Annotated in this window: 52 protein-coding genes (2 of these 52 cut by a window edge); 14 read left to right on the top strand and 38 right to left on the bottom strand. The window is 68.8% G+C overall.

Features of this window, described 5'->3' with window-relative positions:
* Positions 1–722: the 5' portion of a posphoenolpyruvate synthetase regulatory kinase/phosphorylase PpsR gene (gene ppsR / locus ACW7GZ_RS12825; protein ID WP_457009558.1), read on the bottom strand. Its footprint begins 100 nt before the window's first position; the window shows 722 of its 822 coding nt (coding positions 1–722); the start codon lies at positions 720–722; its stop codon lies off the left edge, out of view.
* Between the two features lie 126 nt (positions 723–848).
* Here ppsR and ppsA point away from each other — a divergent pair, with 126 nt between their 5' ends.
* Complete coding sequence (gene ppsA / locus ACW7GZ_RS12820; protein WP_457002629.1) at positions 849–3,224, top strand: phosphoenolpyruvate synthase; 2,376 nt, start codon at positions 849–851, stop codon at positions 3,222–3,224.
* Between the two features lie 149 nt (positions 3,225–3,373).
* On the opposite strand, the gene orn is transcribed toward ppsA, so the two are convergent.
* Entirely contained in the window at positions 3,374–3,931 is a 558-nt protein-coding gene (gene orn, locus ACW7GZ_RS12815) for an oligoribonuclease (protein ID WP_457009556.1), read from the bottom strand.
* 88 nt (positions 3,932–4,019) lie between these two features.
* On the bottom strand, positions 4,020–4,520 hold the full coding sequence (tadA, locus tag ACW7GZ_RS12810; RefSeq protein WP_457009554.1) for a tRNA adenosine(34) deaminase TadA: 501 nt from the start codon (positions 4,518–4,520) through the stop codon (positions 4,020–4,022).
* 51 nt (positions 4,521–4,571) lie between these two features.
* Here tadA and pdxK point away from each other — a divergent pair, with 51 nt between their 5' ends.
* A complete protein-coding gene (gene pdxK, locus ACW7GZ_RS12805; RefSeq protein WP_457009552.1) occupies positions 4,572–5,462 on the top strand; it encodes a pyridoxine/pyridoxal/pyridoxamine kinase in 891 nt (296 codons plus the stop codon).
* Positions 5,463–5,490: 28 nt separating this feature from the next.
* On the opposite strand, the gene ACW7GZ_RS12800 is transcribed toward pdxK, so the two are convergent.
* The 4 genes from ACW7GZ_RS12800 to ACW7GZ_RS12785 form a co-directional block, all read right to left on the bottom strand.
* Positions 5,491–6,288 (bottom strand): ABC transporter permease subunit, encoded by a 798-nt coding sequence (locus ACW7GZ_RS12800; RefSeq protein WP_457002621.1) that lies wholly within the window; start codon positions 6,286–6,288, stop codon positions 5,491–5,493.
* Positions 6,285–7,142 (bottom strand): ABC transporter permease subunit, encoded by an 858-nt coding sequence (locus ACW7GZ_RS12795; RefSeq protein ID WP_343254036.1) that lies wholly within the window; start codon positions 7,140–7,142, stop codon positions 6,285–6,287. Before ACW7GZ_RS12795 ends, ACW7GZ_RS12800 begins: the two co-directional genes overlap by 4 nt.
* 128 nt (positions 7,143–7,270) lie before the next feature.
* Entirely contained in the window at positions 7,271–8,428 is a 1,158-nt protein-coding gene (locus ACW7GZ_RS12790) for an ABC transporter ATP-binding protein (RefSeq protein WP_457002619.1), read from the bottom strand.
* A 3-nt stretch (positions 8,429–8,431) separates the two neighbouring features.
* The gene (locus tag ACW7GZ_RS12785; RefSeq protein ID WP_457002617.1) at positions 8,432–9,571 is read right to left on the bottom strand and encodes a polyamine ABC transporter substrate-binding protein; all 1,140 of its coding nucleotides are present in this window, start codon (positions 9,569–9,571) and stop codon (positions 8,432–8,434) included.
* A gap of 130 nt (positions 9,572–9,701) precedes the next feature.
* Between ACW7GZ_RS12785 and ACW7GZ_RS12780 the strand changes: the two genes are divergently transcribed.
* On the top strand, positions 9,702–10,439 hold the full coding sequence (locus ACW7GZ_RS12780) for a TorF family putative porin (protein WP_457009550.1): 738 nt from the start codon (positions 9,702–9,704) through the stop codon (positions 10,437–10,439).
* 20 nt (positions 10,440–10,459) lie between these two features.
* Here ACW7GZ_RS12780 and ACW7GZ_RS12775 read toward each other — a convergent pair whose 3' ends face one another.
* From ACW7GZ_RS12775 to ndk, 15 genes are all read right to left on the bottom strand, one after another.
* Positions 10,460–10,963, bottom strand: coding sequence for a hypothetical protein (locus ACW7GZ_RS12775; protein WP_457009548.1), 504 nt, complete (start codon positions 10,961–10,963; stop codon positions 10,460–10,462).
* Between the two features lie 142 nt (positions 10,964–11,105).
* Positions 11,106–12,689, bottom strand: coding sequence for a glutamine-hydrolyzing GMP synthase (gene guaA / locus ACW7GZ_RS12770; RefSeq protein WP_457009546.1), 1,584 nt, complete (start codon positions 12,687–12,689; stop codon positions 11,106–11,108).
* The gene (locus ACW7GZ_RS12765) at positions 12,686–12,916 is read right to left on the bottom strand and encodes a hypothetical protein (protein ID WP_457009544.1); all 231 of its coding nucleotides are present in this window, start codon (positions 12,914–12,916) and stop codon (positions 12,686–12,688) included. The genes guaA and ACW7GZ_RS12765 overlap by 4 nt, the downstream gene beginning before the upstream one ends.
* A complete protein-coding gene (gene guaB, locus ACW7GZ_RS12760) occupies positions 12,916–14,373 on the bottom strand; it encodes an IMP dehydrogenase (RefSeq protein WP_457009630.1) in 1,458 nt (485 codons plus the stop codon). The genes ACW7GZ_RS12765 and guaB overlap by 1 nt, the downstream gene beginning before the upstream one ends.
* A 114-nt stretch (positions 14,374–14,487) precedes the next feature.
* Entirely contained in the window at positions 14,488–15,378 is an 891-nt protein-coding gene (gene folD, locus ACW7GZ_RS12755; protein ID WP_457002610.1) for a bifunctional methylenetetrahydrofolate dehydrogenase/methenyltetrahydrofolate cyclohydrolase FolD, read from the bottom strand.
* Between the two features lie 75 nt (positions 15,379–15,453).
* The gene (locus ACW7GZ_RS12750; RefSeq protein ID WP_457009542.1) at positions 15,454–16,479 is read right to left on the bottom strand and encodes a DUF2272 domain-containing protein; all 1,026 of its coding nucleotides are present in this window, start codon (positions 16,477–16,479) and stop codon (positions 15,454–15,456) included.
* A gap of 77 nt (positions 16,480–16,556) precedes the next feature.
* On the bottom strand, positions 16,557–17,717 hold the full coding sequence (moeB, locus tag ACW7GZ_RS12745) for a molybdopterin-synthase adenylyltransferase MoeB (protein WP_457002606.1): 1,161 nt from the start codon (positions 17,715–17,717) through the stop codon (positions 16,557–16,559).
* 93 nt (positions 17,718–17,810) lie between these two features.
* A complete protein-coding gene (gene mobA / locus ACW7GZ_RS12740; protein WP_457002604.1) occupies positions 17,811–18,383 on the bottom strand; it encodes a molybdenum cofactor guanylyltransferase in 573 nt (190 codons plus the stop codon).
* The gene (gene der, locus ACW7GZ_RS12735) at positions 18,380–19,795 is read right to left on the bottom strand and encodes a ribosome biogenesis GTPase Der (RefSeq protein WP_457009540.1); all 1,416 of its coding nucleotides are present in this window, start codon (positions 19,793–19,795) and stop codon (positions 18,380–18,382) included. The genes mobA and der overlap by 4 nt, the downstream gene beginning before the upstream one ends.
* Before the next feature lie 94 nt (positions 19,796–19,889).
* On the bottom strand, positions 19,890–21,092 hold the full coding sequence (gene bamB / locus ACW7GZ_RS12730; RefSeq protein WP_457002600.1) for an outer membrane protein assembly factor BamB: 1,203 nt from the start codon (positions 21,090–21,092) through the stop codon (positions 19,890–19,892).
* Positions 21,089–21,733 carry a YfgM family protein gene (locus ACW7GZ_RS12725; protein WP_457009538.1) on the bottom strand — a complete coding sequence of 215 codons (645 nt, stop codon included), beginning with the start codon at positions 21,731–21,733 and terminating at the stop codon, positions 21,089–21,091. The genes bamB and ACW7GZ_RS12725 overlap by 4 nt, the downstream gene beginning before the upstream one ends.
* A 131-nt stretch (positions 21,734–21,864) precedes the next feature.
* A complete protein-coding gene (locus tag ACW7GZ_RS12720; RefSeq protein ID WP_457009537.1) occupies positions 21,865–22,677 on the bottom strand; it encodes a helix-turn-helix domain-containing protein in 813 nt (270 codons plus the stop codon).
* Positions 22,674–23,474: a tetratricopeptide repeat protein gene (locus tag ACW7GZ_RS12715; protein WP_457009628.1), complete on the bottom strand. Its 801-nt coding sequence runs from the start codon at positions 23,472–23,474 to the stop codon at positions 22,674–22,676. The genes ACW7GZ_RS12720 and ACW7GZ_RS12715 overlap by 4 nt, the downstream gene beginning before the upstream one ends.
* A 13-nt stretch (positions 23,475–23,487) precedes the next feature.
* The gene (gene rlmN / locus ACW7GZ_RS12710; RefSeq protein WP_457002594.1) at positions 23,488–24,669 is read right to left on the bottom strand and encodes a 23S rRNA (adenine(2503)-C(2))-methyltransferase RlmN; all 1,182 of its coding nucleotides are present in this window, start codon (positions 24,667–24,669) and stop codon (positions 23,488–23,490) included.
* 128 nt (positions 24,670–24,797) lie between these two features.
* Positions 24,798–25,223: a nucleoside-diphosphate kinase gene (gene ndk, locus ACW7GZ_RS12705; protein ID WP_457002592.1), complete on the bottom strand. Its 426-nt coding sequence runs from the start codon at positions 25,221–25,223 to the stop codon at positions 24,798–24,800.
* Positions 25,224–25,446: 223 nt separating this feature from the next.
* Here ndk and ACW7GZ_RS12700 point away from each other — a divergent pair, with 223 nt between their 5' ends.
* Genes ACW7GZ_RS12700 through ACW7GZ_RS12690 form a run of 3 tightly spaced genes read left to right on the top strand, consistent with a single transcriptional unit; the run spans position 25,447 to position 29,699 of the window.
* Positions 25,447–26,064, top strand: a complete 618-nt coding sequence (locus tag ACW7GZ_RS12700; RefSeq protein WP_457002591.1) for a TetR/AcrR family transcriptional regulator — start codon at positions 25,447–25,449, stop codon at positions 26,062–26,064.
* A gap of 29 nt (positions 26,065–26,093) precedes the next feature.
* Positions 26,094–28,466 carry a 3-hydroxyacyl-CoA dehydrogenase/enoyl-CoA hydratase family protein gene (locus ACW7GZ_RS12695; protein WP_457009535.1) on the top strand — a complete coding sequence of 791 codons (2,373 nt, stop codon included), beginning with the start codon at positions 26,094–26,096 and terminating at the stop codon, positions 28,464–28,466.
* A gap of 27 nt (positions 28,467–28,493) precedes the next feature.
* Positions 28,494–29,699, top strand: coding sequence for an acetyl-CoA C-acyltransferase (locus ACW7GZ_RS12690; protein ID WP_457009533.1), 1,206 nt, complete (start codon positions 28,494–28,496; stop codon positions 29,697–29,699).
* 71 nt (positions 29,700–29,770) lie between these two features.
* On the opposite strand, the gene ACW7GZ_RS12685 is transcribed toward ACW7GZ_RS12690, so the two are convergent.
* The 10 genes from ACW7GZ_RS12685 to cmk form a co-directional block, all read right to left on the bottom strand.
* Entirely contained in the window at positions 29,771–30,370 is a 600-nt protein-coding gene (locus tag ACW7GZ_RS12685; RefSeq protein ID WP_457009531.1) for a hypothetical protein, read from the bottom strand.
* Between the two features lie 119 nt (positions 30,371–30,489).
* Positions 30,490–31,017 carry a hypothetical protein gene (locus tag ACW7GZ_RS12680; protein WP_457009529.1) on the bottom strand — a complete coding sequence of 176 codons (528 nt, stop codon included), beginning with the start codon at positions 31,015–31,017 and terminating at the stop codon, positions 30,490–30,492.
* Positions 31,018–31,139: 122 nt separating this feature from the next.
* On the bottom strand, positions 31,140–32,039 hold the full coding sequence (galU, locus tag ACW7GZ_RS12675) for a UTP--glucose-1-phosphate uridylyltransferase GalU (protein WP_457009527.1): 900 nt from the start codon (positions 32,037–32,039) through the stop codon (positions 31,140–31,142).
* Entirely contained in the window at positions 32,036–33,946 is a 1,911-nt protein-coding gene (locus ACW7GZ_RS12670; RefSeq protein WP_457009525.1) for a polysaccharide biosynthesis protein, read from the bottom strand. Before ACW7GZ_RS12670 ends, galU begins: the two co-directional genes overlap by 4 nt.
* Positions 33,947–34,969: an MraY family glycosyltransferase gene (locus ACW7GZ_RS12665; protein ID WP_457009523.1), complete on the bottom strand. Its 1,023-nt coding sequence runs from the start codon at positions 34,967–34,969 to the stop codon at positions 33,947–33,949.
* Positions 34,969–36,147: a lipopolysaccharide assembly protein LapB gene (lapB, locus tag ACW7GZ_RS12660; protein ID WP_457002576.1), complete on the bottom strand. Its 1,179-nt coding sequence runs from the start codon at positions 36,145–36,147 to the stop codon at positions 34,969–34,971. Before lapB ends, ACW7GZ_RS12665 begins: the two co-directional genes overlap by 1 nt.
* A gap of 1 nt (position 36,148) precedes the next feature.
* On the bottom strand, positions 36,149–36,403 hold the full coding sequence (locus ACW7GZ_RS12655) for a LapA family protein (protein WP_343279266.1): 255 nt from the start codon (positions 36,401–36,403) through the stop codon (positions 36,149–36,151).
* 46 nt (positions 36,404–36,449) lie between these two features.
* Complete coding sequence (locus ACW7GZ_RS12650) at positions 36,450–36,752, bottom strand: integration host factor subunit beta (protein ID WP_343275540.1); 303 nt, start codon at positions 36,750–36,752, stop codon at positions 36,450–36,452.
* 70 nt (positions 36,753–36,822) lie between these two features.
* Positions 36,823–38,511 carry a 30S ribosomal protein S1 gene (gene rpsA / locus ACW7GZ_RS12645; RefSeq protein WP_457002573.1) on the bottom strand — a complete coding sequence of 563 codons (1,689 nt, stop codon included), beginning with the start codon at positions 38,509–38,511 and terminating at the stop codon, positions 36,823–36,825.
* Between the two features lie 160 nt (positions 38,512–38,671).
* Complete coding sequence (cmk, locus tag ACW7GZ_RS12640) at positions 38,672–39,355, bottom strand: (d)CMP kinase (RefSeq protein WP_457002571.1); 684 nt, start codon at positions 39,353–39,355, stop codon at positions 38,672–38,674.
* 132 nt (positions 39,356–39,487) lie between these two features.
* Here cmk and ykgO point away from each other — a divergent pair, with 132 nt between their 5' ends.
* The 5 genes from ykgO to ACW7GZ_RS12615 all read left to right on the top strand — a co-directional run bounded on the left by ykgO (position 39,488) and on the right by ACW7GZ_RS12615 (position 43,434).
* The gene (gene ykgO, locus ACW7GZ_RS12635; protein WP_005409283.1) at positions 39,488–39,613 is read left to right on the top strand and encodes a type B 50S ribosomal protein L36; all 126 of its coding nucleotides are present in this window, start codon (positions 39,488–39,490) and stop codon (positions 39,611–39,613) included.
* Between the two features lie 205 nt (positions 39,614–39,818).
* Positions 39,819–40,145, top strand: a complete 327-nt coding sequence (locus tag ACW7GZ_RS12630; protein WP_457002568.1) for a hypothetical protein — start codon at positions 39,819–39,821, stop codon at positions 40,143–40,145.
* A 4-nt stretch (positions 40,146–40,149) separates the two neighbouring features.
* Entirely contained in the window at positions 40,150–41,181 is a 1,032-nt protein-coding gene (locus ACW7GZ_RS12625) for an agmatine deiminase family protein (RefSeq protein ID WP_457009521.1), read from the top strand.
* Positions 41,182–41,242: 61 nt separating this feature from the next.
* The gene (locus ACW7GZ_RS12620) at positions 41,243–42,148 is read left to right on the top strand and encodes a carbon-nitrogen hydrolase (RefSeq protein WP_457009519.1); all 906 of its coding nucleotides are present in this window, start codon (positions 41,243–41,245) and stop codon (positions 42,146–42,148) included.
* A gap of 35 nt (positions 42,149–42,183) precedes the next feature.
* The gene (locus ACW7GZ_RS12615) at positions 42,184–43,434 is read left to right on the top strand and encodes a TraB/GumN family protein (RefSeq protein ID WP_457009517.1); all 1,251 of its coding nucleotides are present in this window, start codon (positions 42,184–42,186) and stop codon (positions 43,432–43,434) included.
* A gap of 84 nt (positions 43,435–43,518) precedes the next feature.
* Here ACW7GZ_RS12615 and ACW7GZ_RS12610 read toward each other — a convergent pair whose 3' ends face one another.
* The 3 genes from ACW7GZ_RS12610 to ACW7GZ_RS12600 are packed head-to-tail and all read right to left on the bottom strand — an operon-like array spanning position 43,519 to position 51,217.
* Positions 43,519–46,602 carry an efflux RND transporter permease subunit gene (locus ACW7GZ_RS12610; RefSeq protein ID WP_457009515.1) on the bottom strand — a complete coding sequence of 1,028 codons (3,084 nt, stop codon included), beginning with the start codon at positions 46,600–46,602 and terminating at the stop codon, positions 43,519–43,521.
* Complete coding sequence (locus tag ACW7GZ_RS12605) at positions 46,599–50,081, bottom strand: efflux RND transporter permease subunit (protein ID WP_457009513.1); 3,483 nt, start codon at positions 50,079–50,081, stop codon at positions 46,599–46,601. The genes ACW7GZ_RS12610 and ACW7GZ_RS12605 overlap by 4 nt, the downstream gene beginning before the upstream one ends.
* Positions 50,081–51,217, bottom strand: a complete 1,137-nt coding sequence (locus ACW7GZ_RS12600) for an efflux RND transporter periplasmic adaptor subunit (protein ID WP_457002558.1) — start codon at positions 51,215–51,217, stop codon at positions 50,081–50,083. The genes ACW7GZ_RS12605 and ACW7GZ_RS12600 overlap by 1 nt, the downstream gene beginning before the upstream one ends.
* Positions 51,218–51,555: 338 nt before the next feature.
* Between ACW7GZ_RS12600 and ACW7GZ_RS12595 the strand changes: the two genes are divergently transcribed.
* Together ACW7GZ_RS12595 and ACW7GZ_RS12590 are read left to right on the top strand one after the other, a co-directional pair.
* Positions 51,556–51,786 (top strand): c-type cytochrome, encoded by a 231-nt coding sequence (locus ACW7GZ_RS12595; protein ID WP_457002893.1) that lies wholly within the window; start codon positions 51,556–51,558, stop codon positions 51,784–51,786.
* An 8-nt stretch (positions 51,787–51,794) separates the two neighbouring features.
* On the top strand, positions 51,795–52,223 hold the full coding sequence (locus ACW7GZ_RS12590) for a c-type cytochrome (RefSeq protein ID WP_457002556.1): 429 nt from the start codon (positions 51,795–51,797) through the stop codon (positions 52,221–52,223).
* Positions 52,224–52,317: 94 nt separating this feature from the next.
* Here ACW7GZ_RS12590 and ACW7GZ_RS12585 read toward each other — a convergent pair whose 3' ends face one another.
* Together ACW7GZ_RS12585 and ACW7GZ_RS12580 are read right to left on the bottom strand one after the other, a co-directional pair.
* Positions 52,318–54,063: a hypothetical protein gene (locus ACW7GZ_RS12585; RefSeq protein ID WP_457009512.1), complete on the bottom strand. Its 1,746-nt coding sequence runs from the start codon at positions 54,061–54,063 to the stop codon at positions 52,318–52,320.
* Between the two features lie 27 nt (positions 54,064–54,090).
* Positions 54,091–54,684 (bottom strand): NfuA family Fe-S biogenesis protein, encoded by a 594-nt coding sequence (locus tag ACW7GZ_RS12580; RefSeq protein ID WP_457002552.1) that lies wholly within the window; start codon positions 54,682–54,684, stop codon positions 54,091–54,093.
* Positions 54,685–54,791: 107 nt separating this feature from the next.
* Here ACW7GZ_RS12580 and ACW7GZ_RS12575 point away from each other — a divergent pair, with 107 nt between their 5' ends.
* Complete coding sequence (locus ACW7GZ_RS12575; RefSeq protein WP_457002550.1) at positions 54,792–55,133, top strand: 4a-hydroxytetrahydrobiopterin dehydratase; 342 nt, start codon at positions 54,792–54,794, stop codon at positions 55,131–55,133.
* A 21-nt stretch (positions 55,134–55,154) separates the two neighbouring features.
* Here the strand turns inward: ACW7GZ_RS12575 and ACW7GZ_RS12570 are convergent, their stop codons facing one another.
* Positions 55,155–55,611, bottom strand: the 3' portion of a protein-coding gene (locus ACW7GZ_RS12570; RefSeq protein ID WP_457002548.1) for an RluA family pseudouridine synthase. It continues 509 nt past the right edge of the window; only the last 457 of its 966 coding nucleotides appear in the window; its start codon lies off the right edge, out of view — the gene reads right to left on this strand; its stop codon occupies positions 55,155–55,157.

Raw genomic sequence — 55,611 nt, 5'->3', positions numbered from 1 at the left:
CGGAACAGCGCCTCGGCCGCCGCCACCTCGCGCTTGCAGGTCTCGAGCTCAGCGTACTTCGAGTTCGGGCGCCGCTCCTGGCGGATCTGCTGCAGGCGCACGGGATCGATGGTCAGCCCGAACAGCTTGGCGCGGTGCGCACGCAGGCGCGGCGGCAGCCGGTCGTGTTCGAGGTCTTCCTCGGTCAGCGGGTAGTTGGCCGCCGCGATCCCGTGGTGCAGCGCCAGGTAGACGCAGGTCGGCGTCTTGCCGGCGCGGGACACGGCCACCAGGATCACATCGGCCGCGTCGTAGTTGATCGACATGCCGTCGTCGTGGGTCAGCGCATAGTTCATGGCGTTGATGCGCTTGTGGTAGGCGTCGAAATCGACCATGCCGTGCGCCTGGCCCACGCGGGCCTGGCGGCTTTCGCCCAGCTCGGCCTCGAGCAGGCTCATGAACGGTTCGAACACGTCCAGCAGCATGGCGCCGCTGGCCGCGATGGCCGCGGTGAAGTCGACATTGACGCACGAGCTGACCACGATCGGCCGCAACCCGCAGGCCTCGCCTGCCGCCCGGATGCGCAAGGCGATCTCCGCCGCGCGCTCGACGCTGTCGACAAACGGGATGCGCTCGGGGGCGAACGCCGTGTCGCGGAACTGGGTGAGAAGGCTGTGGCCGATGGTTTCGGCGGTGATTCCGGTGCCATCCGAGACATAAAAGACCGGGCGCGGCGTCGACATGCGTTTTTTCCTGCTGCGCCGCGGGCCCCGCGGCTGGATGGCTTGCTAAAATACCCGGACTCGACGTCCGGTGCCGCTGCCGGCCGCCTTTCCCAACGATCCACCGATTTCCCTCCGGAGTCCGCCTTGAGCGCCAACATCCTGTGGCTTGACGACCTTCGCCTGACCGACCTTGCACAGGTTGGCGGCAAGAATTCCTCGCTTGGCGAGATGATCGGCAACCTGGCCCGACTCGGCGTATCCGTGCCCGGCGGCTTCGCCACCACCTCCGACGCGTTCAAGGACTTCGTAGCCCACAACGACCTGCACCAGCGGATCTTCGACAAGCTGGCCACGCTCGATGTCGAGGACGTGCCCGCGCTGGGCCGTGCCGGTGGCGAGATCCGCGGCTGGGTGATCGACGCACCGCTGCACCCCGCGCTCGAGTCCGACATTCGCGCCGCCTACGCCAAGCTCTGCGCCGACAACGGCGGCCAGGACGTGGCGGTCGCCGTGCGCTCCTCGGCCACCGCCGAGGACCTGCCCGATGCAAGCTTCGCCGGCCAGCAGGAAACCTTCCTCAACGTCACCGGCGCCGACGACGTGGTGGTCAAGGTCAAGGAGGTGTTCGCAAGCCTCTACAACGACCGCGCCATCGCCTACCGCGTGCACCACGGCTTCAAGCACGAGGACGTGTTCCTCTCCGCGGGCGTGCAGCTGATGGTGCGCTCCGACGTCGGTTCGTCCGGCGTTCTGTTCACCCTCGACACCGAGTCCGGCTTCCGCGACGTGGTGTTCATCACCTCCAGCTACGGCCTGGGCGAGAACGTCGTGCAGGGCGCGGTCAACCCGGACGAGTTCTACGTCTACAAGCCGACGCTGCGCCAGGGCCGTCCCGCCATCCTGCGCCGCTCGCTGGGTGCCAAGCAGATCCGCATGGTCTATTCCGAGCAGCCCGGCGAGCGCGTGCGCAACGAGGACACGCCCGATGCCCTGCGCTCGAAGTTCTCGATCAGCGATGAGGACGTGCACGAGCTCGCCCGCCAGGCGCTGACCATCGAGCAGCACTACGAGCGCCCGATGGACATCGAGTGGGCCAAGGACGGCGTGACCGGCAAGCTGTTCATCGTCCAGGCGCGTCCGGAGACCGTGAAGTCGCGCGCGAAGGCCACCCAGATCGAGCGCTTCATGCTCGGCAGCCGCGGTGACGTGGTCTGCGAAGGCCGCGCCATCGGCCAGAAGATCGGCAGCGGCGTGGCCCGCGTGGTGCGCTCTCTGGACGACATGCATCGCGTGCAGCCCGGCGATGTCCTGGTGGCCGACATGACCGACCCCGACTGGGAGCCGGTGATGAAGCGCGCCGCCGCCATCGTCACCAACCGCGGCGGCCGCACCTGCCACGCGGCGATCATCGCCCGCGAGCTGGGCGTGCCGGCCGTGGTCGGCACCGGCAACGCACTGGACATGATCGAGGACGGCGCCACCGTCACCATCAGCTGCGCCGAGGGCGACACCGGCTTCATCTACGCCGGCGCCCTGCCCTTCGAGCGCATCACCACCGACCTGACCTCGATGCCCGAGGCGCCGCTCAAGATCATGATGAACGTCGCCAACCCGGAGCGTGCGTTCGACTTCGGCCAGCTGCCAAACGCCGGCATCGGCCTGGCGCGCCTGGAGATGATCATCGCCGCGCACATCGGCGTGCATCCCAATGCGCTGCTGCAGTACGCGGCGCAGGATGCGGAAACAAAGAAGAAGATCGACGAGCGCGCCGCAGGCTACGCCGACCCGGTGAGCTTCTACGTCGACCGCCTGGCAGAGGGCATCGCCACGCTGACCGCGTCGGTGGCGCCGAACCCGGTGATCGTGCGCATGTCGGACTTCAAGTCCAACGAGTACGCCAACCTCATCGGCGGCTCGCGCTACGAGCCCGAGGAAGAGAACCCGATGATCGGCTTCCGCGGCGCCAGCCGCTACGTCGACAAGGCCTTTGCCGATGCGTTCGCGCTCGAGTGCCGCGCCGTGCTCAAGGTGCGCGAGACCATGGGCCTGGACAACCTCTGGGTGATGATCCCGTTCGTGCGTACGCTGGACGAAGGCCGCCGCGTGCTCGAGGTGCTGGCAGCCAACGGCCTGCGCCGCGGCGTCAACGGGCTCAAGGTCATCATGATGTGCGAGGTGCCGTCGAACGCCCTGCTGGCCGACGAGTTCCTGGAGATGTTCGACGGCTTCTCGATCGGCTCCAACGACCTGACCCAGCTGACCCTGGGCCTCGACCGCGACTCCGCGGTGGTCGCGCACCTGTTCGACGAGCGCGATCCGGCGGTGAAGAAGCTGCTGGCGATGGCCATCCAGACCGCGAAAGCCAAGGGCAAGTACATCGGCATCTGCGGCCAGGGCCCGAGCGACCATCCCGACCTTGCCGAATGGCTGATGCAGCAGGGCATCGAGTCGCTGTCGCTCAACCCCGACACCGTGGTCGACACCTGGCTGAAGCTCGCCAAGTCGAAAGCCGCCGGCTGACCCCACCCGCTTTCGTAGGAGCGGCTATAGCCGCGACCACTGTCGCAAAAAAGAAGGCCGGGCTTCGCAGCCCGGCCTTTCTTTTACCGGTGGTAAACATCGCTACGCCCGGTCGCAGCTATAGCTGCTCCTACAAAAGAGCGTCGGCGCTATTTGTGGGAGGCGAAGGTGCCCATGGCGCCGCGGTAGTGGCGGAGCTCGGCGATCGAGTCGTGGACGTCGCTCAGCGCGGTGTGCGCGGCCTGCTTGCGGATGCCCGCCAGCACGTCAGGAGCCCAGCGGCGGGCCAGCTCCTTGATGGTGCTGACGTCGAGGTTGCGATAGTGGAAGAAGCGCTCGAGCTGCGGCATGCAGCGGTGCAGGAAGCGGCGGTCCTGGCAGATGGAGTTGCCGCAGATCGGCGACTCGTCGGGCTTCAGCCAGCGGCCCAGGAACTCCAGGGTGCGCGCCTCGGCTTCGGCCATCGGCACACCCTCCTCCAGCACCCGGCGCCACAGCCCGGACTTGCCGTGCTGGTTGCGGTTCCAGTCGTCCATCGCCTCGAGCCGCGCCAGCGGATGTGCGATGGCAAGTTCGGGGCCTTCGGCCAATATGTTGAGGTCGGCGTCGGTGATCACCGTGGCGATCTCCAGGATGGAGTCGTTGTCGGTGTCCAGGCCGGTCATTTCCAGGTCGATCCACGCCAGGCGGTTGCTGCTTTCGCTCACGTCGTTCCTTTGTCGAATATCGGTACGCGGCGGGCATGCGGATCCCGGCGCGGCAATCCCACATCATAACGTGGCACCCGCAGGTGCCTCAGCCCGCGGCTCGCCCGCGCTTGCGCCGGAAGTAGTCGCGCAGCCGGGCGCCGGCCTCTCCGGCAAGCACGCCGCCGGTCACCTCGACGCGGTGGTTGTGGCGCGCATCGGCCAGCAGGTCGAAGACGCTGCCGGCGGCGCCGGTCTTGGGATCGGCGGCGCCGTAGACCACGCGCGCGATGCGGGCGTGGACCATCGCCATCGCGCACATCGCGCAGGGCTCCAGCGTCACGTACAGCGTGCAGCCGATGAGCCGGTGGTTGCCCAGCGCCTGGCCGGCCTTGCGCATGGCCACGATTTCGGCGTGCGCGGTGGGATCGTGCTCGCCGATGTTCCGGTTCCAGCCTTCGGCCACGACCTCGCCTTCCGGCCCCACCAGCACGGCGCCCACCGGGATCTCGTCGAACTCGCGCTCGGCGCGGTCGGCCAGCGCCAGCGCATGGTGCATCCAGGCCTGGTCGCGTTCGTCCGCATCGGTGGTCGGGAGCGAAGGCTGCATGCGGGCATTCTAATTGCCCGGGCCCGCGGCTCGAAAGCCTAGAATCGCCGAATGCAAAACGCCAACGGGAACGCGGGAATCAAGGCAGGGCGCGGGGACGATGCGCTGCAGCCCATGCAGCTGGACGTCGTCTCGGTGCAATCACAGGTCGTCTATGGCCAGGTCGGCAACAACATCGCGGTGCCGACGCTGCAGGCGCTTGGCCTGCGCGTGGCTGCGGTGCCGACGGTGGTGCTGAGCAATACGCCGCACCATCCGACGATCCATGGCGGCGCGATCCCGCTGGACTGGTTCGAAGGCTACCTGGCCGACCTGCACGCGCGCGACGCGCTGCAGCGGCTGAAGGCCGTAGTCGTGGGATACCTCGGCGGTCCCGCCCAGGCGAAGGCGCTTGCACGCTGGATCGAGGCCCTGGTGCATGAGCGCCCGGGCATCCAGGTATTCATCGATCCGGTGATCGGCGATGAGGACGTCGGCGTCTACGTCGACCCGGGCATGGTCGAGGCCTATCGCGCCCACCTCCTGCCGTTGGCCGACGGCCTGGTGCCCAACGGCTTCGAGCTCGGGCTGCTGGCCGGCCGGCCGGTGGCAAGCATCGACGAGGTGGGGGATGCGGCGCGCGCCCTGCTCGGCGGACGAACGCGCTGCGTGGTCGCCACCAGCGCGGCGCCGGCCACCTGGCAGGCCGGCACGATGCGCGTTGCCATGGTGACCCGCGATTGCGCCGAAGTCATCGAGCACCCGCGCCTGGACAGCACGCCCAAGGGAACCGGCGACCTGTTCAGCGCGACCCTCGCCGGCCACCAGCTTGCCGGATGCGGCGTTGCCGAGGCCGCGAGGCGCGCCTGCGACCGCGTGCTTGAAGTCCTGGCCACCACCCGCGCCGCCGGCAGCGCCGAAATGCTCGTCTTCCCCGCCCCCGCCCCCGCGCCGGACGCCTGACCAGCACCGGCCCATGCCCTCGGATTTATCAGGTGCCCTGCCGGCGATGCATCAACACCCCTGCGACGCTCACGCCCGCCGCGACCAGCACCACGATGATCGTCGCCAGCGCGTTGATTTCCGGCGTCACGCCGAGCTTGACCTTGGAATAGATCACCATCGGCATCGTGCTCGCGCCCGGGCCGGAGGTGAAGCTGGCGATCACCAGGTCGTCGAGCGACAGGGTGAACGCAAGCAGCCAGCCTGCCAGCAGCGCCGGTGCGATCAGCGGCAGGGTGATCACGAAGAACACCCGCCAGGGCTTCGCGCCCAGGTCCATGGCCGCTTCTTCCAGGCTGTCGTCCATGCCCGCCATGCGCGAGCGCACCACCACGGTGACGTAGCAGGCGGTAAGCGTGATGTGCGCAAGCGTGATCGTGACCATGCCGCGGTCGGGCCAGCCGAAGGCCTGCTGCAGGGTCACGAACAGCAGCAGCGAGGACAGCCCCATCATCACGTCGGGCATGACCATCGGTGCCGAGTTCATCAGGCTCAGCAGGCCGCGGCCCGGGAACCGGCCGAAGCGCGACAGGGCCAGGCCGCAGGCGGTGCCCAGGAACACGGCCGCGGTCGCGGTGATCGCGGCGATCAGGAAGCTGCGCTGCACCGCGTCCAGCAGCTGGTCGTTGGCCAGGAGCGCGCTGTACCAGCGGGTCGAGAAACCGCCCCACACCGTCGCCACGCGCGAGGCATTGAACGAGTACGCCACCACCGAGAGGATCGGGATGTAGAGGAAGGCGTAGCCCAGCACCATGGCGGTGTAGAGCAGGAAGGGATTGCGCTTCATGCCTCCGCCTCGCGCTCGCTGCGCCGGTTCTCGAAGTACTCGAACAGCAGCGTGGGCAGCACGATCATCACCAGCATGGCGATCGTGACCGCGGCCGCCAGCGGCCAGTCGCGGTTGGTGAAGAACTCGATCCAGAGCACCCGGCCGATGGTCAGCGCGTCGGGCCCGCCGAGGATGTCGGGGATCACGAACTCGCCCACCGCGGGAATGAACACCAGCAGGGAGCCCGCGATGATGCCCGGCATCGACAGCGGCAGCGTCACCCGCAGGAAGGCGTGCCAGGGCTTGGCGCCGAGGTCTTCGGCGGCTTCGAGCAGGGTGAAGTCCAGGCGCATGAGCGTGGCCGTGAGCGGCAGGATCATGAACGGAAGGTAGTTGTAGACGATGCCGATGTAGACCGCGATATCGGTATGCAGCAGCGCGAAGTCCGGGCCGGCCAAGCCGACCGCCATCAGCGCCTGTGCCAGCAGGCCGTTGGCCTTCAGGATGCCGATCAGCGCATAGGTGCGCAGCAGCGAGCTGGTCCAGAAGGGCAGGATCACCAGCACCAGCAGCAGCAGGCGCATCACCGGCGTGGCGCGCGCGATGCCGTAGGCGATCGGATAGCCCAGCAGCAGGCAGAACACGGTGGACACCGACGCGAACAGCAGTGACTTGAGATAGGCCGACACGTACAGCGGATCGGACAGCAGCATCGCGTAATTGGATACGTGCAGGCGCAGCGATGCCGCGCCGTCGGCCGCGGTCTCGACAAGCGCCGTATACGGCGGCGCCTGCCCGAACACCGCTTGCGCGAAGCTGATCTTGAGCACGATCAGGAACGGCACCAGGAAGAACAGGCCCAGCCACAGCATCGGCAGCGCGGTCACCAGGAACCGGCCACGGCGGGTGCGGAACTCATGCCCGACCGCGCGGAACCAGCCGAACAGGTTGCGCACCACGTCGAACCAGAAGTCCCACAGCCCCGGATTGCGGACGTGGCTCATGCCGTCAGCACCACCGCGCTGGCCGCTTCCCAGCTGAGCCACAGGGTATCGTCCCAGTCGTAGTGCGGCTCGGAGCTGCGCGCCACGTGGGTCTCCTGCACGCGCACGATGGCGCCGGCCTCCGTCTCCACCTGGTAGATCGAGACGTCGCCCAGGTAGGCGATGTCGCGGACCTTGCCGACCACCACGTTCTCGGTGGCCACGCTGCCGCGCGGCGGCGGTGCCTCGTGCACGTCGATCTTCTCCGGGCGCACGGCCACGCTCACCGCGGTGCCCTCGGGCAGCGGGTCGGTATGGCGCGCGAGCAGCTCGGCGTCGAGTGCATCGCACTGGATGCACGCCTGGCCCGTGGCTTCGTCGCTGCCCAGCACGCGGCCCTCGAAGATGTTGATGCCGCCGATGAACTCGGCCACGAAGCGCGTGGCCGGGTACTCGTACAGCACCGCCGGCGTCGACACCTGCACGATGCGCCCGGTATCCATCACCGCGATGCGCGAGGACATCGTCATCGCCTCTTCCTGGTCGTGGGTGACCATGATGAAGGTGGTGCCGACGCGCTCCTGGATGTTCACCAGTTCAAACTGGGTGTGCTCGCGGAGGCGCCGGTCGAGCGCGCCCAGCGGCTCGTCCAGCAGCAGCAGCTTGGGCTGCTTGGCCAGCGCGCGCGCAAGCGCCACGCGCTGGCGCTGCCCCCCCGACAGCTGATGCGGCTTGCGGTTGGCCAGCTGCGGCATGCGCACCAGCTCCAGCATCGCCTGCACCCGGTCGCGGATCTCGCCGGCGGGCAGCCGGTCCTGGCGCAGGCCGAAGGCGATGTTCTGCGCCACCGTCATGTGCGGGAACAGCGCGTAGCTCTGGAACATCATGTTGACCGGCCGCTGGTAGGGCGGCAGGTCGGTCACGTCCAGCCCGTCGATCAGGATGCGCCCCTGGTCGGGCGCTTCCAGCCCGGCCAGGATCCGCAGCAGCGTGCTCTTGCCCGAGCCCGAGCCCCCCAGCAGCGCGAAGAACTCGCCGCGGTAGACGTCCAGCGTGACGTCATCGCAAGCATAGACTTTGCCGAAGGTCTTCGTGACCCCCTCGATGCGCACGAAGGGCTGCGCCGCAGGGTCACGCCAGGGTTCGGAAGCGAGGCTCCGCGCGGGGACCGGCATCGCCTAGCGGCCGCTCTTGATCGCGGTCCAGGCGCGGACGCGCTGGCGCTGAATGTCTTCGGGCAGCGAGGTCGGGTCGACCAGCTTGGCGCGCACGTCTTCTGGCGGATACACGCCCGCGTCGCGGGCGATCCCGGGATCGATCAGCGACGTGGCCGCCTGGTTGGCGTTGGCATAGGCGACGTGGTCGGTGATCGCCGCGATCACCTCCGGCTCCATCAGGTAGTTGACGAAGGCGTGTGCGTTGCCCGGATGGCGCGCGTCGGCCGGGATCGCGACCAGGTCGGTCCAGCGGATCGCGCCTTCCTTGGGGATCACGTAGCGGATGTCAGGCACGGGCTTGCCGGTCGCTTCCGCGGCCTCGGCCGCGACGTCGCGGGCCTGGCCGATGTCGCCCGAATAGCCCATCACCAGGCAGGCGTCGCCGTTGGCCAATGCGTCCTTGTATTCGGCATTGTTGAAGGTGCGGATGTGCGGCCGGATCGCGGCATAGACCTGCTTGACCGCGTCGATCTCGTCGGCGGCACCCGCGTTCGGGTCGCGGCCCAGCCACAGTAGCGCCGCGCCGAAGGCCTCCTGGTCGTCGTCGAGCACGTGGATGCCACAGGAGCCAAGCTTCGCCGCGTTGGCCGGGTCGAACAGCAAACTCCAGGAATCCAGTGGCGCGTCGTCGCCGAGGGCGGCCCGGACCTTGTCCACGTTCACGCCCAGGCCGGTGGTGCCCCACATGTAGGGCACCGCGTGCGCGTTGCCCGGGTCGATGTCGGCCAGCCCGTCCATGATCGCCGTGTCCAGGTGCTGCAGGTTGGGCAGTTTCGACGTGTCCAGCTCCGTGTACAGGCCGGCCCGGATCTGGCGCTGGGCGAAAGGACGCGCGGACGGGAACACCACGTCGTAGCCGGAGCCCCCGGCGGTGAGCTTGGTCTCCAACGTTTCATTGTCGGCGTAGACGTCGTAATTGACCTTGATGCCGGTGGCCGCCTCGAAGTTGGCGATGGTGTCGGCTGCGACGTAGTCCGACCAGTTGTAGACGTTGAGGACCTTTTCCTCGGCGCCCGGGGCGCCGGCGTCGGTGGACCCGGACTGGCCGCCACATGCGGCAAGGACCAGGACGCAGGCAAGCGGTGCGAGGCGCAGGGACACGGCGATTCTCCGGAACGGGGGCAGGAGGGCATGTTCGGAGGGGGATCGGGCAGTGTCAACGTGGATTTACCCCGGCATCGCGCCGGTGTATCGTCGCGCGCCTGCCCGCTCACGGGTCCGGAGTTCCGCCATGACCAAGTTGTCTCTCGCCGCCGCGCTGGCGACCCTGCTCGCCACCGCCCTGCCCGCCTACGCGCAGGAGGTCGGCGACGACGCGGCCTGGTCGTTCGGTGGCGAAGTGGTCGCGGCCAGCGACTACGTCTGGCGCGGCGTCTCCCAGACCATGGAGGATCCGGCCCTGCAGCTGGAGGCCTACGTCGAGCACCAGAGTGGCTTCTACGTCGGCGCCTTCGCCTCGACCGTGGATTTCGGCGATCCGGAAGACGGCATCGACTACGAGCGCGAGCTCTACGTCGGCTGGAGCGGTGAGCTGGGCGAGGACACCGAGCTGGACATGTCCGTCTCCCACGTGTCCTACCCCGGCCACAACGGCCCGGACTACGACATCGACTACACCGAGGTCCAGGCGGTGCTGGGCTTCGCCGGTTATTACAACGTGGGCGTGGCCTACTCGCCCGACATCTTCAACCTCGGCGGCAAGGGCTGGTACTACACCGCCGGGGCGGCCTTCCCGCTCGGCGAGACCGGTCTCACCCTGGGCCTGCAGGCCGGTCACTACGACCTCGACGACGCCGCCGGCGACAGCTACAGCGACTGGCTGGTCTCACTTGAGCGCGACTTCGGGCCGATCAACGCGAAGCTGCAGTACACCGACACCTCCGGCTACAGCGAACTGCTGGCGGAATCGGTCGGCGACTCGCGGCTGGCCGACGGCCGTGCGGCGCTGCTGCTGACCTGGGCGTTCTGAGGGACCGGTACGCGGCCCGATCAGAACAGGTAAGACCAGCTCTGGCCCTCGCCACCATGGCTGCGCACGCGCCAGACCGAGCGTGACAGACGCTCGGTCCCGCGGCTGCGGCTGACCAGGACCTCGCCCACCTTCATCGTGGTGACGCTTTCCACCGTCGCGTTGCGGCGTCCGGGATCGATGCGGATCGAACGCACGTCCACAGTGACATCGAAGGTCAGCAGGCCGCGGCTCCGTCCGCCCAGGTTACGCATCCCCTCCAGCATCTCCCGGGTCATGCGGCAGGTACTTTCGCCGTCATACGCGGCCTCGCCCGTGCGCCGGCCATCGACGTACGAGGTGACGCTGATCCTGAAATCGCCGGCGATGTCCTTGCACATCGACTCATGGTCGAAGCTGCGCATCGCATCTATCTGCCGCGCGTAGTAGCGCTGCACGTGCGATTCGTCGATCCGCCAGCCGTTGTCCCAGGCAAGCACGGCCACCGCCGCCAACACGGCAAGCACAAGCAGTCTCACGACCATCGGTCTCTCCCTCCCCGGAGCACCCCATGGAAACGCCGGCTTGTCGGCCGGCGCCGCTGTCACTTCCGTTCGATCATCGCCGGAAATATCCGGCCAAGGCGCAAGGCGTCCTGCCGCGGCCAGCGGAGTCTAGCAGCAGGCCCTACTCCCACTCGATCGTCGCCGGCGGCTTGCCGCTGATGTCGTAGACCACGCGCGACACGCCGCGCACCTCGTTGATGATCCGGTTCGAGACCCGGCCGAGGAAGTCGTACGGCAGATGCGCCCAGTGCGCCGTCATGAAGTCGACGGTCTCGACCGCGCGCAGCGCGATCACCCATTCGTAAGCCCGCGCGTCGCCGACCACGCCCACCGATTTCACCGGCAGGAACACAGCGAAGGCCTGGCTGGTCCTGTCGTAAAGGCCGGCCGCACGCAGCTCTTCGATGAACACCGCATCCGCTCGCGCCAGGATGTCAGCGTATTCCGGCTTGACCTCGCCGAGGATGCGCACGCCCAGGCCCGGGCCCGGGAACGGATGGCGGTAGACCATCTCGTGCGGCAGGCCGAGTGCCACGCCGATGCGGCGGACCTCGTCCTTGAACAGCTCGCGCAGCGGCTCCACCAGGCCCATCTTCATGTGCTCGGGCAGGCCGCCAACGTTGTGGTGGCTCTTGATGACGTGCGCCTTGCCGGTCTTGCTGCCGGCGGACTCGATCACGTCGGGATAGATCGTGCCCTGTGCCAGCCACTTGGCATTGGCCAGCTTGCCGGCTTCCTCATCGAAGATCTCGATGAACAGCCCGCCGATGATCTTGCGCTTGGCCTCGGGATCGGTGACCCCCGCGAGCGCGCTGAAATAGCGGTCGCGCGCATCGACCCGGATCACCCGGATGCCCAGACCGTGGGCGTCGGAGGCGTCGGCGAAGGTCGCCATCACCTGGTCGCCCTCCTGCCAGCGCAGCAGACCGGTGTCGACAAAGACGCAGGTCAGCTGGTCGCCGATCGCACGGTGCAGCAGCGCCGCGACGACGGAGGAATCGACGCCACCGGACAGGCCCAGGATCACATCGTCGGTGCCGACGGTCTCGCGCACGCGCGCGACCTGGTCCTCGATGATGTGCTCGGCCGTCCACAGCGTCTCGCTGCCGCAGACGTCGACCACGAAGCGGCGCAGCAGCGCCTGGCCGGACGTGGTGTGCGTGACCTCGGGGTGAAACTGCACGCCGTACCAGCGCCTGTCCTCGTTGGCGAAGGCCGCGACCGGAACGCGCGAGGTGCTCGCGGTGACCGTGAAGCCGGGCGGCGCCTTCGAGACGTGGTCGCCGTGGCTCATCCACACGTCCAGGCGCGGTGGTTCGCTGCCGTGGTCATTGAGTTCGCCGAACAGGCGATCGCGCGCCATCAGCGTGACTTCGGCGTGGCCGTACTCGCGTGCGTCGGCGGCCTCGGTTTCGCCGCCAAGCTGCTTGGCCATGGTCTGCATGCCATAGCAGATGCCCAGCAAAGGCAGGCTGCTGTCGAACACCTCCTGCGGCGCGCGCGGGCACCCTTCGACCGTGGTCGACTCGGGGCCGCCCGACAGGATGATGCCGCGGGCGCCGAAGGCCGCGATCTCGGATGGATCATGGTCCCAGGCCCAGATCTCGCAGTACACGCCCAGTTCGCGCACGCGGCGCGCGATCAGCTGCGTGTACTGCGCGCCGAAATCGATGATGAGGATCTTGTCGCGGTGCAGGTCGGTCATGGCGTCGGGTCTTGGGGCAGGGCCGCGGGAACGGCCATCCGGAAGGTGCACTGCTCGAGCTCCGCGTTCCACACGCCGCCGTTGCCGGTGCAGGAATCGCGCAGCTGCCAGCCGCGGTAGAAGTCGTAGCCATAGACCACGGCCGCCACCAGCGCCGCGACCACGAGGCCGCGGATCAGGATGCGGCGGGCGGGCGAGCGCGCGTCGCGTGCGTTCAGCGGCTTCATCAGCCGGCCCTGTAGTTCGGCGGTTCCTTGGTGATCTGCACGTCGTGGACGTGGCTCTCGCGCTGGCCGGCGCCGGTGATCTTCACCATCTTCGGCTTGCTGCGCATGTCCTCGACGGTGGCGCAGCCGACGTAGCCCATGGTGGCGCGAAGGCCGCCGGTCAGCTGGTGGATCACGCCGCTGAGCGGGCCGCGGTACGGCACGCGGCCCTCGATGCCTTCCGGCACCAGCTTGTCGGCCGAGGCTGCCTCCTGGAAGTAGCGGTCGCTGGAGCCCTTCTCCATCGCCGCCAGGCTGCCCATGCCGCGGTAGCTCTTGTAGCTGCGGCCCTGGTAGAGCTCGGTCTCGCCGGGGGTTTCCTCGGTGCCGGCGAACAGGCCGCCGATCATTACCGTGGACGCGCCCGCGGCCAGCGCCTTGCCGATGTCGCCGGAGTAGCGGATGCCGCCGTCGGCGATCAGCGGAATGCGGTCCTGCAGGGCCTCGGCCACCATGTCGATGGCGGTGATCTGCGGTACGCCCACGCCCGCCACCACGCGCGTGGTGCAGATCGAGCCCGGGCCCACGCCGACCTTGACCGCGTCCGCGCCGGCATCCATCAGCGCAAGCGCCGCGTCGCCGGTGACGATGTTGCCGCCGACCACCTGCAGCCGCGGGTAGCGCTTCTTGGCCCAGGCCACGCGGTCGATCACCCCCTGCGAATGGCCGTGCGCGGTGTCGACGATGATGACGTCGACGCCGGCGTCGGCCAGGCGCTCGATGCGCTCCTCGGTATCGCCGCCCACGCCCACCGCGGCGCCGACCAGCAGGCTCTCCGACAGGTCCTTGGCGGCGTTCGGGTTGTCCTGCGCCTTCTGGATGTCCTTGACGGTGATGAGGCCGCGCAGCTGGAATTCGTCGTTGACCACCAGCACCTTCTCGATGCGGTGGCGGTGCAGCAGTTCGATCACTTCCCCGTCGCTCGCGCCTTCCTTCACCGTGACCAGCTTCTCCTTGCGGGTCATGATGTTGCGCACCGGGTCGTCGAGCTTCTTCTCGAAGCGCATGTCGCGCCCGGTGACGATGCCGACCAGCTGGTCGCCGTCGACCACCGGCACGCCGGAGATGTTGCGCGCGCGGGTGAGCCGCAGCACTTCGCCGATCGAGGTCTGCGGGCCGACGGTGAACGGCTCGCGGATCACCCCGGCCTCGAAGTTCTTGACCTGCAACACGTGCGCGGCCTGGCGCTCGGCGCTCATGTTCTTGTGCACGATGCCGATGCCGCCGAGCTGGGCCATGGCGATGGCCAGGCGTGCTTCGGTCACCGTGTCCATGGCGGCGGACACGATCGGCATGTTCAGGCGCAGGTCGCGCGTGAGCCGGGTGGCGAGGGAGACGTCCTTGGGGAGGACCGTGGAATGCGCCGGGACGAGCGAGACGTCGTCGAAGGTGAGCGCTTCAGCCTGGATGCGCAGCATGGGCGTGCCGGTGGTGGTGAAGCACGACATTGTACCCCGCCGCCGCCGGTCGGAGCGCGGCCGGTGGCGGAATGGCGCGTCCCGCGGGCGGCGCGGCGCGCGGCCGCCCCGCTCTCAGGCGCCGGACGCCGCGGCGTCGGCGGCTTCCGCGGCCTCCAGCGTGTTCTGCATCAGGGTGGCCACGGTCATGGGCCCGACGCCGCCGGGCACCGGCGTGATCCAGCTCGCGCGCGCGGACGCCGCGGCAAAGCCGACGTCGCCCACCAGGCGGCCATCGTCCAGGCGGTTGATGCCGACATCGATCACCACCGCACCGGGCTTCACCCATTCGCCCGGCACCAGGTCGGGCTTGCCCACCGCCACCACCAGGATGTCGGCCTCGCCCACGTGTCGGCGCACCACGTCGCGGGGCGTGAACTTGTGGCAGCTGGTGACCGTGCAGCCGGCGATCAGCAGCTCCAGCGCCATCGGCCGCCCGACGTGGTTGCTGACGCCCACGATCGTCGCGCTCTGCCCGCGCACCGGGCGGTCGGTCCAGGCCAGCAGCGTGGTGATGCCGCGCGGCGTGCAGGGACGCAGGCCGAACTGGCGCAGCGCCAGGTGGCCGACGTTCTCGGGATGGAAGCCGTCGACGTCCTTGCGCGGATCGATGCGGTGGATCAGGCGCGTGGCGTCGGGAATGCCGGGCAGCGGCAGCTGCACCAGGATGCCGTGTACGTCCGGGTCCGCGTTGAGGCGGTCGATCAGCGCCAGCAGCTCCGCCTCGGTGGTGCCTTCGGGCAGGTCGAAGTCCAGCGCTCGGATGCCGACGATGCCCGCTGCGCGCCGCTTGTTGCGCACGTAGGAGCGCGACGCCGGGTTGTCGCCGACCAGCACCACGGCCAGACCGGGGGGCGCGTGGCCGGACGCGGTGCGCGCCTCCACCCGCAGCCTGAGGGCGTCGAGGAGTTCATCGGCGATGCGCTTGCCGTCGAGGATGCGGGCCTGGGGAGCGATATCGGGCATGCCTGTAGGTCGCGGGCGTGAGGCCTGCATTGTCGCCGATCGGCACCGCATGACGCGAGCCACGGGGGCATGGGCTCAATCGACCGGCGCCTGCCCCGCGGCCGGGCAGCGCGGCACTCCCGAGCCAAGCACGCAGTGCACGCAGCACTGCGGCATTGGCGCAGGTGTCGGCCCGGACATGGGCAGCGCCGGTGCGAGCCGGGCAAGCTCGGCCGGCGGGCGCAACTGCAGCAGCGCGGCCCAGTCCTGGCGGTTGGCGCTGCAGGCCGATGGCTGGTCCGGGCTGCATTCCACGCCGTCATCGCCACGCAGCGGCAGCTCCGCGAACCGGCCGCCCTCGGTGAGCGGCAGCAGCCGCATGGTGACGCCATCGAACACATTGCCACCGACCAGCCGCGCCGTGCGATCGCCCGCTTCCGCGGCCGAAACCACGATGTCGCAATGCATCCCCAGGCCGCCATCCTGCGCGCTGAGCAGGGTCGCCAGGCCGCCGAAGCCGTAGCTCTTGCCCGGGACACGCACGTAGCACAGCAGGTCGCCGCGGGCCGGGCGCGCTGCGTGCGGATCGACGATCCGGTACGGGCTGCCGTCCGGGTCGCGATAGGCCGCGCGCACGTAGTCCACGTGGCTGGCCGAAGCGCGGAAGCCCGGCAACGCGGCGCGTCGCATCACCCAGGACACGAAGGCGGCCGACCAGGGCGTGTCGACCACGAAACCGCGGCAGCCCGGCGACGGGTACGCGTCGCCGGCGGCCGCGCAGTCGGCGGCTCCTGCGCGCTGCTGCACCTGCCACAGCAATCCGCTGCCGTGCCAGTACCCGGCCACCCGCAGCCAGGCGGACTGGCCGTTGGCGAGGCGCGCCGTCTCGGCTTCGCGCACGGTGGAGCCCGCAAGACGGCCGTCGCGGTCGATGAAGCCGCGGTACCAGGCCTGGTGTTCTTCGCAGGCCGTGGCCGCGATCCTGGTGGCCACGTCCGGCGCCGCCTGCTGCCCGCGCAGCAGCGGACAGGGGTCGGACGCGCGCGCGTGCGGCGGCGCCAGTGCGGCGCACGCGGCCAGGAGGACTGCGAAGGCGGCTTGCCGCCACGACCCGTACGCCATGTGGAGTTCCCGCAGAGTGTCACGGGAGCCTATCGCAGCGCCGGCCTTGCGGTGCTCACGTGCGGGCGACGCGGGGCTCAGCCCGCGCAGAAGGCCTCGTAATCGATGTACCCGGGGAACGCCGCACCCGGGGCACACAGCGGGCAGGCAGGATCCGGCGTCAGCCGGGTCTCGCGGAAGCGCATGCCGAGCGCGTCGAAATGCAGCAGGCGCCCGCGCAGCGGCTCGCCCATGTGCAGCAGCAGCTTCAGCGCCTCGGTGGCCTGCAGCATGCCGACCACCCCGGGCAGTACGCCAAGCACCCCGGCTTCGCTGCAGCTGGGCGCGGCCCCGGCCGGCGGCGGCTCCGGGAACAGGCAGCGATAGCACGGTGCCTCGCCGCGATGGCGCCCGGCGTCGAACACGCTCACCTGGCCCTCGAAGCGGTGCACCGCGCCGTACACCAGCGGCACGCCCAGCCGCACGCAGGCATCGTTGAGCAGGTAGCGCACGGGGAAGTTGTCGGCGCCGTCGACCACCACATCGACGCCTTCAAGCAGGCGCTCGACGTTCGCCGAGGTCAGCCGTTCGGCCACCGCCTCGATCTTCATCCGCGGATTGAGGGCCGACAGCCGGACCTCGGCGGAATCGACCTTGCGCAGGCCGATGTCGGCATCGGCGTGCAGGATCTGCCGCTGCAGGTTGCTGCGCTCGACCACGTCGTCATCGACGATGCGCAGTTCGCCCACGCCGGCGGCCGCCAGGTAGAACGCCGCCGGTGAACCCAGGCCACCGGCACCGAGCATCAGCACGCGCGCCATCGCCAGGCGCTTCTGCCCGCGCATGCCGATCTCGGGCAGCAGCAGGTGGCGCGAATAGCGCTCGTGGAAATCCTCGTCGCGCGGCTGCGCGGGCGGCTCGGGCCGCGCCATGGGCAGGCCTTCGGCGGCCCACAGCAAGGTGCCGCCGCGCACCGACTGCACGTTGCGATATCCCTGCCGCAGCAGGCTTTCGGCCGCCAGCATCGAGCGGCCGCCGCTCTGGCAGATCAGCAGCAGTTCCGCGTTGCGGTCGTGGAAATGGAAGTCGGGTTCGCTCTCGAGTTCGTCGCGGGAAATCCCGCGCGCGCCTTCGGCCATGCCAAGCTCGCGCTCGTGGTCTTCGCGGACGTCGACGAGGATGGCGCCCATGGTGGCGACGCGCCGCAGCGCCTCGCGTGGTGTGATGTCGATGACCGGCATGCCGCGATTATCCTGCATGGGTCCGCTCCCGCCGACTGTGGCGTGCCCGGATTGCGCCCTACCCTACGCCATGGCAGGACCGCGCGCCGGGCCAGCGGCGGGATGCATCGTTCAGGCCGGTGCGAACCCCGCGGCAGCGAGGTCAGCGGGCGTATTGAGGTTGCCGAAGCGCAGGCCCGTGAAGCGCACCCCGGCCATGCCCAGGCGCGACTGCAGGCCATGCACCGAGAGCTCGCCGGAGGCCAGCACGGCGGGCAATGCCGCGCGCAGCGCGTCCACCCGCCACAGCGCGACCAGCGGCTGCCGGCCGTCATCGTCCTCGGCCCAGGCACCATCGCCGCCCGCTGCGCGGAGGCTGCGCAACAGGCAATCGTTGACCGACACCAGGTCGACCGGGAGCGTGAGCAGCCAGGGCGTCGTGCAGGCGCCTGCCAGGGCATCCAGGCCACCCAGCGGACCGAGGTCGGCGCGGCGGTCGGCGACCGCAGCCAACCCGTGGGTGGCATAGCGCTCCAGGTCGCGATTGGCCGACACCAGTACGGCGTCGACTTCCGCCTGCACGCGTCGCGCCAGGCGCAACACCTGCGCTTGCCCATCCCTTTCAAGCCACGCCTTGTCGGTGCCATCCAGGCGGGTGGCGCGCCCCCCGGCCAACAGCCCCAGCGTGGTCGCCCTGGCGCTCACTTGCCGCGCTTGGCGTGCCTGACCAGGCGCTTGCGCTTCGCGACCTGGCGCTCGCTCAGCACGTTCTTGCGGTCCTTGTAGGGGTTTTCTCCTTCGCGGAACACGAAGCGCACCGGCGTGCCCACCAGTTTGAAGCGCTTGCGGAAGAAGTTCTCGAGGTAGCGCCGGTAGCTGTCGGGCAAGGTGCGAAGTCGCGTGCCGTGGACCACGATGGTCGGGGGGGTGTCGCCACCGGGGTGCGCGAAGCGCAGCTTGGCGGCATGGCCACGGACCACCGGCGGCGGATTGGACTCGGCGGCCATTTCGATGGCGCGGGTCACTTCGGCGGTGCTGAAGGTGCGCGTGGCCGAAGCGTGCGCGCGATGCACGGCGGCAAACAGCTCGCGCAGTCCGGAACCGTGCAGCGCGCTGATGCGCACGGCCTCGGCCCAAGGCACGAAAGCAAGCTTGCGCGACAGCAGTGCTTCGACCTGCTCGCGCTGGTAGGTGTCGAGCCCATCCCACTTGTTGACCGCGACCACCAGCGCGCGGCCTGCGTCGAGCACCGCGCCCAGCACGCTGGCGTCCTGGTCGGTCACGCCCTCGCGGGCGTCGATCAGCACCACCGCGACCTGGCACTGCTCGATCGACTGCAGGGTCTTGATGATCGAGAAGGTCTCCACCGCTTCGTCCACCCGCGACTTGCGGCGGATGCCGGCGGTATCGACCAGCTGGTACAGGCGGCCATCGCGCTCGAGGTCGGCGGCGATCGAATCACGGGTGGTCCCGGCGATGTCGGAGGCGATCATCCGCTCCTCGCCCAGGATCCGGTTGACCAGGGTCGACTTGCCGACGTTGGGCCGGCCGATGAAGGCGAGGCGGATGCGCTTGGGGTCGTCGTCGGGCGCCTCGGCCTCGCCCTCCTCGGGCAAGCGGGCGCGGATCTCGTCCACCAGGTCATCGATGCCCTGGCGGTGCGCGGAGGAGATCGCCAGCACGTCCTTGAAGCCGTAATGCGCGAACTCCGCCACGGCCGCGCGGGCATCCATGCCGTCGGTCTTGTTGACCACGAGGAAGGTCGGGCGCGCCGACTTGCGCAGCCAGGCCAGGATTTCATCGTCCACCGTCGACGGGCCTTCGCGGCCATCGACCACGAACAGGACGAGGTCGGCCTCGTCGGCGCCGGCGCGGGCCTGGCGCGCGGTGGCGCCGGCCAGGTTGCCGGTGAGCAGGTGCACCCCGCCATCGGCGATGCCGCCGGTATCGACCAGCGCGAACGGGCGCTCTTCATCGATGCGGCACACGCCGTAGTGGCGGTCGCGGGTGACGCCCGGCTGGTCGTGCACCAGCGCGTCGCGCGTCCGGGTGAGCGCGTTGAAGAGCGTCGACTTGCCGACGTTGGGACGGCCTACGAGGGCGATCAGGGGAAGCATGCTGTGTCGTGCCTTGGTGCGATGCGGGGCGGAAACGCGCGGCCCCGGGCAGCGAGACTACCCGGGGCCGCGGCTGTCCGCCATTTTATCGGGTTCAGTCGATGCGCCAGGCGCTGAGGTCGCCGTTGACGTTCTGGACCACGAGGATGCCATCGGCCACGGCCGGACGCCCGGCGATGGCCGCCCGCCCGGCGCGCGTGCGCGCGGCGAACTCGCCGTCGGACAGGCGCATCCAGTGCAGGTAGCCGTCGAAATCGCCGACCACGGCATAGCTGCCATGCACTGCCGCCGGACCCGGGTTGCGCCGGGCCAGCGCAGGCTGCTGCCAATAGGCCGTGCCCACGTACTTGTCGATTCCCCAGACCGTGCCGGCGGCATCGCTCACCACGACCCGGTCGTCGGCCATGCCGACGCCGCCTGCACCGCCGCTTTCAGCGGCCCAGAGCGGGCGGCCCGACGGCCCTTCGAAGGCCATGGTGGTGCCCTTGTAGCTGCTCGCGAACACGGCGCTGCCATCGACCACCGGAGCTCCGTCGACATCGGCCATGCGCTCCAGCTCGGTGCGGCCATCGGCGGCGCCAACCGGCTGCTCCCAGACCAGGCGGCCATCCGCCAGCGCCAGCGCGGCCAGGTTCCCCTCGTCGGTACCGATGAACGCCAGGCCCGGCGCCAGGGTGACCGCCGCATTGCCGCGCACGGTCAAGGACGGCAGCTCACGCACCCAGAACCAGCGGCGCTCGCCGCTGGCCGCATCGAAAGCGGTGATCCGGCCATCGTTGGAGCGCACCACCACCAGGCCCTGGCCAACGGCCGGGCGCGCGATCACTTCGTTGGGGACCTGGGCGGTCCAGCGCAGGGCGCCGGTTTCAGCATCCAGCACCACCACGTCGCCATCAAGCGAGCCGGCGGCGACCAGGCCATCGCCTGCGCCTGGCCCGCCCGACAGACGCAGGTCCGTGTCGTGATGCCAAAGGCTGCTGCCGCTCTGGAGGTCGAATGCGCGAAGGCCGCCCTTCACCGACGCGGCATAGACGCGCCCGTCGGCGATGGTGGCCGCCTGGGCCACGCCGGTGTCGCCATCGCCCTTGCCGGCGCTGGCCGTCCAGATGCGGCTGGGCGTGGCGGACGACTGGAACTCCACCAGCTTGGCCGGCTCGGTATCGGCCTTGTCGTCGTCTCCGCCGAACCAGCCCCGGACGGTGCTGCAGCCGGTGATCATGGCGACGCATGCGAGCATGAGCAGCGCCCTTGCGGCCAGCCGGCCGCGGCGGGATTGCGTGTGCGGGAGGGCGGTCATGGGGCGTCTTCCTCGATCCTGGCGGGCGTGCCGCCGACGTCGATCAGTTTGATTTCAAGCAGTTGGCGCTGGCTCACGGCCGCTTCGTCCAGCGTGGTGAGCGCGGCCAGGTAGGCCTCGCGGGCCGGCTCCATGCGGCCTGCCGCGTATTCGGCATCACCACGGACCTCGAGGCTGCCGGCATCGTCTGCGTCGCCGAGTGCCGCCAGCGCTTCGTCGATCCTGCCGGCATCGACCAGCAACACCGCGCGGCGGCGCGCAACCACCGGGGCCAGCGCCGGATCGGGATCGCTGATGTCTGAAAGCGTCTTGATCGCGGCCTCGCCCTCACCGGCCCCGACCTGTGCGGCGGCGAGCTCCAGGGCCACCAGCGTGCCGTAGACGCCGTCGTCAAGCCCTGCCCCTTCGGCAAGCGTGCGCGCCTTGTCCAGCTCGCCGGCGGCGATGCTGTCGCTTACCGCGGCGTAGGCATCGCCCGAGGCAACGCGCTGGGCCAGCAAGTGGTCCTGCCACTTCCCGTATCCGTAGACCAGGGCAAGCGCGACCGCGATGCCTGCAATGACCCCGAAGGCGTTCTGGCGGATCCACTCGCGTACGCGTTCGCCCTGTTCGTGCTCATCGAGCAACTCGTCTACTGCCATGTCCGTCCGATCATGCTGGGTACCGCGCCGCCAATCGAGGGGCAGGCACCGGAAAGGGAACGGCCCGTGAGCGGGCCGCCGGTTTCATGCGTTGGGCCCGACCGGGCCGCCGCAGCCGCTGCGCGTCGTACTCAGTGTTCGACAGGCGCCAGCGAACCGTCAGAGGATACCGTAAAGCGGGCGACGTTCGCCCGCAGGTAAGGGGAGAGATCCTGCTCGACGCCGTCGCGGCGCACGCCCACGGCGCCGGCATTGCCAAGCACGACGCCGCCCACCTCGCCCGCGGCGAAGCTGCGCACGGCACCGGCACCAAGCAGCGACTGCTCGATGATGCTGCCGTCGGGCGCGGCGATCTCGACCCAGCTGTCCGCCTCCAGGCGCAGTTCGAGCCCGGCCGCGTCGACCGGCAGGGTCGCCACCGGGATCGGTGCGGACCTCTGCACCGGGGCCATCGACGCCACCAGTGGCGTGGGGCCGCGCTGTCCCGGCACTGCCGTCCGCGAGGGCGTGGATACCGGCACGTCGAGGGAGCCCGACACGGTGTCCTGGGGCGACAGGTGCAACCAGACCGGCAGTGCAATGGCACCGGTGATCACGACATAGACCAGGCGACGCGCGAACTGCTCGGCCACGATGCGCATGCGCGGCACGTAGGTCCGCGGCGTGAGTTCGACCGGCTGCACGGCGGCGACGCCGGAGGCGGCATGCACGGTGTCGGTGGCAAGTCCCAGCAGGCGTCCGTAGCTGCGCAGCTGCCCGCGGATGAAGACCGGCGCGCCGAGGCGGCTCCAGTCCTCGGCCTCGAGCGACTTCACCACGCGCACCGGCATCTTCAGCCGGCTTGCCACGTCCTGCACGGACAGGCCCGCTGCTTCACGCGCGGTGCGGAGGCGTTGGCCGCAGCCCTGGTGGGCATCGGCAGTGTTGTGGTCTGGCGGCATCATCGTGAACTGCTGTCCCCGGGCAGCGCTGCCTGCGCTTGCGGAAATTCCGTCCGCAGACGCTGAACATAACGAGCGGCGGCAGCCTTGTCGCCGAGCTTCTCTTCGATCTGTGACGCAAGTAGTAACGCCGCGGGCGTTGCCGGCGCTGCATCGAGGCGACGCTGCGAAAACGCACGCGCCTCGAAATGTTCCCCTTGCCCGTTAAGATGCCGCGCCAGCGCTTCGAGCGCAACCGCGTTCACCGGATCCAGCCGCAGCGCGGCGCGCAGGTCGCGTTCGGCGCGCCCGGGCTGCCCGCCTTCCACCGCACAGGCACCCGCGTTCGCAAGGGCCGACTCCGGGCTGGCGTAGCTGCGATCGGCCAGCGCCCGGTCGAACCAGTCCAGCGACTCCGGCGCACGCCCGTTGAGGCACAGCCAGCTGCCATAGTTGTTGAGCGCAGCCCCCGAGGCTGGCGCCAACTCCGCGGCACGGGCGTAGTACCCGCCGGCCTCGCCGGCCTTGCCCTGGCGCGCCAGTGCCAGCGCCATCAGCGTATGTGCGAGCGGATTGCCGGCGTCGGCCTTCAGCGCCATCTCCGCCTGCTCCCTGGCATCCGCGGTGCGCCCCTCGTTCAGCGCCTGCTCGCCGCGAAGCAGGTGCGCACGCGCGTTGCCCGCGCCATTCCGATTGCGCTTGTCGTCGCTGAAATCGTAGGTCCGCGCCACCTGTTCGGAGCTGCCGCGCGCAGCGCTTGGCTTGATGAAGCTCAGCCGCGAACAACCGGCGACAAATACGACGAGCGTGAGTGCAAACACTGCCGCTGCGCCATCAGGAAGGCGCATGGCTGTCCTTCCCTGCCTCGAGGCTGCGGCGGAAATCCGCCTGGCGCCGGGTGCGGTCGGCGACCTGGCCCTTGAGCTGGCCGCAGGCGGCGTCGATGTCGTCGCCGCGGGTGCGGCGCACCGGCGCGATCATGCCGGCGCTGTTGAGCAGCTTCTGGAAGGTCCTGATCGCGAGCTCGTCGGGGCGCTCGTAGCGCGTGCCCGGGAAGGGGTTGAACGGGATCAGGTTGATCTTGGCGGCGTCCTTCATCTGCACGGCGCGGTCGAACGCGCGCAGCAGTTGCACCAGCTCGAGCGCATGTTCGGGCTGGTCGTTGACGCCCTTCATCAGGGTGTACTCGAAGGTCACCGACTCGCCCTTCTTGCGCAGCGCGTAGCGCACGCAGGCGTCCATCAGCTGGGCGATCGGGTACTTCTTGTTCAGCGGCACCAGGGTGGTGCGCAGCGCGTCGTTCGGCGCATGCAGGGACACGGCCAGCGAGACGTCGCTCTCTTCGGCCAGGCGGTCGATCATCGGCACCATGCCCGCGGTCGAGAGCGTCACGCGCTTGTTGGCCAGTCCGTAGCCGAGGTCGTCGCGCATCACGCTCATCGCGCGCACGACGTTGTCGAAATTGGCCAGCGGCTCGCCCATGCCCATCATCACCACATTCGTCAGCCTACGCTGCTTGTGGGGGATGTTGCCGAGGTGCTTCGCGGCCACCCAGACCTGGCCGATGATCTCGGCGGTCGACAGGTTGCGGTTGAAGCCCTGGGTCGCGGTGGAGCAGAAGGTGCAGTTGAGCGCGCAGCCCACCTGCGAGGACACGCACAGCGTGCCGCGCCCCTTGTCGGGGATGTAGACGGCCTCGATCGCGTTCTTGCCGTCCATGCCCAGCAGCCACTTGTGGGTGCCGTCTTCGGACGCCTTGTCGAAATGGACCTGTGGAACGATGACTTCCGCGCGCTCCTGCAGCTTGGCGCGCAGCGCCTTGCCGAGGTCGGTCATTTCGTCGAAGTCGGTGACGTGCCGGTGGTGGATCCACTTCATGACCTGGTGCGCACGGAAACGCTTCTCGCCGAGTTCGTCGGCAAAGAAGTCCTCAAGCCCCGTGCGGTCGAGGTTCAGGAGGTTCTGCTTGGCTGTGGCTTCGGTCACTGGGCTTCCGGGGTCAAGAGCATTTGCCACGGATTACGCGGATCAAGAGCATATTTACGCGGATAGAGCAGAAAGCGGATGAAAGGAAACAGCCCTTTCACTCGCCTCTTCTTTCGCCTTATCCGCGTTCATCCGCGTAAATCCGTGGCAAAAATGAATCAACGAACGTACACGTCGGTCGCCGGGAAGAAGTACGCGATCTCGACGGCGGCGGTTTCTGCGGCGTCGGAGCCGTGCACGGCGTTGGCGTCGATCGAGTCGGCGAAGTCGGCGCGGATGGTGCCGGCGGCGGCTTCCTTCGGGTTGGTGGCGCCCATCAGGTCGCGGTGCTTGAGGACGGCGTTCTCGCCCTCGAGGACCTGGATCATCACCGGACCGCTGATCATGAACTCGACCAGCGCGTTGAAGAAGGGACGCTCGCGGTGCACGGCGTAGAAGCCTTCGGCCTCGGCGCGCGACAGCTGCTTCATCTTCGACGCGGCGATCTTCAGGCCGGCCTTTTCGAAGCGGGAATAGATTTCGCCGATGACGTTCTTGGCAACGGCATCGGGCTTGATGATGGACAGTGTGCGCTCCAGCGCCATGGGAAGGTCTCCGGTAAAACGGGCCGGCCATCCTGAGCAGGTCCGAAAGGTAACAGAAAAACCCACGCCGGGGCGCGGGTTTAGCCGACAAGGCTGCGTGTGATTCTACCGGATCGGGCACGCGCTCTGCACGCGGTTTCGCGATCCTTCCGGGTTGACCCGCCATTCACGGCAAGCCTACTATCCAAACAAGCGTTTGATTCAGGCAGGGCCGTCCCGCGTCATGGCAAGCACCCAGTTTTCGACCAAGGACCGGATCCTCGGCGCCGCCGAGGAACTGTTCGCCCAGCACGGCTTCAGCGGCACCTCGCTGCGCCAGGTCACCGGCCGCGCCGACGTCAATATCGCCGCGGTCAATTACCACTTCGGCAGCAAGGAAAACCTCATCAACGAGGTTTTCCGGCGGCGCATGGACGAGATGAGCCGGCAGCGACTGGCGTCCCTCACCGAAGCCCGCACCAGCAATCCCGGCGAGTTGGCCCCGGTCCTGGCCGCGTTCGTGGAGCCGGCGCTGGCACTGGCCCGCGACCGCCAGGGCGGCGGCGCCTTCATCCGGGTCATCGCACGCGCCTACGCCGAGAAGAACGACGGCCTGCGCAAGTTCCTGTCCGAGCAGTACGGCCACGTGCTGCGCGAGTTCGCACGGGCGATCGCCGAGTGCGTCCCCGAGCTGGACAAGGAGCAGTTGTACTGGCGCCTGGACTTCCTGTCCGGCGCGCTGACCTACGCAATGTCCGATTTCGGGCTGATCAAGCGCCCCACCGGGGTGGCCGAAATCGCCCACCGCAAGCGTGCCGCGGAGGAGCTTATCCGCTTCGCGGTTGCCGGAATCAAGAGCTGAATCTCCCTTGCATCAAGGAGTTGCATAACATGTCTGAGAAATTGCTTGTGCGCCGGGCCGCCGTGCTCGGTGCCGGAGTGATGGGGGCCCAGATCGCCGCCCATCTCACCAACGCCGGCGTCGACACGGTGCTGTTCGACCTTCCGGCCAAGGAAGGCGAAGCCAACGGCATCGTCAATCGCGCCATCGCCAGCCTGGGCAAGCTCAGCCCCGCCCCGCTGGCTTCCAAGTCGCTGGCCGCGGCGATCGTCCCGGCCAACTACGAGCTGGGCCTGCAGCGTCTCAAGGACTGCGACCTGGTGATCGAGGCGATCGCCGAACGCATGGACTGGAAACAGGACCTGTACGCGAAGATCGCGCCGTTCATCGCCGACCATGCCGTGCTCGCCAGCAACACCTCCGGCCTGGGCATCAACAAGCTGGCCGAAGTCCTGCCCGAAAAACTGCGCCCGCGTTTTTGCGGCGTGCACTTCTTCAACCCGCCGCGCTACATGCACCTGGCCGAGCTGATCCCGGCCAAGGGCACCGACAAGGCCGTGCTCCAGGGGCTGGAAACCTTCCTGACCACCACGCTCGGCAAGGGCGTGGTCTACGCGCGCGACACCCCCAACTTCATCGGCAACCGCATCGGCGTGTTCTCGATCCTCGCGACCATCCACCACACCGTCGAGGGCGGCCTGGGCTTCGACGAGGTCGACGCCCTGACCGGCCCGCTGGTCGGGCGCCCGAAGTCGGCGACCTACCGCACCTCCGACGTGGTCGGCCTGGACACCATGGGACATGTCATCAAGACCATGGCCGACACCCTGCCCGACGACCCCTGGCACAAGTACTTCAAGTCACCGAAATGGCTTGCGACGCTGGTCGACAAGGGCGCGCTGGGGCAGAAGGCCGGCGCCGGCATCTTCCGCAAGGTCGGCAAGGACATCATGGTCCTGGACCTTGAGAAGCAGGACTACCGCCCGGCCGACCGCAAGGCCGCCGACGAGGTGGTCGAGATCCTGAAGACGAAGGACCCGGTGGCCAAGTTCGCCGCGCTGCGCGAAAGCGAGCACCCGCAGGCGAAGTTCCTCTGGGGCGTGTTCCGCGACCTGTTCCACTATTCCGCCTACCACCTGGCCGACATCGCCGAGACCGCGCGCGACGTGGACCTTGCGATCCGCTGGGGCTACGGCTGGTCGCTCGGTCCGTTCGAAACCTGGCAGGCCGCGGGCTGGAAGCAGGTCGCCCAGTGGATCGCCGACGACATCGTCGCCGGCAAGGCGATGAGCGGCGCGCCGCTGCCCGACTGGGTCTTCGACGGCCGTGACGGCGTGCATTCCGCCGAGGGCAGCTACAGCCCGGGCAAGAACGCCCGCCTGCCCCGCTCCTCGCTGGCCGTCTACAAGCGACAGCGCTTCCCCGATCCGCTGCTGGGCGAGTCCTTCCCCACCGGCGAGACCGTCTTCGAGAACGACGGCATCCGCATGTGGACCGATGGCGACGACATCGCCGTGGCCTCGTTCAAGACCAAGATGCACACCGTGTCCGACCACGTGCTCGATGGCCTCCAGGAGGCCGTCGCCCGTGCCGAACGCGACTTCGCGGGCCTGGTCATCTGGCAGCCGAAGGAGCCCTTCTCCGCCGGTGCGGACCTGGCGGGCGCGCTCGGCCTGCTGCAGGCCGGCAAGGTCGACGCATTCGAGACAATGGTCGCCAACTTCCAGGCCACCAGCCAGGCGATCAAGTACTCGCTGGTGCCGGTCGTGGCTGCAGTGCGCGGCCTGGCCCTGGGCGGCGGCTGCGAGTTCCAGATGCACTCGGCGCGCACCGTCGCGCACCTCGAAAGCTACATCGGCCTGGTCGAGGCCGGTGTCGGCCTGCTGCCGGCCGGCGGCGGCCTGAAGGAATTCGCCGTGCGCGCATCGGATGCAGCCGGCCCGAACGGTGATGTCTTCGCCGAGCTCAAGGGCTGGTTCGAGTCGGTGGCCATGGCCAAGGTGTCCACCTCGGCGATGGAGGCAAAGGAACTCGGCCTGCTGCGCCCAGACGACAAGGTCGCCTTCCACGCCCACGAGCTGTTGTACATCGCGAAGCAGGAAGCGCGCGGCCTGGCCGAAACCGGCTACCGCCCGCCCATGCCCGCCCGCCGCGTCCGCGTGGCCGGCGACGTCGGCATCGCGACCTTCCGCATGCTGCTGGAGAACATGCTCGAGGGCCGGTTCATCAGCGAGTACGACTACGAGATCGCACAGCGCATCGCGACCGTGGTCAGCGGCGGCGACGTCGACCGGAATTCGGTGGTCGACGAGGACTGGCTGCTGCGACTCGAGCGCCAGCACTTCGTTGAGCTCGCACAGCAGGAAAAGACCCAGGCCCGCATCGCGCACATGCTCAAGACCGGCAAGCCGCTGCGCAACTGACGCGCCCGACGAAAAGAGGACAACTCAATGAGCAAGCAGATCCAGGACGCCTACATCGTCGCCGCCACCCGCACCCCGGTCGGCAAGGCGCCCAAGGGCGTGTTTCGCAATACCCGGCCCGACGACATGCTGGCGCACGTGCTGAAGAGCGTCGTTGCGCAGGCGCCGGGCATCGACGTCAACCGCATCGACGACGCGATCATCGGCTGCGCCATGCCCGAGGGCGAGCAGGGCATGAACGTGGCGCGCATCGGCGTGCTGCTGGCCGGCCTGCCCGATTCCGTGGCCGCGCAGACCATCAACCGCTTCTGTTCGTCGGGGCTGCAGGCCGTGGCACTGGCGGCGGACCAGATCCGGTTGGGCAACGCCGACCTGGTGCTCGCCGGCGGCACCGAGAGCATGAGCATGGTGCCGATGATGGGCAACAAGGTCGCGCTTTCGCCGGCGGTGTTCCGCGACGACCACGTCGCCATCGCCTACGGCATGGGCATCACCGCGGAGAAGGTGGCCGAAGAGTGGAAGGTCTCGCGCGAGGACCAGGATGCGTTCGCGCTGGCGTCGCACCAGAAGGCACTGGCGGCGCAGAAGGCCGGCGAGTTCCGCGACGAAATCTCGTCGCTGGAGATCATCTCGCGCCAGCCCGACCTGGGCGGCGGCAGCGTGCGGCTCAGGAAGCTGCTGGTCGAGCACGACGAGGGCCCGCGCCCCGACACCTCGCTTGAAGGGCTCGCCAAGCTGCGCGCGGTGTTCCGCAACGGGCAGTTCGGGGGTACGGTGACCGCGGGCAACTCATCGCAGATGAGCGATGGCGCCGGTGCCGTACTGGTTGCCTCGGAGCAGGCGATCAAGGATTACGGCCTGACCCCGTTGGCACGATTCGTGTCGTTCTCGGTCGCAGGCGTGCGTCCGGAGGTAATGGGCATCGGCCCGATCGCGGCGATCCCGAAGGCGCTGAAGCAGGCCGGCCTGACCAAGGACCAGTTGGACTGGATCGAACTCAACGAAGCGTTCGCCGCCCAGGCACTGGCCGTCATCCGCGACTCCGGGCTTGATCCCGACAAGGTCAACCCGCTCGGCGGCGCGATCGCGCTCGGCCACCCTCTCGGCGCCACCGGTGCGGTGCGCACCGCGACCATCGTCCACGGCATGCGACGTCGCAACCAGAAGTACGGCATGGTCACCATGTGCATCGGCACCGGCATGGGCGCCGCCGGCATCTTCGAGGCCCTGTAATGGAAAGGGGCGCCCCGGCGCCCCTTTTCTGCTTCCTGGCCGCACCTTGCGGGAGCCTGGCGGGCGTCGGCTCAGCGCCCGCGGCCGTAGATTTCCACTCGCGTGCTGCCGTCCGGATTCGTGCTGCGCGAGACTACGGAGTTCGGCATGCGGCTGCCGACGCCCGACATGTACATCAGGATCCAGTCCTCCGCCTTGCTGCTGGTTTCGAACTGGCCGTCGATCCGGCACGTGCTGCTGCGGCAGTCGACGCTCAGCTGCTGTGGTTCGGCGTTGGCGATCGCAAATGCCGGTTCACTCGCCAGGTTGGTGAGTTCGTCGATCTTGCCGGGAGCCCAGGCGGGGTCGACCTGCTCGCTGGCAAAGCGCTGCGCGGATTCCTCGCGCAGGGTCTTGATGCGCGCCCGGTGCTCCTCGCGCATCTCCGCCCGTCGCTCGACGTGGCCAAGCACGCTCTCATCGCGCTGCGACCTGTCGGCCTGCGGGGCCTGCACGCGCGTCGCGTCTGGCGGCGCAGTTCCGGGCACAGCGGCCATCGGCGCTTCAGCCACCTGTTGCGTCGGGCCGTGGACATCGGCCGTTTCGCGCCCGCGCAGGACGAAGGTTCCAGCGACCACCGCAAGCACGACGACGCCTGCGGCGATGAGGGGAATCCTGTTGCTTGGTTTCATTGATCGGTACTGCCTGCTTCTGCTTGGTGCCTGCGAGTGTCGGCGATTGCCGGGACCAAAAAAAGGGTGCCGGTAACCCGGCACCCTCGGTTGTTGCGTGGAGCGGGTTTCGCCGAAAATCAGACCTGAGCGTCTTGGGATTCCCAGAACACGTAGGTATCGTTGATGCCGACGCCGGCCGGCAGCTGGCAGCTGATGGCAATCAGGCCGGTTTCCATACCACCGCCCGCGAAGTCTTCGTCGAACCAGTAGAGGTTGGCGTCCTCACCGCTGCCGTTGGCCGGGATCTCGACGCTCAGCGACACGTACTCGTTCTCGCCACCGGCGTAGCCGGTCACGCCGCTGCAGGCCACCGTGACGGCGGCGTCGGTGCTGTTGGTGAAGTAGGTATCGATCAGGAACGACGAGTTGTTCACGGCCGCGCCGGAGTCGAACTCGAAGCCGCAGGTGACGTAGCTGGCCTGCGAACCTTCGTTCTGGATCGCCAGCGGACGCTTGCGGATCGCAGTCTCAAAAGCGGGCAGCGCGCCTTGGCAGCGCGCGACGGCCTGCGAAGAATTGGCGTGCAGGCTCTGCGCGGTGGCCGGAATGCTGTAGGTGGCTGCGACGGCAAGCGTCAGGCCAGCAATGGTTGTTGCAAGCTTCATGAAGCGTTCTCTCCCTTGGTGATGTGCTGTCAAGCGATCAGGGGCACGTAACCCGCACCCTTCCTGACCGCCTGAATATACCCCTGCCCTCCCGACAATGTCACCTATCGGAAGGGACGATCTTACGAATCCACCACTCCCAGCTCGGCCAGCGCGTCGCGCATGAAGCCCTGGGCCGACTCGCTGAGCTTTTCGTGGTCCAGCGCGTGCCTGATGGTGGCTTCGATCAGCCCGAGGTGGGTGCCGCAATCGAAGCGCGTGCCCTGGAAACGATAGGCCAGCACCTGCTCTTCGGCCAGCAGCGCGGATATCGCGTCGGTAAGCTGGATTTCGCCGCCGGCACCTGGCCTTGTGGTTTCGAGCAGCCCGAAAATGCGCGGTGACAGCACATAGCGTCCGACCACGGCAAGGTTGCTCGGTGCATCGGCAGGCGCCGGCTTCTCGACGATCGCCGTAACCTGCCCCTGGCGATCGCTGAACTCGCCGGTCGCGACGATGCCGTAGCTGGAGACCTGTTCCGGGGCCACCGCCTGGGTCGCGATCACGCTGGCTCCGCTGGCTTCGGCCAGGTCGGCCATCTGCCGCAGTGCGCCAGGGCCGTCGCGGTTCCAGATCAAATCGTCAGGCAGGATCACCGCGAACGGCTCGTCCCCCACCACCGGCTTGGCACACAGCACGGCGTGGCCCAGGCCGAGGGCCTCGGTCTGGGTCACGAAGATCGCCTGGACCCCGGCCGGGAGCACGTTGCGCACGACCTCGAGCAGCTCCAGCTTGCCCGATGCCTCGAGCTTCTGCTCCAGCTCGTAGGCCTTGTCGAAGTAGTCGGCCACGGCGTGCTTGTAGCGATTGGTGACGAACACCAGGGTGTCGCAGCCTGCGTCGATTGCCTCGTCGACCGCGTACTGGATGAGCGGGCGATCGACGATCGGCAGCATCTCCTTGGGAACGGTCTTGGTGGCGGGCAGGAACCGGGTGCCCAGGCCCGCCACGGGGAATACTGCCTTGCGAATGCGTTGCTTCATGTCCTTCTTGCGTTCCTCGCTGGAAATGCGACCACGGTTGCCGCCCGCGGCGCCGAATCCGCGGCCAGCGGCGCGAACTCCGGCACCGACTCACGCAGCACCTGGCCAAGGGCGTCGACATCGTAGCTTGCCACCGCTTCATGCAACTTCGTGAGCGCGGACTCGATGCGGTCGCCGGCCACGCTGCGCGCCTCGGCCTGCAGGATCTTGGGATGGGCAGTGGGCCGGTAGCGCTCCTCGGAGTGGAACAGGGTCTCGTGCAGCTTCTCGCCCGGGCGCAGGCCGGTGTAGACCACTGCGATGTCGCGTCCCGGCTGCTTGCCTGCCAGGGTGATCATCTGCTCGGCGAGCAGGCGGATCGACACCGCTTCGCCCATGTCCAAGGTGTAGACGGCCTGCAGCGAACCGATCGCAACGGCCTGCAGGATCAACTGGCAGGCCTCGGGGATGGTCATGAAATAGCGCGTGACCTCCGGGTCGGTCACCGTGACCGGCCCGCCCTGGCGGATCTGCTCGCGGAACAGAGGCACCACGCTGCCCGCGGAATCAAGCACGTTGCCGAAGCGCACGGTGACAAAACGCGTGCCCTCGACCCCGGTCATCGCCTGGCAGACCATCTCGGCAAGGCGCTTGGTCGCGCCGAGCACGTTTACCGGATCGACGGCCTTGTCGGTGGAGATCAGGACAAAGGTGCCTACGCCTGCCGCGTTTGCCTCGCGGGCAACCGTGGCAGTGGCCAGGACGTTGTTGCGCACCGCCTCGCGCAGCTGCCCCTCCAGCACCGGCACCTGCTTGTAGGCGGCCGCATGGAACACCGCTTCGGGCGGCGACAGCGACAGGGCGTGGCGGATCACGGCCGGATCGCCGCAGTCGCCGAGCACCGGCAGGCAATCGATCTGCGGGAAGTCGCGGCGCAGTTCGCTCTGGGTGGTTGCAAGGGCCAGCTCGTCGATCTCGATCAGGGTGATCTGTCGCGCCCCGTGGCGCGCGCACTGGCGACACAGCTCCGCGCCGATCGAGCCACCGGCGCCAGTGACCAGCACGCTGCGCCCGCCCAGCCAGCCACGGATCGCCTTCCAGTCGGGCGTGACCGGCTTGCGGCCCAGCAGGTCCTCGATGGCGACTTCCTTGAGTTCGCCAGGCAGCGACCGGCCCTCGAGCAGGTCATTGAGCCTCGGCACGGTACGGAACGGCAGCCCGGTGCGTTCGCAGGCGGCCACCACGCGGCGCATGGCGGTCGCATCCAGCGAAGGCATCGCGATCACCAGCAGCTTGGCCGCGGTTTCCGGGGCGATGCGGGCGACGTCTTCGATGCGGCCAAGTACCGGCAGGCCTTGCAGATAGCTGCCGCGCAGCTTCGCGGCATCGTCGAGGAAGCCGACCGGCTGGTAGGCGCCGACCCGCCGCAGGTCGCGGACCAGCGCTTCGCCTGCCTGGCCTGCGCCGAGGATGAGCACGCGCAGCGCCGCCTTGTCGGTACGCTCGTTGCCGTGGTCCTTCCACGCCCGGTACAGGAGCCTGGGCATGCCCAGCAGCGCCGACAGCACGACTGGATAGGCCAACATCACCGTGCGCGAGACCTGGCCCGCCCGGTCGAAGACGAAAAACAGCAGCGGCAGGATCGCCAGCAACCCGAACAGACTGGCCTTGATGATGTTGACCAGGTCGGGAATGCTCGCGAACCGCCAGACCCCGCGGTACAGGCCGACCTGCCAGAAGATGAGCCCCTGCACGATCAGGATCAGCAGCATCTCCGGCGACAGCAACGGCGCAACCGCCGCCTGGTCCAGTGCGGAATGCCGGAAATAATTGAGCCCCGCCCATGCCGCCCAGACCATGAGCAGGTCATGCACCACGACCGAAGCACGCGGCAGGCCTGTCCGGACGCGGTCGCTCAAACTGATCATCTAGCGGGCATTCCTTTTCTTGATGTGATCGGCGTTCGTGATGACATGCCAGGCCAGTGTTCCGGTCACGACGCAGATCACTGCCATCGCCACTCCGAGCGCGACGCCCTGCCTTGCCGCCGCGCTGGCCATGGCGACGGCTGCCAGGGTCCACGCACCATAAAGCAAGGTTACCGGCACATGCGACCCGCGGGCGGCCGCCAGGCGCTGGTACGCGTGTCCGACGTGCGCCGACCACCAGCGCTCGCGGCGCACGATGCGCCTTCCCAGCGTCAACGCCGCGTCAATCAGGAAGGCCGAGAGCGGAAGGAAGACCAGCGGGACCAGGCCTGCGCCATCTCCCGTGCGCTCCGGCAGCAGGATCAGGACGGCCAGCACCGCCAGCGCAAAGCCGAGAACGCCGCTGCCGACATCGCCAAGGAAGATCGAAGCCCGCGGGAAATTGAAAGGCAGGAAGCCCAGGCATGCGGCGGCAAGCCCCAGCGCGGCCAATACCGATCCGGGGTCCTTCGACAGCAGCGCGAATCCCACCGCCGCGAGCGCCGCCTGGCTGGTGGCCAGGCCGTCGATTCCGTCCATGAAGTTCCAGACATTGACCAGCACCGGCACCGCCAGCAGCGCCGCGGCCGCAAGCCAAGCGGCGCCACCGGCAGCAACGAGCCCCGCGGCCAGGGCCAGCCCCGCGATCACATGTGCCGCCAGCCGCCACCAGGGCGACAGTGGGCGGTGATCGTCGATATAACCGGCACCGCCCACGAGCAGCACCCCGACAACGGCGGCCGCAGCCAGGGGGCCGGGCAGTCGGCCTTCCGCCGCCAGCACGACGCAGGCCAGCAGCCAGGCCACCGCGATCCCGATGCCGCCTCCGCGCGGAGTCGGCACCTCGTGGCTGCGGCGCTCACCCGGCATGTCGAGCAGGCCGTGTCGAAACGCGTGGCGCCTCGCCAGCCATGCGCCCGCCGCGGCTACCGTGGCAGCCATCGCCAGCCACGGCAGCGTGCTTGTCCAGTCGAGGGGCGCCATCAGACCACGGCGTAGTTCAGCAAGGGCTTGATGCTGCCCCATTCCTTGCAGGAGGGGCATTGCCAATGGTGGCTGCGCGCCCCGAAGCCGCAGCGGTTGCAGCGATACGCGGGGTTGCGCACCAGCAGCTGGTCGGTGATGTGGCGCAGGTCCTGCAGCGTGGCGGCTTCGTGGCCGCCTTCGGCGAGGGTCAGGTCGATCAGCGCCGCCTCACCGCGGACCGAAGGCCGGTCCTTCAGCTGTTCCGCAAGAAAGCGCCGCGCCGCCGGGACCCCCTCCTCCGCCTCGACCAGCCGGGTCAGGGCAAGGACGGGAGCGACGCCCCTGTAGTGCTCGCTCATCTCGGTCAGGAACGCGCGCGCGCCGGGGGAATCACCAACGCGCTCGTAGGCCGACCGCAGGGGCGAAAGGATCTCGGGAAGGTAGTCGGGGTCGTGACGCGCCGCGCGCTCGTATGCGCGGATGGCCGCGGCGTCGTTGCCGGCATCGATCTCGAGCCGCCCTTCAAGCATGCCCGCGCGCACCGACGTCGAGTCCGCGGCGTACGCGCGTACCACCGCCTGGCGCGCGCCGTCGTGGTCGCCCCCGGCGCGCAGGCGCTCGGCAAGCTCGCATTCGAACTGTCCGATCAGCTTGCCCATCGGCTCGCCGGTCACCTGTTCGTAGCGGGTAGCGTTCTCGATCGCCTTCGGCCAGTCGCGTTCGGCCTGGTAGATGTCGATCAGGTGCCGCAGGGCCTGCGGCGCGCGCTGGTCGATGGCTGCAAGTTCGGTGAACACGGTTTCGGCGCGGTCGAGCAGGCCCGAGCGCATGTAGTCCTCGCCCAACGCCAGCAGCGCCTGCACCTTTTGCTGGTCGTTGAGGTCGGGGCGCTGGACCAGGCCCTGGTGCAGCCGGATCGCCCGGTCGACCTCGCCGCGGCGGCGGAACAGATGCCCCAGCGCGACCTGGGTCTCGAACGTTTCCTTGTCGAGCTCCGCGATGTGCAGGAACAGCTCGATCGCCTTGTCCGGCTGCTCGTTGAGCAGATAGTTCAAGCCGCGGAAATAGGTGGTGGAGAGCTTGCTGACCTGGCTGTCGCTGTGGCGCTCGCCGCCGCGGCGCCCGATCACCCATCCGCTGAGCGCGGCGATCGGCAGCAGCAGGAAGAACCAGAACCACTCGGTGACGAAAGCCATGTCAGTTCGCGTCCGTTGCATTGGGGCCGGCAGCCTCCCGGCGCCGGCGCTGGCGCAGCGGCAGGACCACCGACACCATGATTGCCAGGCCACCGGCGATGACGCCAAGCAGCAGGGTTGCCAGCAGGGCCACGCCAAGCGTGGGCCGCAGCACGGCAAGGCCGAAGTCGACCTGGACCACCTGGGGATTGAGTGCGCCCACTGCCACGCCCGTGACGAGGCACAGCATGGCGATGAGGATGCGGATCGGGCGCATGGGCGGCTAGCTTAGCCGAGCCCGTGGCCTGCAGTCAGCAAATGCTTCAGTCTTCGGCCGGCAGCGGCATGACGTCGCTGACGCGCTCGCGAAGCTCCTTGCCGGGCTTGAAATGGGGAACATGCTTGCCGGGCAGCGCGACGGCCTCGCCGGTCTTGGGATTGCGGCCGGTGCGCGGCGGGCGGTAGTGCAGCGAAAAACTGCCAAACCCCCGGACCTCGATGCGCTCGCCGTTGGCAAGGGCACCTCCCATCACCTCCAACAGCGACTTCACCGCAAGGTCGACGTCGTCGGCCTTCAGGTGGCCCTGGCGCTGGGCGAGGATTTCGATGAGTTCAGACTTGGTCATGGTGCCCTGGCTGGCGTCGGACAGCCGATGGCGGCCTGGTTTGACCAGGCCGCCGCCGGATACTGCGGTATTACTCGGACTTGCCGCCCAGCTGTTCGCGCAGCAGCGCGCCCAGCTTGGTGGTGCCGCTGGAGGCATCAGCCGAAGCGCGGTTGTACTCGGCCAGGGTATCGGCCACCTCGGCCTCGTCCTTCGCCTTGATCGACAGCTGCAGGGTGCGGCCCTTGCGATCCATGCCGGTGAACTTGGCTTCGATCGAGTCGCCGACCTTCAGGTGCTGGCTGGCGTCTTCGATGCGCTCGTCGGAGATGTCGCGCGCCATCACGTAGCCCTCGACGCCGTCGGCAAGCTCGATCACCGCGCCCTTGGCGTCGACTTCCTTCACCGTACCGGTGACCTTCGAGCCACGCGGGTTGGCCGCCATGAACTGGCCGAACGGATCCTGCTCCAGCTGCTTGACGCCCAGGCTGATGCGCTCGCGCTCCGGGTCCACCGCAAGCACCACGGCTTCCAGCGTGTCGCCCTTCTTCAGCTCGCGCGCCACGTCTTCACCGGTGGTGGCCCAGCTCATGTCGGAGAGGTGGATCAGGCCGTCGATGCCGCCGTCCAGGCCGATGAAGATGCCGAAGTCGGTGATCGACTTGATCTGGCCGTCGACCTTGTCGCCCTTCTTGTGGATGGCCGCGAAGGTCTCCCACGGGTTGGACGTGACCTGCTTGATGCCCAGCGAGATGCGGCGACGCTCTTCGTCGACGTCCAGCACCATGACCTCGAGCTCGTCACCGACCTGCACGACCTTCTGCGGGTTGACGTTCTTGTTGGTCCAGTCCATTTCGGACACGTGCACCAGGCCCTCGACGCCCGGCTCGATCTCGACGAACGCGCCGTAATCGGTGACGTTGGAGACCTTGCCGAACACGCGGGTGTTGGACGGGTAGCGGCGGGCGATGTTGTCCCACGGATCCTCGCCCAGCTGCTTCAGGCCCAGGCTGACGCGGTTGCGCTCGCGGTCGTACTTGAGCACGCGGACGTCAAGCTCGGCGCCGACTTCAACGACTTCGGACGGATGGCGCACGCGCTTCCAGGCCATGTCGGTGATGTGCAGCAGGCCGTCGATGCCACCGAGGTCGACGAACGCGCCGTAGTCGGTGAGGTTCTTGACGACGCCCTTCAGCACGGCGCCCTCGACCAGCTTCTCCATCAGCTGCTCGCGCTCTTCCGAATGCTCGCTCTCGACCACCGCACGGCGGGAGACGACCACGTTGTTGCGCTTGCGGTCGAGCTTGATGAGCTTGAACTCGAGTTCCTTGCCTTCCAGGTACACCGGGTCGCGCACGGGGCGCACATCGACCAGCGAACCCGGCAGGAACGCGCGGACATCCTTGATGTCGACGGTGAAGCCGCCCTTGACCTTGCCGCTGATGCGGCCGGTGACGGTTTCGTTCTTCTCGAGGGCTTCCTCGAGCTCGTCCCACACCATGGCGCGCTTGGCCTTCTCGCGCGACAGCACGGTCTCGCCGAAGCCGTTCTCGAGGGAGTCGAGCGCGACCTTGACGATGTCGCCCTCGGCGACGTCGATCTCGCCGGCGTCGTTACGGAACTGTTCGATCGGCACGATGCCTTCGGACTTGAGGCCGGCGTTGATGACGACAACGTCGGTGCGCACCTGGATCACGGTGCCGGTGACGATGGAGCCCGGCTTCAGCTTGGCCAGGTGGGCCTCGCTCTGTTCGAACAGTTCTGCGAATGATTCGGTCATTGGAAAAATACTCTGTTGATGAAACAGACCGGGGCCGCGTGCGCGGGCCGTCGGTCCACCCGTTGTCGGCGCGCGCGGGATTGCGCCTTGCCGTGAGTGCTGGTTGGAAAAAGGAAAATCCGCGCGGCGGATGCTGCGCGGGGCCACCTGCTGCGATGGATCAGGCCCCGTGGCCCGGCACCAGGGCCAGGACGCGTGCGACCACGGCATCGATGCCCTGGGCGGTGGTATCGATGCGGACGGCCCCTTCGGCCGGTCGCAACGGTGCCACCGCGCGGCTGGCGTCGCGCGCGTCGCGGGCAAGAATCTCCCGCAGCAGACCAGCCAATGTAACGGAAACCCCCTTGTCCTTCAACTGTTTATAGCGTCTTTCCGCGCGCTCCTCGGCGCTTGCGGTAAGGAATACCTTGGTCGCGGCATCGGGGAAGATCACCGTGCCCATGTCGCGGCCGTCGGCCACCAGACCCGGCGCGCGGCGGAAGGCGCGCTGGCGCTCGGTCAGCGCCGAACGCACCTCGGGAATGGCCGCGATCGCCGAGGCGGCCGCGCCCGCGGTCTCGGTGCGCAGCTCGTCGGTGGCATCATTGCCGTTGACCAGCACCCGCGGCTCGCCGTCGGCGCTGTCACGGAAGCCGATCTCGGTGTCGAAGGCGCAGCGGACCAGGGCTCCGGCGTCGTCCAGGTCGAGGTCGGCCCAGCCCGCGGCCACGCCGACCGCGCGATACAGCGCCCCGGAATCCAGGTAGTTCCAGCCCAGTCGCTTGGCCACCGCGCGGCTGATCGTGCCCTTGCCCGAGCCCGAGGGGCCATCGATGGTGAGTACGGGGATGGCGGCGTCGGTCATGGCAGGCTCCGGGAGGGGGTGGCCATTCTAGACCGGCCCGCGCCCCCGGGCCCGCGGGCACTTGATCCGGGACGTGAATGCCCGCTAGAATTGCGGGCTTGTTTTGTCCCAACCATTTTTTCGAGGTTTGTCATGAAGGTCCTGTCCTCCCTGAAGTCGGCGAAGGCCCGTCACCGCGACTGCAAGGTCGTTCGTCGTCGCGGCAAGATCTTCGTGATCTGCAAGTCGAACCCGCGTTTCAAGGCCCGCCAGCGCTGAGCTGCGCGCCAGGGCGACCGGCGTGCGCTGCATGCCACGTTCGTCCGAACGCCCTGGAAGGCCGCAGCGATGCGGCCTTTCGCGTTTCCGGCCCGCCGCGGCGTGACCGCCCGCCCGCTTCTTCGCCCGTGTTCGCTGCAGGCACGCGCGATCTGTTAAAACCGCTGCGGCTGCAGTCCGTGCAGCGTCACCGGGGAGATCCGACATGCGCCTGTTCCTTGCACTGACCACCGCCGCCCTGCTTGCCGCCGCCGCCGGCGCCAGCGCCGATACACTGCTGATCGATCGCGTCCAGCATGAAGCCGGCGTCGCGCTGCCCACCCGCGGCATGGCCATGTCCGCGGTCGAGGCCCGCTTCGGCGCCCCCGCCGAACGCCTCGACCCGCGCGGCGGGCAAAAGAGCCAGTGGCCGACCATCAACCGCTGGGTCTACCCCGCCTTCACCGTCTACTTCGAGAACAGCCGGGTGATCGACGCCGTCGCCAACCAGGCCACCGCGGGCGAGACCGGGCCCAAGCCGCCGATCCGCTGAGCCGATGACCCTGAAGACCCTGCGTTTCCCCGCGGAGTGGGAGCCCCAGTCCGCGATCCTGCTGGCGTGGCCGCACGCCGACACCGACTGGGCCGAGCGCCTGGGCCAGGTCGAGGAGACCTACATCGCCCACGTCGCCGCGATCACCCGTTTCCAGCGGGTGCTCATCTGCGTGGCCGACGACGACGTCGAGGCCTACGCCCGCGCCAGGCTTGCCTCCAACCGCATCGACATGGCGCGGGTCGGCTTCATCGCCCTTCCCTACAACGACACCTGGCTGCGCGACACCGGCCCGATCACGCTCCGGGCCGGGGACGGCTTCGCGCTGCTCGACTTCCGCTTCACCGGTTGGGGCGGGAAGTTCGAGGCAGGCGAAGACGACCGCCTGGTGCAGCGCCTGCACGAAACTGGAATCTTCATTGATAGTTCGCTGCAAACTATTGATTTTGCTCTTGAAGGCGGCGGCATCGAGACCGATGGCCAAGGCAGCCTGCTGACCACCTGGCGCTGCCTGCACGAGCGCCATCCGCAAGCGTCCCGTGAAGAGCTCGACGCCTGGCTGCGCGGCTGGCTGCACCAGGACCGGGTGCTCTGGCTCGAGCATGGCTACCTCGAGGGCGACGATACCGACGCCCACGTCGACACCCTCGCCCGCTTTGCTCCGGACAACGCCATCGTCTTCCAGGCCTGCGACGACCCCGCCGACCCGCACCATGCGGAACTCGCGGCGATGGGCGCCGAGCTCGCCGCGCTGCGCACCGCCGACGGTCGCCCCTACCGGCTGTTCCCGCTGCCCTGGCCGCAGCCGGTGCTCGACCGCGGGCGCCGGCTCGCCGCCAGCTATGCCAACTACCTGGTGATCAACGACGCCGTGCTGATGCCCGCCTACGACGATCCGGCCGACGACCTCGCCGCCGCGGTGCTGGCCGAGGCCCATCCGGGCCGCGAAGTGGTGCAGGTGCCCTGCCGCGCACTGATCTGGCAGAACGGCAGCCTGCACTGCATCTCCATGCAGTTGCCGGCCGGCCTCATCTAGCGGACAGCAGCGCCGGCCTACAATGGCCGGCCCACGAAGCACCGCTGCAGGCCTGCAATCGATGAAGAAGACCAACACGCTCCCCGTCGCCCTCGTCCAGGAACGCAACCATGGCGGTGCGGCGGAGAACCTCGAGGTGATCGAAGCCCGCGTCGGCGAAGCCGCGCGCCAGGGCGCGAAGCTGGTCGTGCTGCAGGAGCTGCACAACGGGTCGTACTTCTGCCAGCACGAGTGCGTCGACGAGTTCGACCTCGCCGAGACGATTCCCGGCCCCAGTACCGAACGGCTGTCGACGCTGGCCAAGGAGCACGGCGTGGTCCTGGTCAGTTCGCTGTTCGAGAAGCGCGCCACCGGGCTGTACCACAACACCGCGGTGGTGCTCGACGCCGACGGCAGCATCGCCGGCAAGTACCGCAAGATGCACATCCCCGACGATCCCGGCTTCCACGAAAAGTTCTACTTCACGCCCGGCGACCTCGGATTCGAGCCGATCGACACCTCGGTCGGCCGCCTGGGCGTGCTGGTGTGCTGGGACCAGTGGTATCCCGAAGCCGCGCGGTTGATGGCGCTCGCGGGTGCGGAGCTGCTGCTCTACCCGACCGCCATCGGCTGGGATCCCACCGATGACCAGGACGAAAAACAGCGCCAGCGCGACGCCTGGATCCTGAGCCACCGCGGCCACGCGGTCGCCAACGGGCTGCCGGTGCTGTCCTGCAACCGCGTCGGCCACGAGCCGTCGCCACATGCTTCCGACAATCGCACCGGCGCGTCGGGCATCGACTTCTGGGGCAACAGCCACGTGCTCGGCCCGCAGGGCGAATTCATCGCCGAAGCCGGCGGCGACGCAACGATCCTGACCTGTGAGGTCGACCTGGGCCGCAGCGAGGACGTGCGGCGCATCTGGCCCTTCCTCCGCGACCGCCGCATCGACGCCTACGGCGACCTGCTGCGCCGCTACCGCGACTGACGCGCGCGCCGCAGCCCGCCCGACCCCGGACTCCCATGACTGAAACCACCACCCCGGCCGCCGACGGGATCGAAGCCGTCGACGCGGCTGCCGCCGGCTTCGACCTTGCAAGCCAGCCGCATGCCATCGTCGAGCGCGACGGCGTGCGCTACACCCTGCTCGGCACCGCGCACGTCTCGCGCGCCAGCGTCGACGCCGTGCGCGCGGCGATCGCCAGCGGCGACTACGACGCCATCGCCGTCGAGCTCGACGCGCAGCGCCTGAAGGCCATGACCGATCCCGCGACGCTCGGCAGCCTGGACCTGGTGAAGGTGCTGCGCGAGGGCAAGACCCCGCTGTTTGCCGCCAACCTCGCGCTGGCCGCCTACCAGCGCCGCCTGGCCGAGCAGATGGGCGTGGAGCCCGGCGCCGAGCTCAAGGCCGCGGCCGCCGACGCCACTGCGCGCGGCCTGCCGCTGCAGCTCATCGACCGCGATGTCGGCCTGACCTTCAAGCGCGCGATGCAGAGCCTGGGCTGGTGGGGGCGCGCCAAGGTCAGCGCCAGCCTGCTGATGGGGCTGCTGTCGAGCGATGAAGTGGGTGAAGAGGAGATCGAACGGCTGAAGCAGGGCGACGTGCTCGAATCCAGCTTCACCGAGTTCGCCGGCCAGACACCGGAGCTCTACGAGGCGATCATCGCCGAGCGCGACCGCTACATGGCCGCGAACCTGCGCGACGCGCCGGCGGATGCACGCAATGTGCTGGCGGTGGTCGGCGCGGGCCACCTCAAGGGCCTGGCCGCCCACCTGCGCGAAGACACCGCGCCACCGGCCGAGATCCGCGCAACGCTGGAGCAGGTGAAGCCGAAGTCCCGCATCCCGTGGATGGAGCTGATCATCGGCACGGTCGTGATCGGCGGCTTCGCCTGGGGCTTCTGGCGCGGCGGCTTCGACGTCGGCACCGACCTGGTGCTGCAGTGGGTGCTGGTCACCGGCGGCCTGGGCGCGCTCGGCTGCGCCATCGCCGGTGGCCATCCACTGAGCATCCTGTCGGCATTCATCGCCTCGCCGCTGACGCCGCTGCATCCTGCGCTGGCATCGGGCACCGTCAGCGCGGTGGTCGAGGCCGCACTGCGCAAGCCGACCTACGACGATTTCATGGCCCTGCGCGAGGACGTCAACACCGCGCGCGGCTGGTGGCGCAACCGTGTGGCGCGGGTGCTGCTCAACTTCTTCCTCACAAGCCTTGGCACCGCCATCGGCGTCTGGACCGGCGGGCTGCGCATCCTCGGCAAGCTGCTCGGCTGAGCCGACAGTCCGTCGCGCACCGATTCGAGGCTATAGCCGCTCCTACAGTCGAAGGAAGCCGTTCCCGCAGGGCGGGGGCGGCGGTCAGGTCGCCGTGACCACCGCATCCCCGCGCTTTCGCCGTGCCCGCCGCAGCAATCTAGATGTCCCTCCGGCCAGGTCATCCAGGATCGCGTAGATCGTCGGCAGGAACAGCAGGCTGACCACCGTCGAGAACGCCAGCCCACCGGCCACCGCGCGCGCCATCGGCGAGTACGCCAGGCCGCCCAGGACCACCGTCTCGCTGAGCGAGATCGGCACCATCGCAAGGATCGCCGTGCCCATGGTCATCAGGATCGGGCGCAGGCGTTCGCGGCTGCCTTCGACCAGCGCATCGGTGCGTGACAGTCCGCGTCGACGCAGGTTGTTGATGTGCTCGACCATCACGATGCCGTTGTTCACCACCACGCCCATCAGCACCAGGATGCCGATGAAGGCCATGATCGTGAACGAGGTGCCGGTGAGCCAGAACAGCCAGAACACGCCCAGGATCGAGAACAGCACGCAGCTCATGATCGCCGACGGGAACAGCAGCGACTCGAAGACCGCCGCCATCACCACGTAGATCATCACCAGCGCCAGCACGAAGTTGAACAGCATCTGGTTCATCGCCTGCTGGCCTTCCTCGAAGCCGCTGCCGGAGAACGTGTGGCCGTAGCCGGCCGGCAGCGACACCGAGTCCAGCACCTCTTCCATGGCCTTGCGCGCGGCTTCCATGGTCGTCTCGCCCTCCAGGTTGGCCTGGACGCCAAGCGCGGTCTGGCGGTCGTGGCGCGAGATCTGCGATGCGGACGCGGAGACTTCCATGTTCACCATGGCCGACAGCGGCACCTGGCGTCCGTCGGGCGCGCGCACCATGAAGGACGCGACGTTGGCGGGACCGTACTCCTCGGCGCCGCTGAAGCGGACCCAGACCGGGACTTCGCTCTCGCCACGGCGGTACTCGCGCAACTGGGTGCCGCGCAGCGCCATCGACACGAAGGACGAAACCTGTTCGGCGCTGAAGCCGAAGGCGGCCGCACGCTCGCGATCGACGCGGATGGCCAGTTCGTCGATGCGGTTCCCGTCGTCCATGCGCACGTCGCGCAGCTCGGGGCGCGCTTCCAGCATCGGCACCACATCCCCGGCGATTTCGCGCAACACCGCCGCACTGTCGCCGACCAGCTGCACGCTGACATTCTGGCCGAGGCCGCCTCCGCCGCCGCCCTGCCCGCCGGGGCTGGACACGCCAATCTCGGCGCGTGCCGACTTCGGAAGCGCCTTGCTGATCGCCTCCGAGAGCGGCTTGACGTCGGCGATGCCTTCTTCGAAGGTGATCATCGTCCCCGCGTCGTTGCCTTCGCTGAAATACGAGTAGAGCTGCGTGATGCGGAATTCCTTCCTGTTCTCATCCAGGAACGCTTCCACGCGCCGCACTTCGTCGGACATCTGCGGCAGCGTGTAGCTGCCATTCCATTTGTAATACAGCTGGATTTCGCCCTGTTCGCCGCCGCCGAACATGTCGAAGGTGGTGCGCGTCATCGGCACCATGCTCACCGCCACCACCAGCAGGATCCCGAACACACTCCAGCCGCGGCGCGCCAGGCTCCAGCGCAGCAGGCGCGCATAGCGATCCTGCATCCGCCGGATCATGCCGCCCTTTTCCACCAGTGCCGGCGGCGTGCGCATGCGCGCCGACAGCATCGGGATCAGGCTCACCGCCACCAGCCACGAGGCCAGCAGCGAGACCGAGATCGTGATCGCGATCTGGGCCATGAAGATGCTGATGTCGTTGACCTCGCCCAGCAGGTTGGGCAGGAACACGATGCAGTGGCACAGCGTGCCCGCCGACAGCGCGATCGCGACGTGCTTCGTGCCCGCGAGCGAGGCCCGGACCGGATTGCCCGGGTCGCGTTCACGCTCCTGGTAGATGCTCTCGACCACCACCACGGCGTTGTCCACCAGCATGCCGACCGCCAGCAACAGGCCCATCAGGCTCAGCACGTTCAGCGTCACGCCGAAGAAGTGCATGAAGCCGAGCGTCATGATGAAACAGATCGGGATCGCCAACGTCACCATCAACGTCGAGGGCCAGTGGCGCAGGAAGAAGAACAGCACCACGATCGACAGCAGCAGGCCGATCGCGCCGGCCTCGGCCAGCTCGACCAGCGAGCTGGTCACCTCGTCGCCCATGTCGTGCATGACCTTGAAATCGATCCCCTCCAGCCCCGGCTCACTTGCTGCGGCGCGCATCTCGGCCAGCACCGTGCGCGAGACTTCCACCAGGTTCGCGTCGCGCTCCTTGAAGACCTCCAGGCCCACCGCATTGCGCCCGTCCAGGCGACGCGCGTAGTCCATGCGCTCGGGCTTGAGGTGCACCTCGGCGATGTCTCCCAGGCGCAGGCCACTGGGGTCGATGACGAGCTCGCGCAGCTGCTCGAGGGTAGTGATCTCTCCCTGTGGCTGCACGCGCAGGCGCATGCCACCGTCCTCGATCGTCCCCGCCGACACCGAGAAGTTCACCGTGCGCAGGCGCTGGGCCAGGGTGTTCAAGGCCACGCCGTGGGCATTCAGCCGGTCGGGATCGATCGCGATCTCGACCTCACTCGCGGGCGCGCCGTTGATCTCCACGCGGGCGACGCCCGGGATCCGCTCCAGCCTGCGCTTGAGCAGGCGCTCGAGCATGTCGTAGGAGGAAGACAGGTCGACGTCACCCGCCAGGCGCACCCGCAGGATCGCCTGGTCGCCGCTTGACCACTTGAAGACGAAGTAACGGCGAAAATCGTCGGGCAACTCGTCGCGGACCGCATCCAGACGCTCGCGCGCCTCGGAGGCCGTGATCGCGATGTCGCGCTCCCAGTCGCGGAACTGAAGGAACACCGAGGCGCCGTTGGCGCTGGCGCTGCCGCGCATGCTCTTGATGCCGGTCATCGTGGCCAGCGCCTCCTCGGCCGGGCGCAGCAGGTTGCGCTCCACTTCCTCGGGGCTCGAGCCCTCGTAGGGCAGCTGCACGAACAGGAGCGGCGCCGACACGTCGGGCAGCGCCTCCAATGGCAGGCGGAAGCCGGCGATCAGACCCACCACCACCAGGGAAATGAACAGCATCACCGTGGTGACCGGCCGCCGCAGGCTGAATTCGGCGACGCTCATGCCGGCAGGCCCTTGCCCTCGCCGCGATCGTCATCACCCGCGGCGATGCGCACCCGGCGCCCGCGTTCGAGGTAGTAGTCATCGCCGCGGCGGTCGAGCAGGTCGTACACGACCGGGATTACCAGCAGGGTGAGCAGGGTCGATACCAGCAGCCCGCCGATCACCGTGACCGCCATCGGCGAACGCACTTCCGCACCCTCGCCGAAGGCCAGCGCCAGCGGCATGAAGCCGAACAGCGTGGACAGCGTGGTCATCACGATCGGCCGCAGGCGCGAGCGCGCGCCCTCGACCAGCGCGTCGCGCTTGGCCACGCCGGCCTCGCGCAGCTGGTTGACCTTGTCGATCAGGATGATCGCGTTCTTGACCACCAGCCCCACCATCAGGATCAGGCCGATGAACACCACCACCGAGATCGTGTTGCCGGTCAAGAGCAGCGCCAGGATCGCGCCCACCATCGCCAGCGGGATGGTGAACAGGATCACGAAGGGATGCAGCAGCGATTCGAACTGCGAGGCCATTACCAGGTAGACCATGAAGATCGCCAGGCCGAAGGCGAACAGCAGCGAAGACAGCGACTCCGCCAACTCCTCGCCCTGGCCACCGATGTGCATGCCGATGCCGGCGCCCAGCGGGTTGGCGGCCACCAACGCACGCACTTCCTCGACCGCGGCACCCAGGTCGATGTCGCGCAGGTTGGCCGACACCACCGCCACGCGGCCCAGGTCGGCGCGATGGATCTCGCTTGGACCGGTGGTCGCCACCACGTCCGCGACCGCGGACAGGCGCACCGGTCGCGTCGAACCCGGATTCACGATCAGGTCGCGGATCGCACGAACCGAATCGCGTTCCGACTCGCGGGCGCGCACCAGCACGTCGATCTTGCGGTCGCGGAAGTCGTAGCGCGTGGCCACTTCGCCGCGCACCGAGTTGACCACCGCATCGGCCACTTCGCGCGTGGTCAGGCCCATCGCTCCGGCACGCTCCTGGTCGAAGACGATGCGGATCTCGGGTGCGCCCTGCTCCACCGTGGATTTCACGTCGGCGTAGTGCGGACTGCCGCGCAGCAGCGCGGCCAGGCGAGTGCCGGCCGCTGCGAGCGCATCGAGATCATGGCCCTGCAGCTCGATTTCCAGGGGACTGGAGAAGCTGAAGAGCGCCGGACGGCTGAAGTCGACCTGCACGCCCGGCTCGCCCTGCATCGTTGCGCGAAGTCCGTCGGTCAGCCGCGCTTCGACTTCGGCACTGCCGCCACCCTCCATCACGATCGACAGGCGGCCGATGTTCTCGCCACTGTCGGTGGGATTGGCATCCAGGCGGGTGCCGGTGCCGCTGACGCCGAACAGCACCGAGGTGCCTTCGTCGTCCGCATGCGCCTGCTGCACGCGGCGCATCAGCGCGTCGGTCTCGCGCAGCGGCGTGCCAGGCGGCAGCCGCATGGTCATCTCGAAGCGGTCCTGCGCGAGCTGCGGGATCAGGTCGGTGCCCAGCGTCGGCACGATCGCCATGCTCGCCACGAATGCCACCCCGGCGACGCCCAGAACCAGGCCCGGTCGCGCCAGCGCCCCGGGCAGCAGGCGTATATAGCCGCGCTCGGCACGGTCATAGGGCGCCATGGCCAGGCGGCTTGCCGCGCCCATGGGACGTCCAACGACCGCCGAAAGCAGGCGCCCCGCGCGGATCGCCACCCACGCGACGGCGAAGACCACGGCACGGAAGACCTTGCCCGTCCAGCGCGCGATGAACGCGAACGGCCTCTGCCAAGGCGAGGTCGGGCGCCATTCGGGATGCGGCGTCTCCTCGGGAAAGGCCATCGGCGCCTCCGACTTCAGCGCGCTCAGCATCGGGATCAGGGTCATCGCCACCACCAGCGAGATGCCCACGGCCAGCGCGATGGTCATCGCCTGGTCGCGGAACAGCTGGCCGGCGATGCCTTCCACGAACACCAGCGGCAGGAACACCGCGATGATCGTCAGCGTGGACGCCACCACCGCCATGCTCACTTCGCGGGTGCCCGCGATTGCCGCGTCGAGGATGCCCAGCCCGCGCTCGCGCGCCTTGGCGATGCTCTCCAGCACCACGATCGAATCGTCCACCACCAGGCCCGTGGCCAGCGCCAGGCCGCCCAGCGACATGACGTTGAGGCTGAGCCCCATCTGGTCCATGAAGAAGAAGGTGGTGATGATCGAGACCGGCAACGAGATGCCGATCACGAAGGTGCTCCAGCCGTTGCGCAGGAACAGGAAGATGATCAGGATCGCGAGCGTGCCGCCGAGGATGGCGTCGTTGCGCACGCCCGAGATCGCCGCGCGGATGAAGCGCGCCTGGTCGTCGACCACGTCAAGGCGCACGTTCTCCGGCAGGTCCTTCCGGATGGCCTGCAAGCGCGCCTCGACCGCCGCGGCGGTGGCGACGGTGTTGGCGTCGCCCTCCTTGTAGATCGCAAGTTCAACCGCCTCGCGGCCGTCGAGGCGGATGATCGCCTCACGTTCCTTGTAGCCCTGGCGGACCTCGGCGATGTCGCCCAGGCGCACGGCGCGGCCATCGGCCACGGCGCGGTTGGACGCAGCCGCAGCGCTTTGCGCGGACATCGCCGCGGCCAGCACCGAAGCATCGCCGGACGCCGCCGCGATCCGTGCGACCTCGTCGGCGCCGCCGCCGCCGGCCCCGGCCGACTGCGTGGCCACCAGCATCCCGCGGATCTCATCGACGCTCGCGAACTGGTTGACCGTGCGCACCAGGTAGCGCTGCGTGCCCTGTTCCAGGCGCCCGCCCGACAGGTTGATGTTCTCTTCGCGCAGGCGCTGCACCACCGCGTCGACCGACAGGCCGATGCGCGCCAGCGCCTGCAGGTCGAGCTCGACCTGGATCTCGTCCTCAAGGCCGCCGCCAACCTTGACCGCGGCCACGCCCGGGACCGGTTCGACCTTCTTCTTCAGATCGTCGTCGGCGTAGCGGCGCAGCAGGGTGAGCTGGCGGATGGCATCGCCCTCACCGTCGTCGGCGCTGAGCGCCAGGCGCAGGATCGGCTCGGTGGATGGATTGAAGCGCAGCAGCAGCGGCGGCTCGACTTCCAGCGGCAGCGCAAGGGTGTCGAGCTTGTCGCGCACCTCCAGGCTGGCCTGGTCCATGTCCGTGCCCCAGGCGAACTCCAGCACCACGTCGCTCTGGCCTGTACGCGAAACCGAGCGCAGCTTGCGCACGCCCTTGACCACGCCCAGCGCCTCTTCGACCGGCTCGCTGACCAGGGTCTCGATTTCCTGCGGCGCGGCGCCGGTGTATTCGGTCCGCACGGTCAGCGTCGGATAGCTGATGTCCGGCAGCAGGTTGACCTTGAGGTTGCCCAGCGCGATCAGGCCGAACAGCAGCAGGCTGACCGTCACCATCGCCACCGTCACCCGGCGGCGCACCGAGAAGCCGACCAGGCCGTCGGCGCGCAGCGTGCCGTCCACGCCGTCGTGTCCCGTCCCCTGGGCGCTCATTACTGCGTCCCGTCGGTCGCGTCGTCGCCGGCTTCGGCATCGGCTTCGGCCACTTCGACCGGCGCATCGCCGATCACCTGCACCGCGCTGCCGTCGCGCAGCGCGATCTTGCCCGCGGTGACGACGCGATCGCCTTCCACCAGTCCGTCGCGGACCTCGATGTAGTCGCCGTCGACATAGCCGGTGATGATCGCGGTGCGCACCGCCTTGCCATCGCGGACGACGAACACCGCCGGTTCGCCATCGTCCTCCAGCAGCGCGCCGCGCGGTATCGCCAGCGCCGCGGCGCGGTTGTCGTAGTCGATGCCGATGCGCGCGAACATGCCCGGTTGCAGTGCGCCATCGTGTGGATCGAAGGCGCAGACCACGCGGAAGGTGCCGCTGCCGGCATCGACCACCGGGGCGATGCGGTCGACCACGCCGACGAACTGGCGCCCCGACAAGGCGTCGACCTGCATGCGTACCGGCAGGCCCTCGCGCAACGTCGTCAGGTCGCGCTCGGGCACGTTGAGCGTGGCCTCCAACCGCGAGTTGTCGACGATGCGGATGATCGGCGTGTTGATCTGCACGAAGTTGCCGGGCTTGATCGAGCGCGATGCGACCACGCCGGAGATCGGCGCGGTGACATTCGTGTACGACAGCTCCAGCTGCGCCAGGCGCCAGGTGGCACGCGCGTTCTCGAGGTCGTAGCGCAGCTGGTCATGATCGCCCACGCTGACCATCTGCTGCTTCACCAGCTCGCTGGCACGGCGGAAATTGGCCTCGAGCTTCTTCACCTGGGCATCGACCTGGGCCAGGTTGAGCCGCGCGCGGTCGGCATCGATGCGCACGAGCACCTGGCCCGCGCGCACCGCGTCGCCTTCTTCCACCAGCACCTCGAGCGCGACGCCGGAGGTCTTGGCGACCACCTGCGCCTCGGCGCGCGCCTCGAGCGATGCGCTGCCGCTGTAGCTCGCGGCCATCGCGCGCGGTGCGGCCGCCGCCGCTTCCACGGTGACCGGCGGCGGGCCATCGCCCTCCTTCGCGGCCTCGTTCTCCGCACGGCTCCCACAGCCGGCGAGAAGGAGCGTTGCGGCCAGCAGGGCGACGGCGGTGCCGGCGAAGGAACGTCGGACAGGAGGGCGGATTGCGGACATGGGGAGACAGGCCAGAATGGTGTGGTAGGAATGTACATCACTGGGACAGGCGGCTGAATCCGCCGAAGGTCATGCATGCCAATGGCATGTGACGGGGCCGACGTAGCCCCTGCGGAACGGACGGCTTTAACAGCGCTCCGCTCCGTCGCTATACTGCGGCGATGGTCGACGACGGGGAATTGTCGCCGGCCCCCATCCTTCAACTTTTACAGGACGCGGAACACGACATGATGCGACCGTTGCCGATCGCCGCCTGCCTTGCCCTTGCCTTCGCCGTACACGCACCCGCCGCGCTCGCGCAGCAGGTCGTCGCCGAGGGCACGCCCGACGCAGGCCGCATGCTCACCTATACCTGCGTGGGCTGCCACGGCATCGAAGGCTACAAGAATGCCTATCCGCACTACCACGTGCCCAAGATTGGCGGCCAGTCCAGCGAATACCTGGTCAACGCGCTCACCGAGTACCGCAACGGCACGCGCAAGCATCCGACCATGGAGGTCCAGGCGCAGAGTTTCTCCGACCAGGACATCGCCGACATCGCCGCTTTCCTTTCGGGCCTGACGCAGTGAGCCGCGCCATGAAGACTTCCGCACTCGGCCTTGCCGTCGCACTTGGCACCAGCCTCCTCCTCGTCGCCTGCGGTGGTGCGCCGGCGGAACCGGGCCTGGTGCAGGCCACCTCGGTCAACTCCCTGCCCGTGGGCCGCATCGCCGAAGGCGAGGCGCGCGCCAACGTCAAGGGCGAGGCCACGGGCCAGACCTGCATCGACTGCCACGGTGCCGATGGCAACGCGCCACTGGACGCGACCTATCCCAAGATCGGCGGTCAGTACCAGGACTACCTGGCGCATGCGCTGCAGGCCTACCGCAGCGGCCAGCGCGACCATCCGCTGATGTCCAACCAGGCGCGCGACCTCGACGACCAGCAGATCGCCGACCTCGCTGCCTGGTTCGCATCGCGTCCGGCGCAGGTCCGCGACCTCCACGGCGTCCACAGCATCAACTGAGGTCCACGCCCGGCAAGCTGTCCACGAAGCCCGCCATGCGCGGGCTTCGTGCCGTCCGGGCATCGGGGACCGCCGCTCCTGGCAGGGTCTTCGCTCAGGGCTGCGGCGGCGGGCCGAGGCTGTCCTGGTCTTCCTGCAGCTCCCGCTTGAACGGGACGTCCGGCGGCGGGCGTGCCGCTGCCGGCTGCTCCTGCAGGTTGGGATCGACGATGCCGCAGCCGCCGCCGAGGGCCAGCATGACGGTGACGCAGCGAATCGTCTTGGTGGTCCCGGGGATCGGTATCAGCACTTCGGTGACGCTGCGCCGCACCCATTCCTCGAGCAGGCTCTCGCTGGGCATCCAGAAGCGGTCGAACGACGTCGGCTCGTAGTCGTAAGGCGGGCGCTTCAGCCAGGTGCCGTGGCGGTCGATGTTTTCGAAGTCCTCGGTGATCGTGCCCGGCGGCAGGCCGCCGCCAACGCGGCCATCGCCGGGCAGGCGCGGGCTGCCGTCGGCGTTGAACAGGCCCGGGGCGCCCGGCGTGCCGGCCTGCCGGCCCGGCACATCGCGCACGGAGTCGCCCCAGTCGTCGCTGGCGCCAGCGGATGGAAGCGCACCTGGCGGCTGTCCAGGCCGCTGTCCGGCGCCTGACGCCGGGCTCCCGGTACTGCGCGCGCCAGGGCCGGCCTCCGGACGGCCGCCGGCAGCGGCGCTTTGCCGATCCGCCGCCCCTTCGCCCACGGCCCGTTCCGACAGCGTCGACGCAGGCCCGCGTTCCGCGGTGCCCGCAGTCGCGCCAGCAGCGGCGGAAGCCGGTCGCGCCGCGGGCATCGGCACCGCACGCTCGCGGGCCGACGGCGCAGCGGTCGTTGCGTCGCGGGTGCGGATCGGTGCAATTTCGATCGACGGACGGACTGCGACATCGCGCGCCTCGGCGAGTTCGATCTCGCGTTCGACCACCGCCACGCCGCGCGGCGAGGGCCGCGGCACGGCCACGTCCACCACGCGGGTCGCGGGCGCCAGCGGCACCTGCACCTCGGCGGGCGCCTGCACCTCGATCTCGCGGTTGCGCACGGCGACCTCGGCCACCGGGGTGGAGGGTGCCTGCAGCGCGATCTCGCGCGCGGGCGGCACGACGAAGTCGCTGTCCGGGATGTCGACCTCGGTGACCTGGAGCACGTCGGGCGCCTCGACCTGCGGTGGTGCAAGCTCGGGCACGTCGAGGACCATCTCGCGCTCGGGGAGCGGCGGCGGCGCGGCCGGTGCATGCTCCAGCTGCACGTCCGTAGGCGTTTCCACGGCTGGCGCGACTTCCCGCGGCAAGGCGCTCGCCGCTGCCCGCGCTGCCGAGGCAGGGTCCGCGGGCGATTCGACCGGCGCCTCAACCGCTCCGCCACCGGTGTCGTCCGGAGTGCCCTCGCCGATGTACTCCACCTGCAGCACGTGCTCCTCGCCGTCGCGTGCATCCTCCAGGGGCGCGGCGAAATGGAAGCGGGCGAGCATCAGCCACACCAGCGCCACCGCGAACAGCAGGTGCAGCAGCAGGCTTCCCGACGTCGCGGCGATGCGCGTCCAGCGCTCGTCGCGACTGGCTGGCTGCCATTCCTGGCGCCACAGCGTAGTGAAGGCCCGCCAGCGCCCGGGGGGCTCGCTGCCGGCGGCCGGCAGCGCTGGCTCACGCGCGGCAAGGATCGCGAGTAGTTCGTCCGCCGTGGCTCCGCTGATGTGCCCGGGACGCGCCGCCATGGCCGTGAACCAGTCGCGCCAGCCTGGCGGAAACTCGCCGGGTGGCGGCTGTGGCCGCAATGAACGCCGCATGCGTCGGCGCAGGGCTTCGATCAGTTCGGCGGAAGTGAACATCCGTCGGCGTCGAAGCGTGTCGGGCGATCAGGCCGAAGCGCGCGGGATGTACGGCGCCGCACCCGTGTCATGGTCGGTGGCGTCGCGCACCGCGGTCACCCCGGGCACCTGTTCGAGCAGGGTCTTTTCGATCCCCTGCTTGAGGGTGACGTCGGCCATGCCGCAGCCGTGGCAGCCACCGCCGAAGCTGAGGATCACAACGCCCTCCGCACTGACCTCCTGCACGCTGACATGGCCACCGTGCGACGCCAGCTGGGGATTGACCACGTGTTCGATCGTCCAGCGCACGCGCTCGACCAGCGAGGCTTCGTCCTCCGGCTTCACGCCCTTGATGCGCGGCGCGCGGATCTGCAGCTGGCCGCCGGTGGCAAGGGTGGTGTAGTCGATTTCGGCGCCTTCCAGGAAAGGCACGCTCTCGGCGTCGAGCCAGAGGGTGAAGCCGGTGCAGTCCACCGCCCATTCGTCACCGCGCAGCTCATCGGGCGCGGCGAACTCCAGGCGCACGTCGGCCTGCGGCGTACCCGGGCGCATCGCGCCCAGGCGCACGCCCATGCCGGGCACGGCCTCGCGTTCGATGAGCTTGCGGAAATGGGTCTGCGCGGAGTCTGAGATCTGGATCATGCGGGTATTCTAGCCGCCCTGCCCGGGTTTGCCGGCGATGCCGGCTGGCGACGTGCCGATCGACATCGGTCGTTCAGCAGCCCGGGCCGCCTGTCCAGGAGCCGACCATGTCCGACCACACCTCTCTTGCCCGCGCCCACTGCACTCCACGCCGTGGCCCGGATCACCGCCTGGCCGAGGCCCGAATCCGCGAATTCATGTCCGAAGTGCCCGAATGGACCCTGGCCGAGGAAGGCAAGGCACTGGTGCGGACCTTCCGCTTCCCCGACTACCGGCACACCATGTCCTTCGTGAATGCGCTGGCACACATGGCCAACCGCGAAGACCACCACCCCGACCTCGGCGTGCACTACGACCGCTGCGAGGTGCGCTGGTCGACCCATGACGTCGACGGCCTGAGCGAGAACGACTTCATCTGCGCCGCGCGCACCGACGAACTCGCCGCCTGAACCACGACCGGGGCCACGGGTTCAGCCCAGGCGATCCAGCGCCTCGACCAGGTCGGGCGCCAGCGGCGCGCTGAGCACATAGGGCGCCTGCCCTGCGTCGAGCGAAAACTCCAGGGATGCGGCGTGCAGGAACAGCCGGCGCAGGCCGACCTTGTCGCGCAGGCGGCGGTTGGCCTCGGCGTCGCCGTACTTGTCGTCGCCGGCCACCGCATGGCCGATGTGGCGGGCGTGGGCGCGGATCTGGTGGGTGCGGCCGGTTTCGATGCGCACCTCGCAGTACGACTGTCCGCCGCGGCGCTCGAGCACGCGGAAGTGGCTGAGCGACGGCTTGCCGGCGGGATCGACCTGGACATGGCGCTCGCCGCCCTGGCGCAGGCCGACGTGCAGCGGCGCATCGACGCTCATCACGCCATCCGGCATCCGCCCCAGCAGCAGGGCCAGGTAGCGCTTGCGCAGCCCGGTGCCGGTGCCCTCGCGC

The organism is Luteimonas sp. A537 (assembly GCF_054052065.1).
The sequence above is the reverse complement of the archived record's forward strand: the minus strand, read 5'-3'. Positions and strand labels throughout refer to the sequence as shown.

Excerpts from the sequence above, each read along its gene's own strand:
- tadA (WP_457009554.1), bottom strand. The coding sequence starts at position 4,520 with ATGCAGCCTTCGCTCCCGACCACCGATGCGGACGAACGCGACCAGGCC.
- pdxK (WP_457009552.1), top strand. The coding sequence starts at position 4,572 with ATGCAAAACGCCAACGGGAACGCGGGAATCAAGGCAGGGCGCGGGGAC.
- ACW7GZ_RS12800 (WP_457002621.1), bottom strand. The coding sequence starts at position 6,288 with ATGAAGCGCAATCCCTTCCTGCTCTACACCGCCATGGTGCTGGGCTAC.
- ACW7GZ_RS12795 (WP_343254036.1), bottom strand. The coding sequence starts at position 7,142 with ATGCTGTGGCTGGGCCTGTTCTTCCTGGTGCCGTTCCTGATCGTGCTC.
- ACW7GZ_RS12790 (WP_457002619.1), bottom strand. The coding sequence starts at position 8,428 with ATGCCGGTCCCCGCGCGGAGCCTCGCTTCCGAACCCTGGCGTGACCCT.
- ACW7GZ_RS12780 (WP_457009550.1), top strand. The coding sequence starts at position 9,702 with ATGACCAAGTTGTCTCTCGCCGCCGCGCTGGCGACCCTGCTCGCCACC.
- ACW7GZ_RS12775 (WP_457009548.1), bottom strand. The coding sequence starts at position 10,963 with ATGGTCGTGAGACTGCTTGTGCTTGCCGTGTTGGCGGCGGTGGCCGTG.
- guaA (WP_457009546.1), bottom strand. The coding sequence starts at position 12,689 with ATGACCGACCTGCACCGCGACAAGATCCTCATCATCGATTTCGGCGCG.
- ACW7GZ_RS12765 (WP_457009544.1), bottom strand. The coding sequence starts at position 12,916 with ATGAAGCCGCTGAACGCACGCGACGCGCGCTCGCCCGCCCGCCGCATC.
- guaB (WP_457009630.1), bottom strand. The coding sequence starts at position 14,373 with ATGCTGCGCATCCAGGCTGAAGCGCTCACCTTCGACGACGTCTCGCTC.
- folD (WP_457002610.1), bottom strand. The coding sequence starts at position 15,378 with ATGCCCGATATCGCTCCCCAGGCCCGCATCCTCGACGGCAAGCGCATC.
- ACW7GZ_RS12750 (WP_457009542.1), bottom strand. The coding sequence starts at position 16,479 with ATGGCGTACGGGTCGTGGCGGCAAGCCGCCTTCGCAGTCCTCCTGGCC.
- moeB (WP_457002606.1), bottom strand. The coding sequence starts at position 17,717 with ATGCAGGATAATCGCGGCATGCCGGTCATCGACATCACACCACGCGAG.
- der (WP_457009540.1), bottom strand. The coding sequence starts at position 19,795 with ATGCTTCCCCTGATCGCCCTCGTAGGCCGTCCCAACGTCGGCAAGTCG.
- bamB (WP_457002600.1), bottom strand. The coding sequence starts at position 21,092 with ATGACCGCCCTCCCGCACACGCAATCCCGCCGCGGCCGGCTGGCCGCA.
- ACW7GZ_RS12725 (WP_457009538.1), bottom strand. The coding sequence starts at position 21,733 with ATGGCAGTAGACGAGTTGCTCGATGAGCACGAACAGGGCGAACGCGTA.
- ACW7GZ_RS12720 (WP_457009537.1), bottom strand. The coding sequence starts at position 22,677 with ATGATGCCGCCAGACCACAACACTGCCGATGCCCACCAGGGCTGCGGC.
- ndk (WP_457002592.1), bottom strand. The coding sequence starts at position 25,223 with ATGGCGCTGGAGCGCACACTGTCCATCATCAAGCCCGATGCCGTTGCC.
- ACW7GZ_RS12700 (WP_457002591.1), top strand. The coding sequence starts at position 25,447 with ATGGCAAGCACCCAGTTTTCGACCAAGGACCGGATCCTCGGCGCCGCC.
- ACW7GZ_RS12695 (WP_457009535.1), top strand. The coding sequence starts at position 26,094 with ATGTCTGAGAAATTGCTTGTGCGCCGGGCCGCCGTGCTCGGTGCCGGA.
- ACW7GZ_RS12690 (WP_457009533.1), top strand. The coding sequence starts at position 28,494 with ATGAGCAAGCAGATCCAGGACGCCTACATCGTCGCCGCCACCCGCACC.
- ACW7GZ_RS12685 (WP_457009531.1), bottom strand. The coding sequence starts at position 30,370 with ATGAAACCAAGCAACAGGATTCCCCTCATCGCCGCAGGCGTCGTCGTG.
- ACW7GZ_RS12680 (WP_457009529.1), bottom strand. The coding sequence starts at position 31,017 with ATGAAGCTTGCAACAACCATTGCTGGCCTGACGCTTGCCGTCGCAGCC.
- galU (WP_457009527.1), bottom strand. The coding sequence starts at position 32,039 with ATGAAGCAACGCATTCGCAAGGCAGTATTCCCCGTGGCGGGCCTGGGC.
- ACW7GZ_RS12670 (WP_457009525.1), bottom strand. The coding sequence starts at position 33,946 with ATGATCAGTTTGAGCGACCGCGTCCGGACAGGCCTGCCGCGTGCTTCG.
- ACW7GZ_RS12665 (WP_457009523.1), bottom strand. The coding sequence starts at position 34,969 with ATGGCGCCCCTCGACTGGACAAGCACGCTGCCGTGGCTGGCGATGGCT.
- lapB (WP_457002576.1), bottom strand. The coding sequence starts at position 36,147 with ATGGCTTTCGTCACCGAGTGGTTCTGGTTCTTCCTGCTGCTGCCGATC.
- ACW7GZ_RS12655 (WP_343279266.1), bottom strand. The coding sequence starts at position 36,403 with ATGCGCCCGATCCGCATCCTCATCGCCATGCTGTGCCTCGTCACGGGC.
- ACW7GZ_RS12650 (WP_343275540.1), bottom strand. The coding sequence starts at position 36,752 with ATGACCAAGTCTGAACTCATCGAAATCCTCGCCCAGCGCCAGGGCCAC.
- rpsA (WP_457002573.1), bottom strand. The coding sequence starts at position 38,511 with ATGACCGAATCATTCGCAGAACTGTTCGAACAGAGCGAGGCCCACCTG.
- cmk (WP_457002571.1), bottom strand. The coding sequence starts at position 39,355 with ATGACCGACGCCGCCATCCCCGTACTCACCATCGATGGCCCCTCGGGC.
- ykgO (WP_005409283.1), top strand. The coding sequence starts at position 39,488 with ATGAAGGTCCTGTCCTCCCTGAAGTCGGCGAAGGCCCGTCACCGCGAC.
- ACW7GZ_RS12630 (WP_457002568.1), top strand. The coding sequence starts at position 39,819 with ATGCGCCTGTTCCTTGCACTGACCACCGCCGCCCTGCTTGCCGCCGCC.
- ACW7GZ_RS12625 (WP_457009521.1), top strand. The coding sequence starts at position 40,150 with ATGACCCTGAAGACCCTGCGTTTCCCCGCGGAGTGGGAGCCCCAGTCC.
- ACW7GZ_RS12620 (WP_457009519.1), top strand. The coding sequence starts at position 41,243 with ATGAAGAAGACCAACACGCTCCCCGTCGCCCTCGTCCAGGAACGCAAC.
- ACW7GZ_RS12615 (WP_457009517.1), top strand. The coding sequence starts at position 42,184 with ATGACTGAAACCACCACCCCGGCCGCCGACGGGATCGAAGCCGTCGAC.
- ACW7GZ_RS12610 (WP_457009515.1), bottom strand. The coding sequence starts at position 46,602 with ATGAGCGTCGCCGAATTCAGCCTGCGGCGGCCGGTCACCACGGTGATG.
- ACW7GZ_RS12605 (WP_457009513.1), bottom strand. The coding sequence starts at position 50,081 with ATGAGCGCCCAGGGGACGGGACACGACGGCGTGGACGGCACGCTGCGC.
- ACW7GZ_RS12600 (WP_457002558.1), bottom strand. The coding sequence starts at position 51,217 with ATGTCCGCAATCCGCCCTCCTGTCCGACGTTCCTTCGCCGGCACCGCC.
- ACW7GZ_RS12595 (WP_457002893.1), top strand. The coding sequence starts at position 51,556 with ATGCTCACCTATACCTGCGTGGGCTGCCACGGCATCGAAGGCTACAAG.
- ACW7GZ_RS12590 (WP_457002556.1), top strand. The coding sequence starts at position 51,795 with ATGAAGACTTCCGCACTCGGCCTTGCCGTCGCACTTGGCACCAGCCTC.
- ACW7GZ_RS12585 (WP_457009512.1), bottom strand. The coding sequence starts at position 54,063 with ATGTTCACTTCCGCCGAACTGATCGAAGCCCTGCGCCGACGCATGCGG.
- ACW7GZ_RS12580 (WP_457002552.1), bottom strand. The coding sequence starts at position 54,684 with ATGATCCAGATCTCAGACTCCGCGCAGACCCATTTCCGCAAGCTCATC.
- ACW7GZ_RS12575 (WP_457002550.1), top strand. The coding sequence starts at position 54,792 with ATGTCCGACCACACCTCTCTTGCCCGCGCCCACTGCACTCCACGCCGT.